Annotated in this window: 63 protein-coding genes (1 of these 63 running past the window's edge); 49 read left to right on the top strand and 14 right to left on the bottom strand. The window is 69.6% G+C overall.

The features are described from left to right. The 22 genes from AB0N22_RS07940 to AB0N22_RS07835 all read left to right on the top strand — a co-directional run. A protein-coding gene (locus AB0N22_RS07940) for a homoserine dehydrogenase (protein ID WP_364637891.1) crosses the window boundary here: on the top strand, positions 1–152 show its end. 1168 nt of this gene lie to the left of the window's left edge; only the last 152 of its 1320 coding nucleotides appear in the window; its start codon lies beyond the left edge, outside the window; its stop codon occupies positions 150–152. Further along, entirely contained in the window at positions 152–1216 is a 1065-nt protein-coding gene (gene thrC / locus AB0N22_RS07935; protein WP_364637889.1) for a threonine synthase, read from the top strand. The genes AB0N22_RS07940 and thrC overlap by 1 nt, the downstream gene beginning before the upstream one ends. Next, positions 1213–2091: a homoserine kinase gene (gene thrB / locus AB0N22_RS07930; RefSeq protein WP_364637887.1), complete on the top strand. Its 879-nt coding sequence runs from the start codon at positions 1213–1215 to the stop codon at positions 2089–2091. The genes thrC and thrB overlap by 4 nt, the downstream gene beginning before the upstream one ends. A 202-nt stretch (positions 2092–2293) precedes the next feature. Next, positions 2294–4201 carry a transcription termination factor Rho gene (gene rho, locus AB0N22_RS07925; protein WP_364637885.1) on the top strand — a complete coding sequence of 636 codons (1908 nt, stop codon included), beginning with the start codon at positions 2294–2296 and terminating at the stop codon, positions 4199–4201. Positions 4202–4298: 97 nt separating this feature from the next. Beyond that, on the top strand, positions 4299–4781 hold the full coding sequence (locus tag AB0N22_RS07920) for a glutathione peroxidase (RefSeq protein ID WP_364637883.1): 483 nt from the start codon (positions 4299–4301) through the stop codon (positions 4779–4781). 145 nt (positions 4782–4926) lie between these two features. After that, positions 4927–5148, top strand: coding sequence for a 50S ribosomal protein L31 (gene rpmE, locus AB0N22_RS07915; protein WP_364637881.1), 222 nt, complete (start codon positions 4927–4929; stop codon positions 5146–5148). Positions 5149–5238: 90 nt separating this feature from the next. Continuing rightward, the gene (prfA, locus tag AB0N22_RS07910; protein ID WP_364637879.1) at positions 5239–6318 is read left to right on the top strand and encodes a peptide chain release factor 1; all 1080 of its coding nucleotides are present in this window, start codon (positions 5239–5241) and stop codon (positions 6316–6318) included. Between the two features lie 4 nt (positions 6319–6322). Further along, positions 6323–7174: a peptide chain release factor N(5)-glutamine methyltransferase gene (gene prmC, locus AB0N22_RS07905; protein ID WP_364637877.1), complete on the top strand. Its 852-nt coding sequence runs from the start codon at positions 6323–6325 to the stop codon at positions 7172–7174. A 12-nt stretch (positions 7175–7186) separates the two neighbouring features. Beyond that, positions 7187–7729 (top strand): VTT domain-containing protein, encoded by a 543-nt coding sequence (locus AB0N22_RS07900; protein WP_364637875.1) that lies wholly within the window; start codon positions 7187–7189, stop codon positions 7727–7729. Positions 7730–7814: 85 nt separating this feature from the next. Next, positions 7815–8468 carry an L-threonylcarbamoyladenylate synthase gene (locus tag AB0N22_RS07895; RefSeq protein ID WP_364637873.1) on the top strand — a complete coding sequence of 218 codons (654 nt, stop codon included), beginning with the start codon at positions 7815–7817 and terminating at the stop codon, positions 8466–8468. After that, entirely contained in the window at positions 8465–9586 is a 1122-nt protein-coding gene (locus tag AB0N22_RS07890; protein WP_364637871.1) for an MraY family glycosyltransferase, read from the top strand. Before AB0N22_RS07895 ends, AB0N22_RS07890 begins: the two co-directional genes overlap by 4 nt. Next, a complete protein-coding gene (locus tag AB0N22_RS07885) occupies positions 9583–9999 on the top strand; it encodes a hypothetical protein (RefSeq protein WP_364637869.1) in 417 nt (138 codons plus the stop codon). Before AB0N22_RS07890 ends, AB0N22_RS07885 begins: the two co-directional genes overlap by 4 nt. Positions 10000–10140: 141 nt before the next feature. Further along, positions 10141–10941, top strand: coding sequence for a F0F1 ATP synthase subunit A (gene atpB, locus AB0N22_RS07880; protein WP_364637867.1), 801 nt, complete (start codon positions 10141–10143; stop codon positions 10939–10941). A gap of 66 nt (positions 10942–11007) precedes the next feature. Next, on the top strand, positions 11008–11211 hold the full coding sequence (atpE, locus tag AB0N22_RS07875; protein WP_364637865.1) for an ATP synthase F0 subunit C: 204 nt from the start codon (positions 11008–11010) through the stop codon (positions 11209–11211). A 21-nt stretch (positions 11212–11232) separates the two neighbouring features. Then, on the top strand, positions 11233–11784 hold the full coding sequence (locus tag AB0N22_RS07870) for a F0F1 ATP synthase subunit B (RefSeq protein ID WP_364637863.1): 552 nt from the start codon (positions 11233–11235) through the stop codon (positions 11782–11784). Next, entirely contained in the window at positions 11784–12584 is an 801-nt protein-coding gene (locus AB0N22_RS07865; RefSeq protein WP_364637861.1) for a F0F1 ATP synthase subunit delta, read from the top strand. Before AB0N22_RS07870 ends, AB0N22_RS07865 begins: the two co-directional genes overlap by 1 nt. Before the next feature lie 32 nt (positions 12585–12616). Beyond that, the gene (atpA, locus tag AB0N22_RS07860; protein ID WP_364637859.1) at positions 12617–14263 is read left to right on the top strand and encodes a F0F1 ATP synthase subunit alpha; all 1647 of its coding nucleotides are present in this window, start codon (positions 12617–12619) and stop codon (positions 14261–14263) included. 2 nt (positions 14264–14265) lie between these two features. Continuing rightward, the gene (locus tag AB0N22_RS07855) at positions 14266–15210 is read left to right on the top strand and encodes a F0F1 ATP synthase subunit gamma (RefSeq protein WP_364637857.1); all 945 of its coding nucleotides are present in this window, start codon (positions 14266–14268) and stop codon (positions 15208–15210) included. A 5-nt stretch (positions 15211–15215) separates the two neighbouring features. After that, on the top strand, positions 15216–16688 hold the full coding sequence (atpD, locus tag AB0N22_RS07850; protein ID WP_364637855.1) for a F0F1 ATP synthase subunit beta: 1473 nt from the start codon (positions 15216–15218) through the stop codon (positions 16686–16688). After that, positions 16688–17065 (top strand): F0F1 ATP synthase subunit epsilon, encoded by a 378-nt coding sequence (locus AB0N22_RS07845; protein WP_364637853.1) that lies wholly within the window; start codon positions 16688–16690, stop codon positions 17063–17065. The genes atpD and AB0N22_RS07845 overlap by 1 nt, the downstream gene beginning before the upstream one ends. A 19-nt stretch (positions 17066–17084) precedes the next feature. Next, positions 17085–17531, top strand: coding sequence for a DUF2550 domain-containing protein (locus tag AB0N22_RS07840; RefSeq protein ID WP_364637851.1), 447 nt, complete (start codon positions 17085–17087; stop codon positions 17529–17531). Between the two features lie 103 nt (positions 17532–17634). Continuing rightward, positions 17635–17763 (top strand): hypothetical protein, encoded by a 129-nt coding sequence (locus AB0N22_RS07835; protein WP_364637849.1) that lies wholly within the window; start codon positions 17635–17637, stop codon positions 17761–17763. A gap of 67 nt (positions 17764–17830) precedes the next feature. Here AB0N22_RS07835 and AB0N22_RS07830 read toward each other — a convergent pair whose 3' ends face one another. Next, a complete protein-coding gene (locus AB0N22_RS07830; RefSeq protein ID WP_364637847.1) occupies positions 17831–18403 on the bottom strand; it encodes a cob(I)yrinic acid a,c-diamide adenosyltransferase in 573 nt (190 codons plus the stop codon). A gap of 80 nt (positions 18404–18483) precedes the next feature. Between AB0N22_RS07830 and AB0N22_RS07825 the strand changes: the two genes are divergently transcribed. Then, the gene (locus AB0N22_RS07825; protein WP_364637845.1) at positions 18484–20457 is read left to right on the top strand and encodes a protein meaA; all 1974 of its coding nucleotides are present in this window, start codon (positions 18484–18486) and stop codon (positions 20455–20457) included. A 21-nt stretch (positions 20458–20478) separates the two neighbouring features. Here the strand turns inward: AB0N22_RS07825 and AB0N22_RS07820 are convergent, their stop codons facing one another. Both AB0N22_RS07820 and AB0N22_RS07815 read right to left on the bottom strand, forming a co-directional pair. Beyond that, complete coding sequence (locus AB0N22_RS07820; protein WP_364637843.1) at positions 20479–21255, bottom strand: isocitrate lyase/phosphoenolpyruvate mutase family protein; 777 nt, start codon at positions 21253–21255, stop codon at positions 20479–20481. Between the two features lie 110 nt (positions 21256–21365). Then, a complete protein-coding gene (locus AB0N22_RS07815; RefSeq protein WP_364637841.1) occupies positions 21366–21536 on the bottom strand; it encodes a hypothetical protein in 171 nt (56 codons plus the stop codon). Positions 21537–21598: 62 nt separating this feature from the next. Between AB0N22_RS07815 and AB0N22_RS07810 the strand changes: the two genes are divergently transcribed. Beyond that, positions 21599–22123, top strand: a complete 525-nt coding sequence (locus AB0N22_RS07810) for a ferritin (protein WP_364637839.1) — start codon at positions 21599–21601, stop codon at positions 22121–22123. Further along, positions 22116–22532, top strand: a complete 417-nt coding sequence (locus AB0N22_RS07805; protein WP_364637837.1) for an SSI family serine proteinase inhibitor — start codon at positions 22116–22118, stop codon at positions 22530–22532. Before AB0N22_RS07810 ends, AB0N22_RS07805 begins: the two co-directional genes overlap by 8 nt. A gap of 3 nt (positions 22533–22535) precedes the next feature. Here AB0N22_RS07805 and nucS read toward each other — a convergent pair whose 3' ends face one another. Continuing rightward, a complete protein-coding gene (gene nucS / locus AB0N22_RS07800) occupies positions 22536–23213 on the bottom strand; it encodes an endonuclease NucS (protein WP_364637835.1) in 678 nt (225 codons plus the stop codon). A 3-nt stretch (positions 23214–23216) separates the two neighbouring features. Then, a complete protein-coding gene (locus AB0N22_RS07795) occupies positions 23217–23597 on the bottom strand; it encodes a hypothetical protein (RefSeq protein WP_364637833.1) in 381 nt (126 codons plus the stop codon). 82 nt (positions 23598–23679) lie between these two features. Here AB0N22_RS07795 and AB0N22_RS07790 point away from each other — a divergent pair, with 82 nt between their 5' ends. The 4 genes from AB0N22_RS07790 (at position 23680) to AB0N22_RS07775 (ending at position 26418) form a co-directional block, all read left to right on the top strand. Further along, entirely contained in the window at positions 23680–24873 is a 1194-nt protein-coding gene (locus AB0N22_RS07790; RefSeq protein WP_364637831.1) for a 3-hydroxyacyl-CoA dehydrogenase NAD-binding domain-containing protein, read from the top strand. A 111-nt stretch (positions 24874–24984) separates the two neighbouring features. After that, positions 24985–25347, top strand: coding sequence for a hypothetical protein (locus tag AB0N22_RS07785; protein WP_364637829.1), 363 nt, complete (start codon positions 24985–24987; stop codon positions 25345–25347). Between the two features lie 9 nt (positions 25348–25356). Next, positions 25357–25626, top strand: a complete 270-nt coding sequence (locus tag AB0N22_RS07780; RefSeq protein WP_364637827.1) for a hypothetical protein — start codon at positions 25357–25359, stop codon at positions 25624–25626. Positions 25627–25635: 9 nt separating this feature from the next. Further along, entirely contained in the window at positions 25636–26418 is a 783-nt protein-coding gene (locus AB0N22_RS07775; RefSeq protein WP_364637825.1) for an alpha/beta hydrolase, read from the top strand. Positions 26419–26428: 10 nt separating this feature from the next. Here the strand turns inward: AB0N22_RS07775 and AB0N22_RS07770 are convergent, their stop codons facing one another. The 3 genes from AB0N22_RS07770 to mce all read right to left on the bottom strand — a co-directional run bounded on the left by AB0N22_RS07770 (position 26429) and on the right by mce (position 29630). Beyond that, positions 26429–27637, bottom strand: coding sequence for a DivIVA domain-containing protein (locus AB0N22_RS07770; RefSeq protein ID WP_364637823.1), 1209 nt, complete (start codon positions 27635–27637; stop codon positions 26429–26431). A gap of 126 nt (positions 27638–27763) precedes the next feature. Further along, positions 27764–29101, bottom strand: coding sequence for a crotonyl-CoA carboxylase/reductase (gene ccrA, locus AB0N22_RS07765; RefSeq protein ID WP_364637821.1), 1338 nt, complete (start codon positions 29099–29101; stop codon positions 27764–27766). Between the two features lie 82 nt (positions 29102–29183). Beyond that, positions 29184–29630: a methylmalonyl-CoA epimerase gene (gene mce, locus AB0N22_RS07760; RefSeq protein ID WP_364637819.1), complete on the bottom strand. Its 447-nt coding sequence runs from the start codon at positions 29628–29630 to the stop codon at positions 29184–29186. 131 nt (positions 29631–29761) lie between these two features. On the opposite strand from mce, the gene AB0N22_RS07755 reads away from it, so the two are divergent. From AB0N22_RS07755 to AB0N22_RS07720, 8 genes are all read left to right on the top strand, one after another. Then, entirely contained in the window at positions 29762–30952 is a 1191-nt protein-coding gene (locus tag AB0N22_RS07755) for an acetyl-CoA C-acetyltransferase (protein WP_364637817.1), read from the top strand. A 10-nt stretch (positions 30953–30962) separates the two neighbouring features. After that, complete coding sequence (gene meaB, locus AB0N22_RS07750; protein ID WP_364637815.1) at positions 30963–31922, top strand: methylmalonyl Co-A mutase-associated GTPase MeaB; 960 nt, start codon at positions 30963–30965, stop codon at positions 31920–31922. A 75-nt stretch (positions 31923–31997) separates the two neighbouring features. Further along, positions 31998–32156, top strand: a complete 159-nt coding sequence (locus AB0N22_RS07745) for a hypothetical protein (RefSeq protein ID WP_364637813.1) — start codon at positions 31998–32000, stop codon at positions 32154–32156. Between the two features lie 7 nt (positions 32157–32163). Further along, positions 32164–32712, top strand: coding sequence for a PH domain-containing protein (locus AB0N22_RS07740; RefSeq protein ID WP_364637811.1), 549 nt, complete (start codon positions 32164–32166; stop codon positions 32710–32712). Between the two features lie 46 nt (positions 32713–32758). Then, positions 32759–33667 carry a tetratricopeptide repeat protein gene (locus AB0N22_RS07735; RefSeq protein WP_364637809.1) on the top strand — a complete coding sequence of 303 codons (909 nt, stop codon included), beginning with the start codon at positions 32759–32761 and terminating at the stop codon, positions 33665–33667. Positions 33668–33770: 103 nt separating this feature from the next. Continuing rightward, on the top strand, positions 33771–34988 hold the full coding sequence (locus AB0N22_RS07730; RefSeq protein ID WP_364637807.1) for a hypothetical protein: 1218 nt from the start codon (positions 33771–33773) through the stop codon (positions 34986–34988). After that, entirely contained in the window at positions 34985–35938 is a 954-nt protein-coding gene (locus tag AB0N22_RS07725; RefSeq protein WP_364637805.1) for a hypothetical protein, read from the top strand. The genes AB0N22_RS07730 and AB0N22_RS07725 overlap by 4 nt, the downstream gene beginning before the upstream one ends. A 167-nt stretch (positions 35939–36105) precedes the next feature. After that, positions 36106–36309, top strand: coding sequence for a cold-shock protein (locus AB0N22_RS07720; RefSeq protein WP_056208020.1), 204 nt, complete (start codon positions 36106–36108; stop codon positions 36307–36309). Positions 36310–36439: 130 nt separating this feature from the next. On the opposite strand, the gene AB0N22_RS07715 is transcribed toward AB0N22_RS07720, so the two are convergent. Beyond that, on the bottom strand, positions 36440–37300 hold the full coding sequence (locus AB0N22_RS07715; RefSeq protein ID WP_364637803.1) for an NUDIX hydrolase: 861 nt from the start codon (positions 37298–37300) through the stop codon (positions 36440–36442). 71 nt (positions 37301–37371) lie between these two features. On the opposite strand from AB0N22_RS07715, the gene AB0N22_RS07710 reads away from it, so the two are divergent. The 6 genes from AB0N22_RS07710 (at position 37372) to AB0N22_RS07685 (ending at position 42040) form a co-directional block, all read left to right on the top strand. Beyond that, on the top strand, positions 37372–37833 hold the full coding sequence (locus tag AB0N22_RS07710; protein WP_364637801.1) for a YbaK/EbsC family protein: 462 nt from the start codon (positions 37372–37374) through the stop codon (positions 37831–37833). Between the two features lie 60 nt (positions 37834–37893). Continuing rightward, positions 37894–38304, top strand: a complete 411-nt coding sequence (locus AB0N22_RS07705; protein ID WP_364637799.1) for a hypothetical protein — start codon at positions 37894–37896, stop codon at positions 38302–38304. Positions 38305–38382: 78 nt separating this feature from the next. Continuing rightward, entirely contained in the window at positions 38383–39069 is a 687-nt protein-coding gene (locus tag AB0N22_RS07700; protein ID WP_364637797.1) for an SDR family oxidoreductase, read from the top strand. 1 nt (position 39070) lies between these two features. Next, positions 39071–40192, top strand: a complete 1122-nt coding sequence (locus AB0N22_RS07695) for an S-adenosylmethionine:tRNA ribosyltransferase-isomerase (protein ID WP_364637795.1) — start codon at positions 39071–39073, stop codon at positions 40190–40192. 49 nt (positions 40193–40241) lie between these two features. After that, positions 40242–40778, top strand: coding sequence for a helix-turn-helix domain-containing protein (locus tag AB0N22_RS07690; protein WP_364637793.1), 537 nt, complete (start codon positions 40242–40244; stop codon positions 40776–40778). After that, positions 40775–42040: an MFS transporter gene (locus tag AB0N22_RS07685; protein ID WP_364637791.1), complete on the top strand. Its 1266-nt coding sequence runs from the start codon at positions 40775–40777 to the stop codon at positions 42038–42040. Before AB0N22_RS07690 ends, AB0N22_RS07685 begins: the two co-directional genes overlap by 4 nt. On the opposite strand, the gene AB0N22_RS07680 is transcribed toward AB0N22_RS07685, so the two are convergent. Together AB0N22_RS07680 and AB0N22_RS07675 are read right to left on the bottom strand one after the other, a co-directional pair. Further along, positions 41988–42188, bottom strand: coding sequence for a DUF6458 family protein (locus AB0N22_RS07680; protein ID WP_364637789.1), 201 nt, complete (start codon positions 42186–42188; stop codon positions 41988–41990). The genes AB0N22_RS07685 and AB0N22_RS07680 overlap by 53 nt on opposite strands. A gap of 74 nt (positions 42189–42262) precedes the next feature. Beyond that, complete coding sequence (locus AB0N22_RS07675) at positions 42263–42520, bottom strand: HPr family phosphocarrier protein (protein ID WP_364637787.1); 258 nt, start codon at positions 42518–42520, stop codon at positions 42263–42265. Positions 42521–42710: 190 nt separating this feature from the next. Between AB0N22_RS07675 and AB0N22_RS07670 the strand changes: the two genes are divergently transcribed. From AB0N22_RS07670 to treY, 4 genes are all read left to right on the top strand, one after another. After that, positions 42711–43490, top strand: coding sequence for an enoyl-CoA hydratase-related protein (locus AB0N22_RS07670; protein ID WP_364637785.1), 780 nt, complete (start codon positions 42711–42713; stop codon positions 43488–43490). 179 nt (positions 43491–43669) lie between these two features. Further along, a complete protein-coding gene (gene malQ, locus AB0N22_RS07665; protein ID WP_364637783.1) occupies positions 43670–45628 on the top strand; it encodes a 4-alpha-glucanotransferase in 1959 nt (652 codons plus the stop codon). A 17-nt stretch (positions 45629–45645) separates the two neighbouring features. Continuing rightward, a complete protein-coding gene (gene glgX / locus AB0N22_RS07660) occupies positions 45646–47757 on the top strand; it encodes a glycogen debranching protein GlgX (protein WP_364637781.1) in 2112 nt (703 codons plus the stop codon). Further along, entirely contained in the window at positions 47754–50027 is a 2274-nt protein-coding gene (gene treY, locus AB0N22_RS07655; protein ID WP_364637779.1) for a malto-oligosyltrehalose synthase, read from the top strand. Before glgX ends, treY begins: the two co-directional genes overlap by 4 nt. Here the strand turns inward: treY and AB0N22_RS07650 are convergent. Together AB0N22_RS07650 and AB0N22_RS07645 are read right to left on the bottom strand one after the other, a co-directional pair. Next, complete coding sequence (locus AB0N22_RS07650; RefSeq protein WP_364637777.1) at positions 50017–50760, bottom strand: UbiA family prenyltransferase; 744 nt, start codon at positions 50758–50760, stop codon at positions 50017–50019. The genes treY and AB0N22_RS07650 overlap by 11 nt on opposite strands. A 53-nt stretch (positions 50761–50813) precedes the next feature. Next, complete coding sequence (locus tag AB0N22_RS07645; protein WP_364637775.1) at positions 50814–51869, bottom strand: NAD-dependent epimerase/dehydratase family protein; 1056 nt, start codon at positions 51867–51869, stop codon at positions 50814–50816. A gap of 71 nt (positions 51870–51940) precedes the next feature. On the opposite strand from AB0N22_RS07645, the gene AB0N22_RS07640 reads away from it, so the two are divergent. Next, positions 51941–52684 carry an MBL fold metallo-hydrolase gene (locus AB0N22_RS07640; protein ID WP_364637773.1) on the top strand — a complete coding sequence of 248 codons (744 nt, stop codon included), beginning with the start codon at positions 51941–51943 and terminating at the stop codon, positions 52682–52684. A 6-nt stretch (positions 52685–52690) separates the two neighbouring features. Here the strand turns inward: AB0N22_RS07640 and AB0N22_RS07635 are convergent, their stop codons facing one another. Next, complete coding sequence (locus tag AB0N22_RS07635; protein ID WP_364637771.1) at positions 52691–53971, bottom strand: DUF222 domain-containing protein; 1281 nt, start codon at positions 53969–53971, stop codon at positions 52691–52693. Positions 53972–54106: 135 nt separating this feature from the next. Here AB0N22_RS07635 and AB0N22_RS07630 point away from each other — a divergent pair, with 135 nt between their 5' ends. After that, complete coding sequence (locus AB0N22_RS07630; protein ID WP_364637769.1) at positions 54107–55111, top strand: aldo/keto reductase family protein; 1005 nt, start codon at positions 54107–54109, stop codon at positions 55109–55111. The last annotated feature ends 3 nt before the right edge of the window (positions 55112–55114 follow it).

The following is a 55114-nucleotide window of genomic DNA, read 5'->3' as shown; positions in this document are numbered from 1 at the left end:
TGCGCCAGGAGGGCAGCGGCGACGACGCCCAGCTCGTCATCGTGACGCACGAGGCTGACGACGCTGCGCTCTCGGCGACGGTGGCCTCCCTCCGGGGCCTCGACATGGTGCGTGACGTGACCTCGGTCATGCGCGTCGAGGGAGGCTCCTGATGGCGCACCTGTGGCGTGGCGTGATCGAGGAGTACCGCGAGTGGCTGCCGGTCACCCCTGAGACCCCGGTCGTGACGCTCGGCGAGGGCGGCACCCCGCTCGTCCACTCAGCGTGGCTCTCGGGCATCGCGCGCGGCGACGTGTGGCTCAAGGTCGAGGGCGACAACCCGACAGGATCGTTCAAGGACCGCGGCATGACCGCCGCTGTCTCGGTCGCGGCGGGCGAGGGCGCCAAGGCCGTCGTCTGCGCCTCGACGGGCAACACCTCGGCCTCCATGACGGCGTACGCCGCCAAGGCCGGGCTGACCCCGATCGTGCTGGTCCCGCACGGCAAGATCGCCGCCGGCAAGATGGCGCAGGCCGTGATGCACGGTGCCGAGGTCATCCAGGTCAAGGGTGGGTTCGACGAGTGCCTGCAGCTCTCGCGCGCGCTCGCCGACCACTACCCGGTCGCGTTGGTCAACTCGGTGAACCCCGTACGCCTGCAGGGGCAGAAGACGGCCGCGTTCGAGGTCGTCGACGCCCTCGGTGCGACCCCCGACCTGCACGTCCTGCCGGTCGGCAACGCCGGCAACATCTCCGCCTACTGGCTGGGCTATCGCGAGTACGCCGACGCCGGGATCGCGAGCCGCACCCCGGTCATGTGGGGCTTCCAGGCGCAGGGCGCCGACCCGATCGTCCAGGGCGCACCGATCCCGCACCCCGAGACCGTCGCCACCGCGATCCGCATCGGCAACCCCGCGTCGTGGCACCTGGCCGAGGGGGCGCGCGACGAGTCCGGTGGCCGCATCGCCGCCGTGAGCGACGAGCAGATCCTGCAGGCCCAGCGCGACCTCGCGTCGCACGACGGCGTCTTCGTCGAGCCGGCCTCTGCGGCCGGTGTCGCGGGACTGCTCGCGGCCGCATCGGCAGGGGAGGTCGAGCCGGGCCAGACGATCGCCATCACGGTCACCGGCCACGGCCTCAAGGACATCGACACCGCGCTCGCCGGAGCCGGTGCACTCGTCGACGCGATCATCGAGGCCGACGTCGACGCCGCGGCTGAGGCCGCGGGCCTCCGGTGAGCTTCGTCGCAGGACCGGTCACCGTACGCACGCCGGCCTCCAGCGCCAACCTCGGCCCCGGCTTCGATGCCCTCGGCCTCGCCCTGTCGCTGCACGACGAGATCACCGCCCAGGTGCTCGACACCCCGGGCCTGGACATCGAGGTCTCCGGCGAAGGCGCGCAGGACGTGCCGAGGACCGGCGACCACCTCGTCGTGACGGCGATGACGGCTGTGTTCGACCTGCTCGGGCTGCGCCCGCCGGGCCTGCGGCTCGCCTGTGTCAACGCGATCCCGCACGGTCGCGGGCTGGGCTCCTCAGCCGCCGCGATCGTCGGCGGCATCGTGCTGGCCCGCGCGCTGCTCGACGACGGTCAGGACCGGCTCGACGACCGCACGGCGTACCAGCTCGCGGCCGATCTCGAGGGCCACCCCGACAACGTGGCCGCGGCGATGTTCGGCGGGCTGACGATCGCGTGGGTCGACGGTGCCTCCGCCGAGGTCCAGCGGCTCGACACGGGGGTCCAGGTCACGGTCTTCGTGCCGCCCGACGCCGTGTCGACGCAGAAGGCGCGTGGGCTGCTGCCCGAGACCGTGCCGCACCGTGACGCCGCGGTCAACGCCGGCCGGGCCGCGCTGCTCGTCGCGGCCCTGACCACGGCGCCCCAGCAGCTCATCTGGGCGACGGAGGACCGGATCCACCAGGGCTACCGGTCCGAGGCGATGCCCGAGTCGTACAAGCTGCTCCGGCAGCTGCGGGTCGAGGGCATCCCGACGATCATCTCCGGCGCCGGCCCGACCGTGCTGTCGTTCGCCCGGGGGGTCGCCGACCGGGCACCGGAGGGCTGGACCGTGCACGAGCTCGAGGTCGACGCGAGGGGCGCGCAGACCGTCTGAGGACTCCGCGGGACGTGAACCCGAGCGGAATGCCGGATGACTCGCTGGTGTTACAGTGGACGAGTCGGAGTCGAGTGCGAAACTCCCCGGCAGTGACAAGTAGCAGCGCCATTCAAGTCGCCCGTCGGATACGGGCAAGCCTCCATGCGTTCCGGACAGCTCCGGACTCCAGGCCTTGTGGCCACATCCAAAAGGAACCTACGTGACTGAAACCACCACCACACCTGAGTCGTCCACGCCTGCGGCCGAGACCGCGGCGGCCGCCCCGAGGAAGACCGGGGGCGGACTGGGCGGGAAGGTGCTCGCCGAGCTCCAGGAGATCGCCGGCGAGCTGGGCATCACCGGCGCGGACAAGATGCGCAAGGGCGCCCTCATCGACGCCATCAAGATCGCCCGCGGAGACGCCGGCACGTCGACCAAGGCCGCGGTCGCCGCGGCCGCGCCCAGCAAGGTCGACACCAGCAAGGGTGACGCCGCTGCGGCCGCCACGATCGAGCAGCCCGCTGCCGAGGCCCCCGCCGAGCCCAAGGGTGACGCGCGCAGGGCCAAGCAGGCCGAGTCGAGGAACGACTCGCGCAACGACGGCAACGACAAGAACGCCAAGAACGACGGCAAGGGTGACGCGCCCGTCGACCAGCCCGGGTCCAGGAACGACTCGCGCGGCGACGACTCCGAGGACGAGTCGGGCCGGGGCCAGGGCCGCAACCGCAACCGCAACCAGAACCGCGACAACGATGGCGGCAACCAGGGCGGTCAGGGCGGCGGCAACCGCAACCGCAACCAGAACCGCGACAACGACGGCGGCAACCAGGGCGGCGGCCGCAACCAGGGCCAGGCCCAGGGCGGCAACCGTCAGGCCGGGTTCGACGACGACGAGGACGGCGGGGGACGTCGCCGCAACCGTCGTGGCCGCAACCGCAACGCCGGCCGCGGCGGCGAGGTCGACACGACCTACACCGAGGACGACGTCCTGGTGCCGGCCGCGGGCATCCTCGACATCCTCGACAACTACGCGTTCGTCCGCACCACGGGCTACCTGCCCAGCGAGAACGACGTCTACGTCTCCCTCTCCATGGTCCGCAAGTGGGGGCTTCGCCGCGGCGACGCCGTCATCGGCCAGGTGCGCCAGCCCCGCGAGGGCGAGCGCAAGGAGAAGTTCAACCCGATGGTCAAGATCGAGTCGGTCAACGGCATGACCCTCGACGACAGCCTCAAGCGCGTCGAGTTCGCCAAGCTGACCCCGCTCTACCCCTCGGAGCGCCTGCGCCTCGAGGGCGAGGCCGGCGGCCTGACCGGTCGCGTCGTCGACCTGGTCGCCCCGATCGGCAAGGGCCAGCGCGGCCTGATCGTGTCTCCGCCCAAGGGCGGCAAGACCATGATCATGCAGCAGGTCGCCAACGCGATCACCGAGAACAACCCCGAGTGCCACCTGATGATCGTCCTGGTCGACGAGCGTCCCGAGGAGGTCACCGACTTCCAGCGCACCGTGAAGGGCGAGGTCATCGCGTCGACGTTCGACCGGCCTGCCACCGACCACACGACGGTCGCCGAGCTGGCCATCGAGCGCGCCAAGCGTCTCGTCGAGCTGGGCCACGACGTCGTGCTGCTGCTCGACGGCATCACCCGCCTCGGTCGCGCGTACAACCTCGCCGCGCCGACCAGCGGACGCATCATGTCCGGCGGTGTGGACTCGTCGGCGCTCTACCCGCCCAAGAAGTTCTTCGGTGCTGCGCGCAACATCGAGGACGGCGGCTCGCTGACGATCCTGGCCACGGCTCTGGTCGAGACCGGCTCGCGCATGGACGAGGTCATCTTCGAGGAGTTCAAGGGCACCGGCAACTGGGAGCTCCGCCTGCGTCGCGACTTCGCCGACAAGCGCATCTTCCCGGCCGTCGACGTCGACGCCTCGAGCACGCGCCGCGAGGAGCTGCTCATGGGCAAGGACGAGCTCGCCGTCGTGTGGAAGCTGCGGCGGGTGCTCTCGGGCCTCGAGGGCCAGCAGGGCCTGGAGCTCATCCTCGACAAGCTGAAGAAGACCACCAGCAACGTCGAGTTCCTCATGCAGATCAACACCACGCTGCCGCAGGACGGCGGCAGCAACGGCAAGTAGCAGGCCGTACGACCGAAGGGCCCGGGGGAGACCTCGGGCCCTTCGGCGTTCCCGGACTCGATCGGCCGTCGTGGTGATGCGCAACTAGGGTTGGGGCATGACGACTGCATTCGACTTCTCAGCGACCGCGATCGACGGCACCGAGCGGCTGCTGGCCGACTACCGGGGCAAGGTCCTGCTCGTGGTCAACACCGCCACCCAGTGCGGGTTCACCCCGCAGTTCAAGGGACTCGAGGCGGTCTACCAGGAGTACGTCGACCGCGGCCTGGTCGTGCTCGGCTTCCCGTGCGACCAGTTCGGCCACCAGAACCCGGAGTCCGACGAGGACACCGCGGTGTTCTGCGAGAAGAACTTCGGCGTGACGTTCCCGCTGTTCTCCGAGATCGAGGTCAACGGCGACGGCGCCCACCCGCTCTACAAGTGGCTCAAGCAGGAGAAGGGCGGCCTCGGGCCGAGCAAGATCAAGTGGAACTTCACCAAGTTCCTGATCGACACCGAGGGCAACGTCGTCAAGCGCTACGGCTCGACGACTGCCCCGGAGAAGATCAAGGGCGACATCGAGAAGCTTCTCCCCGCCTGATCCGCTGCGACCACCCGGCCCCCGGCCCGGGAATGAATCCGGTGCCGATTTCCTTATACGTACTGCCGACTGGCACAATCAATCCTTGGTTCTGGTTCACGGACCGCATCCCGCGAGACGACCCAGCGACCGCCGAGAGGACATCATGAAGCAAGGCATCCACCCCGACTACGTCGAGACCCAGGTCACCTGCACCTGTGGCAACACGTTCACCACCAAGAGCACCGCGACCGACGGCACCCTCCGTGCCGACGTCTGCGCCGCGTGCCACCCGTTCTACACCGGCAAGCAGAAGATCCTCGACACCGGCGGCCGCGTCGCCCGCTTCGAGAAGCGCTACGCCAAGAAGACGACCGAGAGCAAGTAGCTCCACTCCGGCACCGACCCGTACGCACGCCGTACGGGTCGGTGCCGTTGTCGTGTCCGCACCATCCCGCACCCAGTCCGAGGAGCCATCGTGTTCGAAGCCGTCGACACCCTCGTCGCCGAGCATGCCGAGCTCGAGGTCCGCATGTCGGACCCGGCCGTGCACTCCGACCAGGGCCTGGCCAAGAAGCTCGGGCAGCGCTATGCCGAGCTGACCGCCATCGTGAAGACCTACCGCGAGTTCCAGCAGGTCACGGACGACCTCGAGGCCGCGCGTGAGCTCGCGGCCGAGGACGAGTCGTTCGCCGCCGAGATCGAGACGCTCGAGCCCCGCCTGCACGAGCTGAGCGAGCGGCTGCAGCGGCTCCTGGTGCCCCGGGACCCGGCCGACTCCAAGGACGTCATCATGGAGATCAAGGGCGGCGAGGGCGGCGAGGAGTCGGCCCTGTTCGCCGGTGACCTGCTGCGGATGTACTCCCGCTACGCCGAGCACCGCGGCTGGAAGACCGAGATCCTCGACGCCACCGAGTCCGCGCTGGGTGGCTACAAGTCCGTGACGATGGCGGTCAAGGCCAAGGGCACGCCGGAGCCGGGCGAGGCCCCGCACGCCCTGCTGAAGTTCGAGGGTGGCGTGCATCGCGTGCAGCGCGTCCCGGTGACGGAGTCGCAGGGCCGCATCCACACGTCGGCCGCCGGCGTCCTGGTGCTGGCCGAGGCTGAGGACATCGACATCGAGATCCACGACAGCGACCTGCGGATCGACGTCTACCGGTCGTCCGGTCCGGGTGGCCAGAGCGTCAACACGACCGACTCGGCCGTCCGCATCACGCACCTGCCGACGGGAGTCGTCGCCAGCTGTCAGAACGAGAAGAGCCAGCTGCAGAACAAGGAGCAGGCGATGCGCATCCTCCGGGCGCGCCTTCTCGAGGCCGCGCAGGCGGCGGCCGACGCCGAGGCCTCGGACGCCCGCAAGTCGCAGATCCGCACGGTCGACCGCTCCGAGCGGATCCGCACCTACAACTTCCCGGAGAACCGGATCTCGGACCACCGGACGGGGTTCAAGGCCTACAACCTCGACCAGGTCATGGACGGCGCGCTCGAGGACGTCATCAAGTCGCTCGTCGACGCCGAGCTGTCCGACCGCCTCGCTGCCGTCGAGTCCGGCGAGTGACGAGGTGACCGGGGTACGCACGCTCGCCGAGCGTCTCCTGTCCGAAGCGACCCAGCAGCTCGAGGCCGCCGGGGTCGGCTCTCCGCGGCACGACGCGGAGACGCTGCTCAGCCACGTCACCGGCGTGCCGCGCGCGGCGCTGATCAGCCTGGCCAAGCCGAACGCCCTCCAGCGCAAGACGTTCCTCGAGCTCGTCGACGCGCGGGCCCGGCGCTTCCCCCTGCAGCACCTGACCGGCTCCACCGGCTTCCGCTACGTCGACGTCGAGGTCGGTCCGGGGGTCTTCGTCCCGCGACCGGAGACCGAGGTGCTCGCCGGCTGGGCGATCGACCAGGCCAAGGCTCTCTCGGACCCTGTGGTCGTCGAGCTCTGTGCCGGCGCCGGTGCCATCGCGCTGTCGGTCGTGCACGAGGTGCCGGGCGCGGCGGTGCACGCCGTCGAGCTCGACGAAAAGGCGTACGAGTGGGCGCAGCGCAACCTCGCCGGCACCGGCGTCGACCTGCGGCTCGGCGACATGGCCGATGCGTTCGGCGACCTCGACGGCACGGTCGACGTCGTCGTGGCCAACCCGCCCTACATCCCGCTCGACGCGTGGGAGAGCGTCGCGCCGGAGGCCCGCGACCACGACCCCGCCCTCGCCCTGTGGTCCGGCGACGACGGGCTGGATGCGATGCGCGTGGTCGAGCAGGTCGCGTGGCGGTTGCTCAAGGCCGGTGGCGTGGTCGGTGCCGAGCACGCCGACGTGCAGGGCGACTCGGCGCCCGAGGTGTTCCGCCCTCGTTGGGACCAGGTCCGGGACAACCACGACCTCGCGGAGCGGCCCCGCTACGTCACCGCCGCGAAGCCACGCGGATAGGCTCTCACCATCATGGGCGGCGAAGAACTGGCACTGATCGGTGCTGCCATCGCCGTAGGGATCGGGGCAGCGCTGCTGCCGGTCTTCGTCAACGCCGAGGTCTACGTCGTGACGATGGGCGCCACGGTCGACAGCAAGCCGTTCCTCGCGGTCCTGATCCTCATCCACGTCATCGCCACGACGATCGGCAAGGCCTTCGTCTTCCAGCTGGCGCGGCGGGGCACCAACAAGATCCGGATGGTGACCCCCAAGCCGCCCCGCAACCGGGTCATGGCGGTCTCGCGAAGCCTGGGGCATCGTCTCGCCCGGACCCGGCTCGCCAAGGGGATCAAGAAGGTCAGCGACTGGCTGCTCTCGCTGCTCGACCGGCCCTACTCCGGCGGCCTGACGGCGTTCATGTCCTCGCTCATCGGTGTCCCTCCGCTGGCGATCGTCACGATCCTGGCGGGCGCGTCCAAGCAGCCGCAGTGGCTGTTCCTCACCATGGTGTTCACCGGGCGACTGCTGCAGTTCCTCGCGATCGCGTTCCTGCTCCACGAGGTCTCGTGGTTCTAGAGGCCCGCAACAGGCCGAGCAGAGTGACCATGGGCGAAGGGCCATGGGCAAGCGAGCGCCAGCGAGCTGCACCTAGGATGACCGGGTGAAGTTCGACTGCAGCGTGGACGAGGAGTTCGACCGCGGCCTCTTGGCGGCGCAGGCAGCCCTCGAGGAGGGCAGGCTCGTCGTGCTCCCCACCGACACGGTCTACGGCATCGCCGCGGACGCGTTCAACCCCCGGGCCGTCCAGAATCTCCTCGACGCCAAGGGTCGCGGTCGGCAGATGCCACCTCCGGTGCTCGTCGGCGCCCCCACGACCTTGGACGCCCTGGCGACCGACATCCCCTCGTGGCTGCGCTCGACCGTCGAGGCGCTCTGGCCCGGACCGCTCACCGTCATCTGCCGGCAGCAGCCGTCCCTGACGTGGGACCTGGGCGAGACCCACAACACCGTCGCCGTACGCATGCCGGCCGACCAGCGCGCGCTGGCGCTGCTCAAGCAGACCGGACCGCTCGCCGTCAGCAGCGCCAACACGACGGGCGACCCGGCGGCCACGACGGTCGACGAGGCCGAGGACATGCTGGACGGCCGTGTCGCGGTCTACCTGGACGGTGGACCCAGCACCTCGGGTGTGCCGTCGACGATCCTGGACGCCACCGGAGCGACCCCCCGCATCCTGCGCGCGGGCTCGATCACGCTCGAGCAGCTGCACGCCTTCAACAACACGATCGAGCCGCCGGACGAGCCCACGGCATGAGGGAGTACCTCGTCGTCTTCGGCATCGCCCTCGGGGTGACCTATCTGCTCGCATCGATCGCACGCATGCTGGCCTACCGGTTCGGGGCCGTGGCTCGCGTCCGGGACCGTGACGTGCACGCGATCCCGACTCCCTACTTCGGTGGACCGGCGATGCTGGGCGGCCTGGTCGCGGCCTATCTGGTCGCCACGAACCTGCCGTTCCTCTCGATGGCCGACGACGGGGTCTTCAAGGACGCGCGGGCCGTGCTGCTCGGTGGCGTCGTGGTCTGCATCGTCGGGATCGTCGACGACCTCTACGAGCTCGACGCCCTCAGCAAGTTCGCCGGGCAGGTGCTGGCCGGCGTCATCGTCGTCGCGCAGGGCGTGCAGTTCGTCTACCTCCCGCTCTACGGCAACTACATCGGCCTCGACCAGGCGCAGGCGCTGATCTTCACGGTCGTGCTGATCGTCGGCACGGCCAACGCCGTCAACTTCGTGGACGGGCTCGACGGACTCGCCGCGGGCATGGTGGCGATCGGAGCCGTGGCGTTCTTCGCGTACGCGTTCGTGCTCGCGGTCGAGAACGGCGAGACCCGCGCGATCGCCGCGGCGCTGCTGACCGCGGCACTCGCGGGCGCGTGCATCGGCATCCTGCCGCACAACTTCTTCCCGGCCCGGATGTTCATCGGCGACTCCGGCTCGATGCTGATCGGGTTCGTGCTGGCGTGCTCGTCCATCAGCCTCACGGGCCAGTTCCCGGCGACCAGCATCTCCGAGGGCATCGGGGGAGCGCAGAACAGCTTCCTTCCGGCGCTGCTGCCACTGATCCTGCCGTTCGCGATCCTCGTCGTGCCGTTCGTCGACCTGGCGCTGGCGGTCGTCCGCCGCACCCGGGCCGGCCGGTCGCCGTTCAGCCCCGACAAGATGCACATCCACCACCGGCTGCTCGAGATCGGTCACTCGCACCGCCGAGCCGTGCTGCTGATGTACGCCTTCGCGGGCCTCGTCGCGTTCGGCAGCGTCGTCATCAGCCTGTTCAGCGGGTGGCAGTCGATCGCCGGGTTCGCCACCCTCACCGTCATCACGATCGCAGCGGTGTTCCTGCTGCCCAAGCTCGAAGAGAAGGTCTGGTCATGATCGAGTCAAGAGGAGTCCCGGCGCGCGTCGCTGCTGTGGTGGTCGTCGTCAGCGTGGCGATCGCCGTGGCGGTCGCCGCGATCGGCTTCGGCGCCGAGGCGGGCCGGGGTGCCGCGGTCGGCGGTCTCGTTGGGGCGGTGTTCGTCGCGACCGGACCGTGGATCCTCGAGCCGCTGATCCGGAGCAACCCCAGTGCTGCGCTGCCCGCCGCCATGGTCCTGTTCATCGGCAAGGGCATGGTGGTCGTCGCGGTGCTCCTGCTGCTCGCTCGGTCCGATTCCGCGCAGGACTGGCTCAGCGTCCGGGCCGTGGCCTTGTCGATGCTGGCCGTCGTGCTGGTCGCGCTGAACCTGCAGCTGGTCGACTTCCGCAACCGTCGTGTGCCCACGTATGACCTGGGTGACAACGACTGAGGTATCCCTGATAGCCTCGGCACTGCGAGGACGACCCCCGTTTTTCCGGGCTGGGACCATTCGCACGACAATGACGCTGGCCGTATGCCTTCCGACTTCTGGTCGAGGGCGACCACGCCATGACAATGAAGGTGTGACCGAGTGACACTCGCCTTGACCACGCTGGTTACCGCTGACGGACCGCCGAGCCCGGGTCCTGCAGATTTCGAGCTTCCCGCGGTGTTCCACATCGGTGAGCTCGGCGTCACCAAGCCGATGCTGCTGGTCGTCCTGGGCGCCGTGCTGGCCTTCACGTTCGCCTACTTCGCCGCGCGTCCCGCGGCCGTGGTGCCCGGACGTCTGCAGTTCGCCGGCGAGCTCACGTACGGATTCGTCCGCAACTCGATCGCGCGGGAGAACATCGGCGAGCAGTACAAGAAGTTCGTGCCCTACCTCTTCGCGGTGTTCCTGTTCGTCCTGGTCAACAACTTCTACGGCGTCATCCCCTTCTTCCAGTTCCCGTCGATGTCGCGCATCGGCTATCCGATCGCCATCGCGGTCATGACGTGGTTGATCTACAACACCGTCGGCGTCATGAAGCACGGGCCCATCGGCTACCTGAAGCACGAGACGGTGCCCGCCGGTGTGCCCGGCTGGATCCTGCCGCTGATCGTCCCCTTGGAGTTCTTGTCGAACATCCTCGTGCGCCCGGTCACCCTCGCGCTGCGACTCTTCGCCACGATGTTCGCCGGTCACCTGCTGCTGGTGCTGTTCTCGCTCGGCGCGGACTACCTGATCACGCAGTACTCACCGACCGCCCTCGGCATCACCGTCGGCATCTTCTCCGGCCTGCTCGGCATCCTGGTGAGCTTCCTCGACATGCTGATCATGTTCCTGCAGGCCTACATGATCACGCTGCTGTCGGCGATGTACATCGGCGAAGCCGTCGCCGACCACCACTAGGCAACACCCTCGAACCAGATAGTCATCTCACCTGATGCATCCGGCATCACAACGAAAGGAAATGCCGTGGAAGGCACTCTGAACATGATCGGCCTCGGCCTCGCCGCGCTCGGTCCTGGTATCGGCGTTGGTCTGATCTTCGCTGCGTTCATCACCGGCACCGCGCGTCAGCCCGAGGCTGAGGGCAAGCTGCGCACCAACGCGCTGATCGGCTTCGCCCTGTGTGAGCAGTTCTTCATCATCTCACTCGCGCTCGCCTTCGCCCTCTAGCTTCGAGGAGAGGTCACACTCATGATCGCGACTTCCATTCTGGCCGCGGCCGAGGAAGGGCACGAGGAAGAGATCAACCCCCTCGTCCCGCACCTGCCCGAGATCATCCTCGGTCTGGTCGTGCTCGTCCTCCTGGTCGGGCTCATCGCCAAGTTCGTCATGCCCGCGTTCGAGAAGGCGTATGCCGAGCGCACCGCTGCGATCGAGGGCGGCATCGAGGAGGCCCAGGCAGCCCAGAAGGAAGCCAAGGCCGCACTCGACCAGTACACCGAGCAGCTCGCCGGAGCCCGTCACGAGGCTGCAGCGATCCGTGAGGAGGCCAAGGAGCAGGGCGCGCAGATCATCGCTGAGCTCCGTGCCCAGGCGCAGGCCGAGGCCGAGCGCATCACCTCGACGGCGCACGCGCAGGTCGAGGCCGAGCGTGCCCAGGTGCTGGCCCAGCTCAAGGGTGAGGTCGGCTCGATGGCGACCCAGCTGGCCGGACGCATCGTGGGCGAGTCCCTCGATGACGACGAGCGCCAGAAGCGCACGGTCGAGCGGTTCATCGCCGAGCTCGAGGAGTCGGCCAACTGATGCGAGGCATTTCAGCGAAGTCCCTGGTCGACGTCCTCGCCGCAGTCGATGCGGCGAAGGGCGGCGCCGGTGACCTCGGAGCCGAGCTGTTCGGCGTCGTCTCGACGTTGGACGGCGCTCCTGCGTTTCGCCGCGTGCTGACCGACCCGTCCACCGAGGCCGACGCCAAGGTGGGGCTCGCCGAGCAGGTCTTCGGTGGCCAGGTCAGCGCGGACACCTTGGCCGTGCTCAAGGCCGCCGTCAGCGGACGCTGGGCGTCGATGCGCGACCTGACCGACGGCCTTGAGACCGCGGGCGTCGCCGCCCAGGTCGCCGCCGCCGACGCGGCCGGTGAGCTCGACGCGCTGGAGACCGAGCTGTTCGAGGTCGAGCGGATCGTGCGCTCGGACGCCGACCTGCGTCAGGTCGTGTCCGACCGAGGCGTCTCCGGCGAGGCCAAGAGCACGCTGCTGGCCACCCTGCTCGAGGGCAAGGTCACCGGATCCACGCTCGCACTGGCGACCCAGGCCGCCGCCGCGCGCACCGGGTCGTTCGAGAAGGTCCTGTCGAGCTTCGGCGACACCGTCGCCGCCCGCCGCAGCCGGCTCCTGGCCGAGGTGCGGGTGGCGTACGAGCTGGGTGACGCGGAGAAGACCCGTCTCGCCAAGGCTCTCGCCAAGAAGTACGGACGCGACGTCCACCTCAACATCGTCGTCGATCCCTCGGTCGTCGGAGGCATCGCTGTCTCCGTCGGTGACGAGGTCGTCGACGGCACCATGTCCACTCGCCTCGAAGTCGCCCGCCGGCGTCTTGCAGGCTAGATCACACACCGAACAAGAAGGCAGGCACACACATGGCGGAACTCACGATCCGTCCGGACGAGATCCGCGACGCATTGCAGAAGTTCGTGGCCGACTACAAGCCCAGCGCTGCTGCGACCGAAGAGGTCGGCGTCGTCGCCGAGGCCGGTGACGGCATCGCGCGCGTCGAGGGACTGCCCTCGGCCATGGCCAACGAGCTGCTCGAGTTCGAGGACGGCACGCTGGGCCTCGCGCTCAACCTCGACGTCCGTGAGATCGGTGTCGTCATCCTGGGTGAGTTCTCCGGCATCGAGGAGGGACAGACCGTACGCCGCACCGGTGAGGTGCTCTCGGTCCCCGTTGGCGACAACTACCTCGGCCGCGTCGTCGACCCGCTCGGCAACCCGATCGACGGCCTCGGCGACATCGAGACCAGCGACCGTCGCGCCCTGGAGCTGCAGGCCCCCAACGTCATGCAGCGCAAGAGCGTGCACGAGCCCATGATGACCGGCCTCAAGTCGATCGACTCGCTGACGCCCATCGGCCGCGGCCAGCGCCAGCTCATCATCGGTGACCGCCAGACCGGCAAGACCGCGATCGCGATCGACACGATCATCAACCAGAAGGAGTTCTGGGCGTCGGGCGATCCCGAGAAGCAGGTGCGCTGCATCTACGTCGGCATCGGCCAGAAGGGCTCGACCATCGCGGGCATCCGCGGTGCGCTCGAGGAGGCCGGCGCGCTCGAGTACACCACGATCGTCGCGGCCCCCGCGTCCGACTCGGCGGGCTTCAAGTACCTCGCGCCCTACACCGGCTCGGCCATCGGCCAGCACTGGATGTACGAGGGCAAGCACGTCCTCATCGTGTTCGACGACCTGTCCAAGCAGGCCGAGGCCTACCGTGCCGTGTCGCTGCTGCTGCGTCGCCCGCCGGGCCGCGAGGCCTACCCCGGCGACGTGTTCTACCTGCACTCGCGGCTCCTCGAGCGTTGCGCCAAGCTCAGCGACGACCTGGGTGCCGGCTCGATGACCGGCCTGCCGATCGTCGAGACCAAGGCCAACGACGTCTCGGCCTACATCCCGACCAACGTCATCTCGATCACCGACGGCCAGATCTTCCTGCAGTCCGATCTGTTCAACGCCAACCAGCGTCCCGCCGTCGACGTCGGCATCTCGGTGTCGCGCGTCGGTGGTGCCGCGATGCAGAAGTCGATGAAGGCCGTCACCGGCTCGCTCAAGGTCGAGCTCGCCCAGTACCGCGCCATGGAGGCGTTCGCGATGTTCGCGTCCGACCTCGACGCGGCGTCCAAGCAACAGCTCGCCCGTGGTCAGCGCATCATGGAGCTGTTCAAGCAGGGCCAGTACGCGCCGTTCCCGGTCGAGCACCAGGTCGTGTCGATCTGGGCCGCCACGACGGGCAAGCTCGATCCCGTGCCGGTCGAGGACGTCAGCCGCTTCGAGACCGAGTTCCTCGACTACCTCAAGCGCTCGCACGAGGGCATCTTGTCGGCCATCCGTGAGTCCGGGAAGTTCGAGGACGACAACGAGCAGGCGCTCGAGGGCGCCTACACCTCGTTCCTCGAGCAGTTCGAGACCGGGGACGGCAGCCAGGTCAGCATCAAGGCCGGTCACGAGGAGCACGAGGCGCTGGACGACGAGGACGTCGACCAGGAGCAGATCGTCAAGCAGAAGCGGGGCTGACGATGGCAGCTTCGGTACGCGAGCTACGCGCGAAGATCAGGTCGACCCAGGCGACCAAGAAGATCACGCGCGCCATGGAGCTGATCGCTGCGTCGCGCATCATCAAGGCGCAGCAGAAGGCGGCGGCGGCAGCGCCGTACGCCCGTGAGCTCACGCGCGCCGTCTCGGCCGTCGCGACGTTCTCCAACGTCGACCACCCGCTGACGACCGAGAAGGACGAGCCCTCCAAGGCGGCCGTCCTGATCATCGCCAGCGACCGCGGCCTGGCCGGGGCGTACTCGTCCTCGGTGCTCAAGGAGGCCGAACGCCTCGTCGAGAAGCTGCACGGCGAGGGCAAGGACGTCGATCTCTACCTGACGGGCCGCAAGGCGGAGGCCTACTACAACTTCCGCAACCGCGACTTCGTCAGCTCGTGGACGGGGTTCTCGGACAAGCCCGAGTACTCCGATGCACGCGAGATCGGCAACGCGCTCGTCCGGGTCTTCAACATCGACCCGGACGCCCCTCAGGACGCCGACGACGACATCGACCCGGCCTTGGCCGTCGACGAGCTCCACGTGGTGTTCACGCGGTTCAAGTCGATGCTGTCGCAGGAGCCCGAGGTGATCCGCCTGCTTCCGCTGGAGGTCGTCGAGGGCACCGAGGCGCCCGAGGACCACGACGTCCTGCCGCTCTACGAGTTCGAGCCGTCAGCACACGACGTGCTCGACGCACTGCTGCCGAAGTACATCCACAGTCGGATCTACTACTGCCTGCTGCAGGCCTCCGCGTCGGAGCTTGCCGCTCGGCAGAAGGCCATGAAGTCCGCGACGGACAACGCCGAGGACCTGATCCAGAAGTACACCCGGACCGCCAACCAGGCCCGCCAGGCGGGTATTACCCAGGAAATCAGCGAGATCGTCGGAGGCGCCAACGCGCTTGCCGATGCCACCGCTGGGAGTGAGTGAGAGAGATGCCTACCGCCAAGAAGACCGCAGACACCACGACGTCCGACCAGTCGGACGAGACCCTGGCCACCGGTCGGGTTGCGCGCGTCATCGGCCCGGTGCTCGACATCGAGTTCCCGAGCGACGCGATCCCCGAGATGTACAACGCGCTGAAGGTCGACACCGAGCTGGACGGCGTCAAGGAGACGCTGACCCTCGAGGTCGCCCTGCACATCGGCGACGGGCTGGTCCGCGCGATCAGCCTGCGGCCGACCGACGGCATCGTCCGCGGCGCGACCGTCATCAACACCGGTGAGCCCATCACGGTCCCGGTCGGTGACCAGACGCTGGGCAAGGTGTTCAACACCACCGGCGACGTCATGAACCTCAAGGAGGGCGAGAAGTGGGAGGTCAAGGAGCGCCGTGGCATCCACGCCAAGGCTCCTGCCTTCGACCAGCTCGAGTCCAAGACCGAGATGTTCCAGACCGGCATCAAGGTCATCGACCTCCTGACGCCGTACGTGCTCGGCGGCAAGATCGGCCTGTTCGGTGGTGCCGGTGTCGGCAAAACCGTGCTGATCCAGGAGATGATCGCCCGTGTGGCCCGCGACCACGGTGGTGTGTCGGTGTTCGCCGGCGTCGGCGAGCGCACGCGTGAGGGCAACGACCTGATCGCCGAGATGGAGGAGGCCGGCGTCCTCGGACAGACCGCCCTCGTCTTCGGCCAGATGGACGAGCCGCCGGGAGCGCGTCTTCGCGTCGCCCTGTCGGCCCTGACGATGGCCGAGTACTTCCGCGACGTCCAGAACCAGGACGTGCTGCTGTTCATCGACAACATCTTCCGCTTCACGCAGGCCGGTTCCGAGGTCTCAACGCTGCTCGGCCGCATGCCGTCCGCCGTGGGCTACCAGCCGACGCTGGCCGACGAGATGGGCGTGCTGCAGGAGCGCATCACGTCGACCCGTGGTCACTCGATCACCTCGCTGCAGGCGATCTACGTGCCGGCCGATGACTACACCGACCCGGCCCCGGCCACGACGTTCGCCCACCTCGACGCGACGACCGAGCTCAACCGTGAGATCGCGTCGATGGGCATCTACCCGGCGGTGGACCCGCTGACGTCGACCTCGCGCATCCTCGACCCGCGGTACATCAGCGCCGAGCACTACCGCACGGCCAACCGGGTCAAGAGCATCCTGCAGCGCAACAAGGAGCTGCAGGACATCATCGCGATCCTCGGTGTCGACGAGCTCAGCGAGGAGGACAAGACGCTCGTGTCCCGCGCGCGTCGCATCCAGCGCTTCCTCTCCCAGAACACCTACGTGGCCAAGCAGTTCACCGGCATCGAGGGCTCGACCGTCTCCATCGACGAGACGATCGACGGCTTCACCAAGATCTGCGACGGTGACTACGACCACGTGGCTGAGCAGGCCTTCTTCATGTGCGGCGGTCTCGAAGACGTCGACAAGAAGTGGGAAGAAATCCAGAAGAGCCTCTGATGGCCGACCTGTTGCAGATCGAGCTCGTCGCCGCCGACCGCGTCGTGTGGTCGGGGGAGGCGAGCCAGGTGACCGCCCGTACGGTCGAGGGAGACCTCGGCGTCCTGTCCGGTCACGCGCCGCTGCTGTCGCTGCTCGTGCCGGGCGTCGTCGAGATCCGTCCGGCCGACGGCGAGGTCGTGCGTGCGGCGGTGGCCGAGGGATTCCTCTCGGTTGCCGACAACCACGTGTCTATCCTGAGTGAGGACGCGTTCCTCGCCTCGGAGATCGATGCGAGCGCGACGCGGTCCGAGCTGGAGGCCGCCCAGTCCGAGGGCGACCAGGACGCGGTCCTGCGGGCCGAGGCCAAGCTGCGCCTCATCGACAAGGCGTCCTGACGAACGGAGGGAGTTCCTGATGCCACTGTGGATGTGGTTGGTGGACTCCCTGGTGTTCGTCGTCGCCCTGTTGCTGCTGCTGGTCGTCGGGCTGCTCGTGCGCCGTCGCTTCCTGGCGCGCTCGGGTGGCACGTTCGAGATGAGCGTCAACCGGTCGGCCGAGGCGCAGGCCAAGGGATGGATGCTGGGGCTCGCGGTCTACAAGGACACCGAGCTCGAGTGGTTCCGCACGTTCTCGCTGTCCCCACGCCCGACCTTCCGGTTCACCCGCGGGGACGTGCAGATCGACGGGCGGCGTGAGCCGGTCGGCCACGAGGTGCACGCCATCCACGCGGGGCATCTCATCGTCGCGACCGAGAACGCCGCCGGGGTGCGGCAGTTCGCGATGAGCGCCAACGCGCTGACCGGTCTGCTGTCCTGGCTGGAGTCGTCACCTCCGGGTCAACGGGTCAACAACGTGCTCTGAGGCGGTCGTACAGGTTCGCCGTTCCGGTTGACGGGCCCGCGTGAGCCGGGGAGAATCGTCGGAAGCGAAGCGGATCCCCGTTTCCCCAGGGAGCAGGTGCATCATGGTCAAGCGTCTAATCGCCTCAGCATTCGTCTCGGTGCTCACGGTCGTGGGCGTCGCGTCCACGGCTGATGCGGCACCGAAAGGCGGCAACGGTCACGTCGTCAGTCACGCCATCGACTGGGACTGATCCTCAGGAGCAGCGCGAGAGGCATCCACCGGTTGGTGGGTGCCTTTTTCGCGCGCCCGGGATGCTCCTAGCGTTCCCCGCCCGGGACCCACAGGACGTCCCCGGTCTCCCGATTGGCGTACCGGCCGAGGATGAAGAGCAGGTCGCTGAGCCGGTTGAGGTACTTGGCGGTCAGCACGTTCATCGTGTCCCCGTGCGCCTCGATCGCTGCCCACGCGGACCGCTCGGCCCGGCGCGTGACGGTGCAGGCGACGTGCACGGCGGCGGCCGCGGGCGTGCCCCCGCGCAGGATGAACGACCGCAGCTTGGGCAGCTCGTCGTTGTAGTGGTCGCACCAGCCCTCGAGCCGGTCGATGTAGTCCGGCTCGACGCGCAGCGGCGGGTACTCGGGATCGTCGACGACCGGGCACGACAGGTCCGCGCCGACGTCGAACAGGTCGTTCTGGACGTGCGTGAGCACCGCGACGACGTCGTCGTCGAGGGTCCCGAGGGAGATCGCGAAGCCGAGGTGGCTGTTGGCCTCGTCGACGTCGGCGTAGGCGGCCAGGCGCAGGTCGAGCTTGCTGGTCTTGCTCATGTCGCCCAGGTTGGTGGTGCCGTCGTCGCCGGTCCGGGTGTATATCCGCGTCAGGTTGACCATGGCCGCAGTCTACGAGTGTGAGCAGGAACGCTCCCTCGAGGCAGTGACCGCGAAGGTTACGGGAAGGTAACCTGACGCTCATGCCTGACAAGCCATGGGTGATGCGTACGTATGCCGGCCACAGCTCGGCGGCGGAGTCCAATGCGCTCTACCGTCGCAACCTGTCGAAGGGGCAGACCGGTCTCTCGGTGGCCTTCGACCTGCCGACCCAGACCGGCTACGACCCGGACCACGAGCTGAGCAGGGGAGAGGTCGGCAAGGTCGGCGTCCCCATCCCGCACCTCGGTGCGATGCGTCAGCTGTTCCACGACATCCCGCTCGACGAGATGAACACCTCGATGACGATCAACGCCACGGCGATGTGGCTGCTCGCGATGTACCAGGTCGCGGCCGAGGAGCAGGGCGTCGAGCCCGCCGCGCTGTCGGGCACGACGCAGAACGACATCATCAAGGAGTATCTGTCCCGCGGCACGTACGTCTTCGGGCCCGCGCCCTCGCTGCGGCTGACGACCGACATGATCGCCTACACGGTGGGCACCATCCCCAAGTGGAACCCGCTCAACATCTGCAGCTATCACCTGCAGGAGGCCGGTGCGACACCGACGCAGGAGCTCGCGTACGCCTTGACGACCGCGATCGCCGTTCTGGACGCCGTGCGCGACTCCGGCCAGGTGCCGGAGGACGAGTTTGAGAACGTCGTCGGCCGCATCTCGTTCTTCGTCAACGCCGGTGTCCGGTTCATCGAGGAGACCTGCAAGATGCGGGCCTTCGGGCGCCTGTGGGACGAGATCACGCGCGAGCGCTACGGCGTGCAGAACCCCAAGATGCGGCGATTCCGCTACGGCGTGCAGGTCAACTCCCTCGGCCTGACCGAGGCGCAGCCCGAGAACAACGTGCAGCGCATCGTCCTGGAGATGCTCGGCGTGACGCTCAGCAAGGACGCCCGTGCCCGCGCCGTGCAGCTGCCGGCCTGGAACGAGGCGCTCGGCCTGCCGCGGCCGTGGGACCAGCAGTGGTCGCTTCGCCTCCAGCAGGTGCTGGCGTTCGAGTCCGACCTCCTGGAGTACGACGACATCTTCGAGGGCTCGGTCGTGATCGAGGCCAAGGTCACCGAGCTGATCGAGGGCGCCAAGGCCGAGATGGACCGGGTCCAGGCGATGGGCGGCGCCGTGGCGGCCGTCGAGTCCGGCTACATGAAGCAGGCGATGGTCGCGTCGCACTCGGAGCGCCGGGCGCGCATCGAGGCCGGCGAGATGAAGGTCGTGGGCGTCAACTCCTACACCGAGACCGAGCCGTCACCGCTCACGGCGGACCTCGACACCGCGATCATGACGGCCGACCCCGAGGCGGAGGCCAACGCGATCGCCGACGTCACGGCGTGGCGCGAGCAGCGTGACCAGGGCGCCGTCGACGAGGCGCTCGACCGCCTGCGGCGCGAGGCCAAGACCGACACCAACCTGATGGCGGCGACGCTCGAGGCCGTACGCGCCGGGGCGACCGTCGGCGAGTGGGCCGGTGCCCTGCGTGAGGTGTTCGGCGAGTACCGCGCGCCCACCGGCGTCAGCGGCATCGGCAGCATCGCCGAGGCCGGCGCAGAGCTGTCAGCCGTACGCGACAAGGTCCGGCGCACGGGTGAGGAGCTCGGCACTCGGCTGCGCTTCCTCGTCGGCAAGCCGGGGCTCGACGGGCACTCCAACGGTGCCGAGCAGATCGCCGTGCGTGCCCGCGACGCCGGCTTCGAGGTCGTCTACCAAGGCATCCGCCTGACGCCGGCGCAGATCGTCGCCGCAGCCGTCGCCGAGGACGTGCACTGCGTCGGGCTGTCGATCCTGTCCGGATCGCACATGGAGCTCGTGCCCGACGTCCAGAAGGCCATGGCGGAGGCCGGGATCGGTGACGTGCCGTTGATCGTCGGCGGCATCATCCCCGAGTCCGACGCCCGCAGGATGGAGGCCGCCGGCGTCGCCGCGGTGTTCACGCCCAAGGACTTCGGCATGACGACGATCATGGACCGCATCGTCGACGAGATCCGCAAGGCCAACGACCTGTCCTGACCGCGCAGCCCCCGCTCGCGGCTAGTTCAGGACGCGGAAGTCCGAGGGCAGGCCGCCGCCGGCGACGATGTCGGTCGTCAGGTCCTGCAGGGCCATGAGGGCCACCGACTGGCTGAACGGGCCGTACGACACGCGGGCGACCCCGAGCTCCTCCATGCGGGCCAGCGGTACCGAGCCGGGGGCGCCGATCAGCGTCAGCTTCTGCGGTCCCCAGGCGTCGACGAAGGCCTTGATGTCGTCCTCCGACACCTTGCCCGGCACGAAGACGACGGGAGCGCCCGCGGCGAGATAGGCGCGCCCGCGCTCGATCGCGTCGGCCAGCACCTCGTCGTGGGGCTTGTCGCCGGCCTTGAGGAATGCGTCCGTCCGGGCGTTGAGCACGAAGTCGATGCCCTCTTGCTGCGCCGCGTCGAGCACAGCCTCGACCGCGCTGACCGCTTCGTCGAGCGGCTTGAGCTGGTCCTCGAGGTTGCAGCCCACGACGCCCACGCCGATGGCCCGGAGCGTCGTCTCGCGGGGGTTGCCGTAGCCGGCCTCGAGGTCTGCCGTGACGGGCAGGTCGGTGGCGGCGACGATGCCGCCGACAGCCTCGATCATGAGCTCGACGGGGATGTTCTCCCCGTCCTCGTAGCCGTAGGCAGCGGCGATCGAGTGGCTGGCGGTGGCGAGTGCGGTGACGCCTTCCACCTCCGAGACGACGCGGGCGCTGATGGCGTCCCACACGTTGACGACCTTGAGGAGCGCGGGGTCGGTGTGGAGGGCGAGGAGGGTCTGGGCCTGTGTGGCGAGTTCGGTCATGACGACCACCGTACGGCCCAGCCCTTCCGGGCGTCCGACCACGGGATGACTTTGGCCAGCCACACCTTCGTGGTTCCCGCCGGGCGGTTGCCCTAGGCTCGGATCACCGCTCAGGCGGCGATCTTGTCGCTGGTCTTCTGCTTCTTCTTCTTGACCTTGACGAGCTTGCGCTTCTTGACGGTGTAGCCCTCCGGAAGCGTGCCCTTCTTCATCATCTTGATGGGACACCGTCTGCAGGCAGGCTTGCTGCTGCAGCACTTCTTCTTGGGTGTCGGTGGCACAGACGTAGGATACCAGCGTGAGGTGAGGCTCGCCTAAGGCGAGAGAACGGAAGTGGGGACACATGGCAGCACCAGCATTCGTGGCAAAGCTCAACGAGCAGCTCGGCTACGAGTTCGGCGCGCACCAGCAGTACGTCGCGATCGCGGCCTACTACGACTCGCTGACGATGCCCCAGATGGCCGCGTTGTTCTACCAGCAGGCCGTCGAGGAGCGGGACCACGCGATGATGATGATCCAGTACCTCCTCGACGCCGACGAGACCCCGGTGATCCCGGCGCTCGAGGCGCCCAAGGTCGACTTCGCCGACGTCGTCGAGCCGGTCACCGCGGCGCTCGCGCAGGAGAAGCGGGTCACCGACCAGATCAACGAGCTGACCCGCATCGCCCGCGAGAACCATGACTACGCGTCCGACCAGTTCATGCAGTGGTTCATCAAGGAGCAGGTCGAAGAGGTCTCCAAGATGAGCGACCTGCTGGCCGTCGTCACCCGCTCCAAGGACGACTACGAGCGCATCGAGGACTGGGTCGCCCGCGAGGACAAGAGTGCCGGTGGCGACCCGACCGCACCTCCCATCGCCGGTGCGTAGAGCCCTCGTCCTCTGCTGCGTCGTCCTCGTGGCGGCGCTCTCGGCCTGCGGCAAGGATGCCGACAACGGCTCCGCGCCCTCGTCCGACGGCACGGCCTTGACGATCACGGTCGTGGCCGACGAGGGCGCCGCACCCCGCACGTACGAGCTGGAGTGCGACCCCGCAGGGGGCGACCACCCGCAGCCGGCCGAGGCGTGCTCCGCGCTGGCCAAGGCCGGTGCCGAGGTCTTCGAGCCGGTCGGCGAGGGCCAGGCGTGCACCGACATCTTCGGCGGCCCCCAGACCGCGACGGTCACCGGGACGTTCGAGGGCGACGAGGTCGACGCGGAGTTCAGCCGTGCCGACGGCTGCGAGATCGACCGCTGGGAACAGCTCGGCACCACGTTCTTCGACGTGCCGCTCCAGTGAGCCCTAGAACAGCCTCAGCGAGGGGTCGTCGATGCCGCGCAGCTCGTCGTAGTTGACGACGACGCACTCGATGCCGCGATCGGCCGCCAGGACGCGAGCCTGTGGCTTGATCTCCTGCGCCGCGAAGATGCCGCGCACCGGACGCAGGGCGGGGTCGCGGTTCATCAGCTCGAGGTAGCGGGTCAGCTGCTCGACGCCGTCGATGTCGCCGCGCCGCTTGATCTCGACCGCGACGGAGCTGTTGGCGCCGTCCTTGCAGAGGAGGTCGACCGGGCCGATCGCGGTCATGTACTCCCGGCGCACGAGGCTCATGCCGGGGCCGAGCGCCGTGGTGTGCTCGGCGAGCAGCTCCTGCAGGTGCTTCTCGACGCCGTCCTTCTGCAGGCCGGGATCGACGCCGAGGTCGTGCGCGGAGTCGTGCAGGACCTCCTCGATGCGGATGCGCAGGGTGTCGTCGGTCTTGCCGGCCGTGACGGTCCACTCCGTCACGCCGTCGTCGGCGAGACCTTCGCGCAAGGTGCACGGGGGACTCATCCAGTTCAGGGGCTTGTAGGAGCCGCCGTCGGAGTGGATCAGCACCGAGCCGTCGTTCTTGACCATGATGAGGCGGGTGGCCAAGGGCAGGTGGGCGGCGAGCCGGCCGGCGTAGTCGACCTGGCACCGCGCGATGACAAGGCGCACGCGCTACTTCCTGGTGAGGGTGCCGAGCTTGAACACGAGGGTCTCGCCCTCGATCGTGCCCGTGTCGGTGTTGCCGTCGCCGCCCTCGAGGGAGACGGTCGTGCCGTCGACGGTGTAGGTGCCGACCCGGAAGTCGGTGACGCCCTGGTAGTCCTCGGCGTACGTCCCGTCCTCGTGGAAGTGCACCGTCCAGTCGGCCTCGGTGTCCTGCCAGTCGCCGACGATGCCGGCAGCCGCGTCGTCCGTGGGTTCCGAGGTCGGCGCAGATGGACTGCTGGTGGTCTCGCTGGCCGAGGTCGTCGGCTCGTCGGCCGGCTCGTCGCTCGTGCCACACGCGCCGAGCCCTAGCAGAGCAAGGGCCACGATGGCTGTAACCATCGTCATACGTCGATTCATCGTTCTCCCATGGAGCCAACGGCAGGGTCAGGTTAGTCTGACACGACCCGCTTATTACTCAGGAGTAGCCATGCAGGAAATCGTCGACAGACTGGGCTCCAGCGACAAGGCGGCCGACATCGCCCGCACCTTGCTGCTGCCGTACCTGAACCATGCCGCGACGATGTACGAGAGCGGCTACGCGACGCGCGACGACATCGACGCCGCGATGCGCTTCGGCTGCGGCTACCCGATCGGGCCCCTGGCGCTGATCGACGAGCTCGGCCCGCAGACCGTCGCCACCGGCCTGGACAAGCTGTACGTCGAGACCGGCGACGAGCTGCACCAGCCGGTCAGCATCCTGACGCAGATGGCCGCCGACGGCACGACCTTCGCGCAGGCTGTCGGCGAGGACGACGGCGACGCGCCCCAGCTGCGGCACGACATCCAGACCGTCGGTGTCGTCGGCACCGGCACGATGGCCTCGGGCATCGTCGAGGTCTTCGCGAAGTCCGGCTACGACGTCGTCTACGTCGGCCGCAGCGCGGACAAGGTGGACGGGGTGCAGGCCCGCATCACCAAGAGCCTCGACAAGGCCATCTCGCGCGGCAAGCTCGACGAGGACGGCAAGGCGGCCGTGCTCGCCCGGCTCAGCGGATCGACCGAGCGCGAGGCCCTCGCCGGCGCCGACATCATCGTCGAGGCGATCGCCGAGGACCTCGAGGTCAAGCTCGAGCTGTTCCGTGACCTCGACCGGATCGCCAAGCCCGGCGCGATCCTGGCGACCACGACCTCGTCGCTGTCGATCACGGCGTGCGCCGCCGCGACGTCGCGCCCGCAGGACGTCATCGGCATGCACTTCTTCAACCCCGCACCCGTCATGAAGCTCGTCGAGGTCGTCACCGCCGACGAGACGACCCCCGAGGTTGCCGAGACGGTGCGCGCCCTCTGCCTGTCGACCGGCAAGCACCCGGTCTCGTGCGGTGACCGCGCCGGCTTCATCGTCAACGCGCTGCTGTTCCCCTACCTCAACGACGCGGTCAAGCTGCACGAGGCCGACGGCATCCCGCTCACCGAGATCGACGACGCCATGAAGGCAACCAAGCTGCCCATGGGCCCGTTCGAGCTGCTCGACGTCGTCGGCAACGACGTGTCGCTCGCGATCCAGGAGACGCTCGTCAGCACGTTCGGGCACGCTGGCTGGGCGCCGGCACCCACGTTGCAGTCGCTCGTCGCGGACGGAAAGCTGGGTCGCAAGACCGGAGCGGGCTTCCACACGTACTGAGACGCCAAAAGTTACGCGATTCGCGGAAGAGTTCTTTTTCCTGCGACGCCGGTAACTATGGGGTGACGACCTCGTTGCTCTGTCCAGAAGGCCACATGGACAGGAGCACCGATGACCAGCACGTCGTACGTGTTTCTCGCGGCCCGCATGGTGCGCCTCGCCGTGCTCGTGGGCGTCGCAGGCCTGCTCGTCGGCTACGTCGCGGTCTCCTCGTTCTCGAGCCGCTACGGGGCGACACCGATGGTGCTCGACAGCAAGAGCAGCGAGACCGCGCTGTCGGCCGCGATCGCGACGCAGGAGTCGGCCGGCCTGGCGTGCAGCAAGAAGCCGGCCCTGACGGACGTCGTGCTGTTCCAGCGTGACGGCAAGGACACGATCGACGTCCTGACGTTCGACGAGGCGATCAAGGCGTCGAGCGCGCGTGAGGGCTGGATCAGGACCTACTGCACCGTGCCGGTCGCCCCGGCTCCGTAGACTGGGGGCATGTCCCGCCGTCGTGTCGCCCACCGTGCGCACACGCCGCTGCGGGCCACGACGGAGCAGGTCGAGGAGAAGTCCGACGGCTCCTGGTACGTCCGGCAGATCCGCGGCTCCGGTGCCGCCAAGGACTACCGCTGCCCGGGCTGCGCCCAGCTCATCCGCCCCGCGACGCCGCACGTCGTGGCGTGGCCGGTCCAGAAGGCCTTGCTGAGCGAGGCCGCCATCGACGAGCGCCGGCACTGGCACACGGCCTGCTGGGCCAGGAAGCACTGAGGACGACCCATGACCCAGAAGATCCGTGGCAACTCCGTGCTGCCCGCCCGCCGGGAGCAGCTGACCCTGCAGACCGCCGACGGCGTGAGCCTGGTCGGGGAGCTGGCCCTCCCGGAAGACCGTGATCCCGTCGCGACGATGATCTGCCTGCACCCGCTGCCGACGCACGGCGGGATGATGGACAGTCACCTGTTCCGCAAGGCGTCCTACCGGTTGCCGGCGTTGGCCGGCATCGCCGTCCTGCGGTTCAACACCCGGGGCACCTCGAGCGTGCAGGGCACGAGTGGTGGGACGTTCGACAACGCCGTCGCCGAGCGCTTCGACGTGGCCGCCGCGGTCGAGCACGCCGAGTTCGCCGACCTGCCCCACGTGTGGCTCGTGGGCTGGTCGTTCGGCACCGACCTGACCCTGATGTACGGACTGGAGCCCTCGGTCGAGGGGGCCGTGCTGCTGTCACCGCCCCTGCGCAACGCGACCGACGAGCACCTGGCGGCGTGGGCCGAGTCCGGCAAGCCGGTCACGGCCCTGATCCCCGAGCACGACGACTACCTGCAGCCGGCCGAGGCCCGCGATCGGTTCGCCGCGATCCCGCAGGCCGAGATCATCGCGGTCGACGGGGCCAAGCACCTCTGGGTCGGTGACTCCGAACGGGTGCTCGACGAGATCACGCGCAGACTCGCCCCGACCGTCCCGGTGCCGTTGCCCGACACCTGGGACGGTCCGATGGAGCAGGCCGACTCGTCGGCCTACCGCGATCGCACGGTCGCCGCGTTCAAGGACGTCCCGCGCTAGCGGCAGGCTGCTAGCTGCCGGTCTTCTCGTCGACGGTCTCGGCCGCCTCGGTGTCGTCGGCGCCGTCTGCATCGGCTGACGACTCCTGCGCAGGAGCCTGGGGCTGCTCGGCCTCGGCGGCCGGCTTGGCCTCCGCAGGCTTGTCGGCCTTGGGCTCGGGCGAGGCCGGGGCGTCCTTGACCGTCGTCGGCGCGAAGGTCGAGACGATGTCCCTCAGCTGGCCCATCTGCGCCATGATGCCGTCGCGCTTGCGCTGCAGCTCCTCGACCTCGGCCCGCAGGACCCGGGTCTGGCGCTCGGCGTCGGTCGTGGCGCTGACCCGGATGTGCTGGGCCTCGGCGCTCGCGCCGGACACGAGCTGGCCGGCCTCGGCCTTGGCGTTGTCGAGCAGGCGGGCGGCCTCGGCGCTCGCGGCGTCGCGGGCCTTGGCGGCCTGCTCCATGATGTCGCGGGCGCGGTCGTCGGCGGCCTTGGCGCGAGTCTCGGCGTCCTTGACCAGCTTGGCGGTCTGCTCGGTGGCGGACGCGTGGTTCTCGGAGGCCTCGCGGGCGAGCCGCTCCTTCTCGACGGCCAGCACGCGGCGGGCCTCGGTGACCTCGCGGTCGGCGGCGGCACGAGCCTGCTCGACCTCGCGGGTCGCCCCGAGGCGCATGTTCTGGGCGTCCTGCTCGGCCGCGAGCCTGACCTGGGCGGCCTCGCGCTCGGCGTGGGCGCGCAGGTCCTCGGTGTGGGCGATGGCGTCGGCGTGCATGGCCTCCGCGTCCTCGAGCAGCTGCTTGCGCTTCTCCTCCAGCTCGATGACGGCGCGGCCGCGCAGCTCCTCGGCCTCGTGGTTGGCGGTCGCGCGGACGATCGCGGCCTCCTCCTCGGCCTTCTTGACGAGCTCGTCGGCCTCGCGGACGGCGCGGTTGCGGACGTCCTCGGCCTCCTGCTCGGCCAGGCCGAGCAGCTGGGCGGCGTGGTTGCCCAGGCCGGTGTAGGTCGGCTTCTCGACGGCTTCGACCCGGTCCTTGAGCTTCTCGATCAGCTCGCGGAGGTTCTCGTTCTCGGCCTGCACGGACTTGAGGCTGTCGGCGGCCTTCTGGAACTCGGCCGACTGGGTGCGGACCCAGGCGTCGACGGCGTCACTGTCGTATCCACCGCGGCGGGCGAGCGGGAAGGAAGCGTCGCCGGACTTCTCGGCGGCGTCGAAGATGGACAATCCGGACTGGTCGGACATGCTGTTCCCATTCGTGAAAGAGAGGGGTTGTCAGGTGTGGTCCCACCATACCTGCCGCAAAGGGGCACCGACACGGCCCGACGTGGGCCGTCCCGATGCCCCTCAGGGGTCGTGCGGGTCTCGTACTCAGATCCCTCGGAACCTGTTGATCTTGTCCTCGTGCAGGGCGCGCTTCTCGGCGTTGCGCACGCCGAGCCCTTCCTCCGGGGCGAGGCACAGCACGCCGACCTTGCCCTGGTGCAGGTTGTGGTGCACGTCCAGTGCGGCCTGCCCGGTCTCCTCGAGGGAGTAGACCTTGGAGACCGTGGGGTGGATCAGGCCCTTGTCGATCAGGCGGTTCGCCTCGAAGGCCTCACGGTAGTTGGCGAAGTGCGAGCTCTTGATCTGCTTGAGGTTCATCCACAGGTAGCGGTTGTCGTACTGGTGCAGGTAGCCCGACGTCGACGCGCAGGTGATGATCGTGCCGCCCTTGCGGGTGACGTAGACGCTGGCGCCGAACGTCTCGCGGCCCGGGTGCTCGAACACGATGTCGGGGTCCTCGCCGCCGGTGAGCTCGCGGATCTTGGAGCCGAAGCGCTTCCACTCCTTGGGGTCCTGGTTGTTCTCGTCCTTCCAGAACCGGTAGCCCTCGGCGGAGCGGTCGATGACGTGCTCGGCGCCGAGCGACCGCACGATGTCGGCCTTCTCCGGCGACGAGACGACGCAGACCGGGATCGCACCGCCGTTGAGCGCCATCTGCGTGGCGTACGAGCCGAGGCCGCCGGAGGCGCCCCAGATCAGCACGACATCGCCCTGCTTCATGTTGGCGCCGTTCTTGCTGACGAGCTGGCGGTACGCGGTGGAGTTCACGAGGCCCGGGCTCGCGGCCTCCTCCCACGACAGGTGGTCGGGCTTGGGCATCAGCTGGTTGGACTTGACGATCGCCAGCTCGGCGAGGCCGCCGAAGTTGGTCTCGAATCCCCAGATGCGCTGCTGCGGGTCCATCATCGTGTCGTCGTGGCCGTCGGGGGACTCCAGCTCGACCGAGAGGCAGTGTGCGACGACCTCGGCGCCGGGCTTCCAGGCCGTGACGCCGGGACCCGTGCGCAGCACGACGCCGGCGAGGTCGGACCCGACCACGTGGTACGGCAGGTCGTGCCGCTTGGAGTACTCGGACAGGCGGCCGTAACGCTCGAGGAAGCCGAACGTGGAGACGGGCTCGAAGATCGAGGTCCAGACGGTGTTGTAGTTGATCGCGCTGGCCATGACCGCGACGAGGGCCTCACCCGGGGCGAGCTCGGGGATCGGGACGTCGTCGAGGTGCAGGCTCTTGCGGGGGTCCTTGTCGCGACTCGCGAGCCCCTCGAACATGTCGACCTCGTCCTTGTGGACGGTGATCCCCTTGTACGTCTCGGGGAGGGCGATCGATCCGAACTCCTCGGGAGCGGTGTCGCCGGCCATGATGGCGTCGAGAATCTGCTGCACGTAGGTCCTCCAGGTTGGGTGTTTCCGCGATGTTACTAACGGTTAACCTGCGCGGCTATGCGCGAGGACTGTGATCCCGAACTCAGTGCGAGGCGGCCGGCTGGACCAGCTCGACGAGGACGCCTCCTGCGTCCTTCGGGTGCACGAAGTTGACGCGCGAGTCGGACGTGCCGCGCTTGGGGGCGTCGTAGAGGAGCCGTACACCGCGCTCGCGAAGGATCGCCGAGACCGCCTCGATGTCGGCGACGCGGTAGGCGAGCTGCTGGATGCCCTGGCCGTTGCGCGCGAGGAACTTGGCGATCGTGGAGTCGTCGCTCAGCGGGGCCAGGAGCTGGATGCGCTGGTCGGAGTCGCCGACGGCGAGCATGGCCTCGCGGACGCCCTGCTCCTCGTTGGTCTCCTCGTGCACCGAGTGCAGGCCGAAGGTCGAGGCATAGAACTCCAGCGCGTCGTCGAGGTCCGGCACCGCGATGCCGACGTGGTCGATCGCGAGAAGGAGGTGGTCGGGGACGAGGGGGGTGTCGGGCATGGACACGAGGGTATGGCACCGAGCCGGCATCGCGGCGTGATCCGCCGCACACAAACGGCCACCGACGTTACCTCTGAGTAAAGTGGAAACCACGGTCTTTTCGAAGACGTGTCTTGCTAAGGAGCAGCCCCATGACCCAGTCCGTGATCGTTGCCGGTGCGCGTACCCCGATCGGCCGTCTCCTCGGCGGCCTCAAGACCCTCTCCGGGTCGGACCTCGGCGGTCTGGCCATCAAGGGAGCCCTGGAGCGGGCCGGCGTGACCGGCGAGCAGGTCGACTACGTCATCATGGGCCAGGTCCTCGGCGCCGGAGCCGGCCAGGTGCCCGCCCGTCAGGCCGCGTTCAAGGGTGGCATCCCGCTGACCACCCCGTCGATCACGATCAACAAGGTGTGCCTGTCAGGCATCAACGCGATCGCCCTGGCCGACCAGCTGATCCGCGCCGGTGAGCACGAGATCATCGTCGCCGGCGGGCAGGAGTCGATGACCCAGGCCCCCCACATGCTGCTGGGGTCACGCGAGGGCACCAAGTACGGCGACACCAAGCTGACCGACCACATGGCGTACGACGGCCTGTGGGACGCGCTCACGGACCAGGCGATGGGCGGGCTCACCGAGCAGATCAACGCCGAGGGCACCCAGCTGAGCCGCGAGGAGCAGGACGCGTTCAGCGCCCGCTCGCACCAGCTGGCCGCGACGGCGCAGAAGAACGGCGTCTTCGACGACGAGATCGTGCCGGTCGAGATCCCGCAGCGCAAGGGCGACCCGATCGTCATCAGCGCCGACGAGGGCGTGCGTGGCGACACGACCACCGAGTCGCTCGGCAAGCTGCGCCCCGCGTTCAACAAGGAGGGGACCATCACGGCCGGTTCCGCCAGCCAGATCTCCGACGGTGCGGCCGCCGTCGTCGTCATGAGCAAGGCCAAGGCCGAGGAGCTGGGACTGACCTGGATCGCCGAGATCGGTGCTGCCGGCGTCGTGGCGGGTCCGGACTCCAGCCTCCAGCTGCAGCCGGCCAACGCGATCGCCAACGCGGCCGCCAAGGAGGGCATCGAGGTCAGCGACATCGACCTGTTCGAGCTCAACGAGGCCTTCGCCGCCGTCGGCATCGAGAGCACCCGCGCGCTCGGCGTCTCCGAGGACAAGGTCAACGTCAACGGCGGAGCGATCGCGCTGGGCCACCCCATCGGTGCCAGTGGCGCGCGCGTCCTGCTCCACCTCGCGCTCGAGCTGGGGCGTCGTGGCGGCGGCATCGGCGCGGCCGCACTGTGCGGCGGTGGCGGTCAGGGCGACGCGCTGATCATCCGCGTCCCGCAGAAGTAGCCGCTGCCCGGTGAGTCGCAGCCGCGCCATCCCGGTCGCCGAGCTCGTCGAACGTGCACGAGCCGGCGAGGCCCGGGCCGTGGCGCGGCTGATCTCGCTCGTGGAGGACCGGTCGCCGGCCCTTCGTGAGGTCAGCGCGGCACTGACCCCCCACACCGGGGCGGCGCACATCGTCGGCATCACGGGCTCCCCGGGCGTCGGCAAGTCGACGTCGACGTCTGCGCTCGTCGCCGCCTTGCGGGCGCAGGGCAAGCGGGTCGGGGTGCTGGCGGTCGACCCGACGTCACCCTTCTCCGGGGGAGCCCTGCTGGGCGACCGCGTACGCATGCAGGACCACGCGACCGACGACGGGGTCTACATCCGCTCGATGGCGAGCCGTGGGCATCTCGGCGGACTCTCCGCGTCGGCGCCGCAGGCCCTGCGGGTCCTGGACGCTGCAGGATGCGACGTCGTGCTGGTCGAGACCGTGGGCGTCGGGCAGTCCGAGGTCGAGGTGGCCGGGCTCGCCGACACGACGCTCGTGCTGCTGGCGCCCGGCATGGGGGACGGGATCCAGGCGGCCAAGGCCGGCATCCTCGAGATCGGTGACGTCTTCGTCGTCAACAAGGCGGACCGAGACGGTGCGCAGTCGACTCGCCGCGAGCTCCGTTCCATGATCTCGATGACCGAGCGCGACGACGCTGCCTGGAAGCCGCCGATCGTCCTGACCGTCGCCACCACCGGCGAGGGGGTCGACGAGGTCGCCGACCACGTGGCGGCGCATCACGCACACCTCGACGAGTCCGGAGAGCTGCAGCGCCGCCGGCTCGCGCGCCTGAGGCGCGAGATCGAGGCCCTCGCCCTGACGGAGGTGCAGTCGAGGTTCGCCGGGCTGTCGGGCGACGCGCGCCTCGACACCCTGGCCGCTGAGGTCCTCGCCGGCCGAACGGACCCCTTCGCGGCGGCGGACACCCTCGTCGAGCAGGTCTGAGCCGAAATCGTCGCGAGGCCTCAGCCCTCGGCGCGCCTGCACGGCTCAGCGAGGGGTCTTCGACACAATGGCGGTGTGCTGAAGAAGGTCATTGTGCTGCTGCTCGTCGGCTTCGCGGTCTACTACCTGCTGTCGACCCCTGCCGATGCCGCCGACTTCGTGAGCAGCGCCTTCGGCGGGATCATGGACGCTTTCCAGCGGGTGGGCGTGTTCTTCGACGAGCTCGTCAACTAGGGCGCCGATGCTGCGGGCGCTGCTCGACCGATTGCCCGACCAGGAGATCGACAGCCATCTCCTCGCCGACGAGGGCGAGGTCGTGATCGACCTCGTGCGGCACCACAACATCGTGTTCTTGAAGCCGGTCGCCGAGGTCCTCGGGACGGTCGTGCTCTGGATCCTCGCCGTCATCGGCCCGATCCAGCTCGGCTGGCTGTTCATCATCGGCGGGCTGGGGCTCGCCCTCCACGCTCTCTATCTCGCGATGCGGGAGCGTCGCGACGTCTTCGTCGTGACCAACATGCGCGTGTTCAGGGCGACCGGGGTGTTCTCGGTCCGCATCGCGACGATGCCGATCACGCGCATCCTGGACATCACGGTCGAGAAGCCGCTGCTGGGTCGCCTGCTCGGCTACGGCCACTTCATCTTCGAGTCGGCGGCGCAGGCGCAGGGGCTCCGCCACATCCGTTACATCGGCGACCCCGATGCCCGTGACCTCACCATCCAGCGAGTCGTGCAGCGCTCGGGTCTGCGCGGCCGCACGCTGGAGCAACGGTTGCTGGACGGGAGCTGATCGACACCCACGGCACCCCCTTCGCGGCGGTTCATACACTGGGCGCATGAACTTCTCGCGCCCCGGCGCCATCGACCTCTCCGCGCTGAAGCAGCCGGCAGCCCGCCCGGGTCAGCCGGCCGCAGGCGGTGGGTCGTACGTCGTCGACATCACCGAGCAGAACTTCCAGACCGAGGCGCTGCAGGCCTCGATGAACCACGTGGTCGTCCTGAGCCTGTGGTCGCCGCGCTCTCCGCAGAGCGAGAGCTTCAACGCGATGCTCGGCGCCGTGATCTCCCAGTACGCGGGCCAGATCGTCCTGGCGCAGGTCGACATCGACGCCAATCCCGCGATCGCCCAGGCGCTCCAGGCCCAGGCCGTCCCGCTCGTCGTGGGTCTCGTCAAGGGCCAGCCCGTCCCGCTGTTCCAGGGCACCGTCGACGAGGCCGAGGCGCGCCGCTACTTCGACGAGCTCGTCAACGTCGCGGCCCAGAACGGGGTGACGGGTCGCGCCCAGCCGACGGGTGAGGCGTCCGCGTCGGCGGATGACGCCGAAGAACCCGAGGACCCCAGGTTCGCTGCTGCGGACGAGGCCTTCGCCGCTGGCGACTTCGACACCGCCGTCGCCGAGTACGAGAAGATCCAGGCGCAGTACCCGGCCGACTCCGAGGTCTCCGAGCGCCTCGCCGGTGTCAAGCTCCTGGCCCGCACCCAGGGTGCCGACCTGCAGGCCGCGCGCAAGGCCGCGGCCGATGCGCCCGACGATCTCGACGCGCAGATGCTGGTGGCCGATCTCGACGTCAGCGGCGGCCACGTCGACGACGCGTTCGACCGGTTGATCCAGCTCGTGAAGCGGACCTCCGGCGACGACCGCGAGCGCGTGCGGCAGCGGCTCCTCGACCTGTTCACGGTCGTCGGCGTGGCAGATCCCCGTGTCGCCACGGCCCGTCGCGCTCTGGCCTCGGCGCTGTTCTGACCGACTCGGCGGGCCCGGCACCGGGCAACCTGCCGGGCGGTGGGCTCGATCCCCGATAGGCTCACGGCGGCGTCAGTCGTCGGCGGCCGAGAGGGAGTGTGAGATGCGCAAGACGTTGGGCTGGGCACTGTCCGTGCTCGGTGTCCTCGTCGCGCTCCTCGGGCTGGCCGTCATGATCGTGCTGGGACCGGACAGTCGCTTCTCGACGGGGCCGCACCCCATCGAGACCGACGGCATCGCGATCGTCACGGCGCCCAAGGTCATCTCGTGGGCCGACGTCCAGGTCGACCTGCGCGCCGAGGTGCCGGTCAGCAAGCCGGTCTTCGTCGGCATCGCCAACAGCGTCGACGTGCAGAGCTATGTCGGCAAGACCCGGAGGCTCGAGGTCACCGGCTACCAGCGGCCGTGGGACGTCAGCACGCGGGAGGTCAAGGGCCAGGTCAACCTGCCCGGCGCACCGACCGCTCTGGACTGGTGGATCGTCCAGTCGGCCGGTCGCGGCGGGGCCAGCGTCAGCACGGAGCTGCCCGACGAGACGGTCTCGGCGGTCGTGCTCGCGGTCGGCTCGACCAACCTCTCCGGGGTCGAGATCACGTTGGCGTACGGGATCAAGGGCGGGTTCTACAAGGGCGTCTCGCTGCTGCTGCTGGGGATCGCCGCGGTCTGGTTCGGACTGTCCCTGCGCCGCGAAGGCGCCTGGTGGACGACCGAGCCCAGCGACGAGGAAGGCACGCTCATCGAGGAGCAGGTGGTCTACGTGTACGTCGACGAGGACGGCGTCGAGCACGAGATGTCGGCCGAGGAGGCCGCGGCCTACGACGTCGTCGAGGAGTCGGTCGAGGTCGTCGACGTCTCGGACCATTCGTCGGAGCCGCAGCCCGAGGAGGAGGCCGAGGGGGCCGAGGAGGCTGGGCCCGACTCCGCCTCGGAGGTCGCGGACGCCGTCGAGCCGGTCGCGCCACGGATCCCCGGGGTCCTGACGGCAGCCGAGATCGCGGCCGGTGCCGAGCCGGAGCCCGTACCGGGTCCCACGCCCGAGCCGGAGCCGGAGCCGGAGGCCGAGCCGGAGCCGGAGCCGGAGCCGGAGCCTGTGCCGGAACCTGAGCCGGAGCCGGAGCCGGAGCCGGAGCCCGAGCCCGAGCCTGAACCTGAACCTGAACCTGAACCTGAGCCCGAGCCTGAGCCGGATCCCACGCCTGACCCCGAGCCGTCGGACGAGCGGGTGGTCTACGTCTACGTCGACGAGGACGGTGTGGAGCACGAGGTGAGCGAGGACGAGCTCGCGGAGTTCGAGGTCGTGGACGAGGAGGAGGAGTCGTGAAGCGTCTCGTGCTGCTCCTCGTCGTCACCGCGCTGGCGCTGTCGGCGTGCGCGGTCCCGCACGAACGCGGTGACGCCACGGTCGAGAAGACCGCGGCGCGGGAGGCCGAGGTCACCGCGGTCTTCAACCGCTACCGCACCGTGCGCAACACCGCGATCGAGCTGCTCGACGCCAAGCCGCTGTCGATCGTCGAGAGCGGGCCCGTCCTCGCGATCGACACCGGATCGTTCGAGGTCTCGCAGCGGCTCGCGACGACGCAGAAGCAGGACACCGCGTCGGTCGACGTCACCGACGTGCAGACCCCGCGGTTCACGAAGTACCCCCTGTGGTTCTTCGCGGTCGTGCGAGACGTCAAGGCCGGCGTCAACCGGGTCCAGATCTTCGAGCGCGAGACCGCCGTGGAGCCCTGGCTCCTGGTCGCCAGCCCCGAGACGCTCGCCGACACCCCCATACCCGCCATCCGGCGTGAGGGCGGCCGCGCCTTGACGGTCAAGCCGGACGACGGGGTCGGCATGTCCATGTCGGCCACCGCAGCCGCGAAGGCGTACGCCACGTCGCTCGCCGACGCCGCGTCACCCGAGGCGGGCAAGGTCGCCGACGACTCCTTCATCAAGCAGATGCGGGCGACGGCCGAGACCAACGCGAAGCTCGACGGCGTCACGTTCGCCCAGTCGTGGGGCAGCGACCCCGTGAAGTACGTCCTGAGGACGACCGACGGGGGAGCGCTGGCGTTCGTCACGCTCCTGCGGCTCGACACGTACGAGGTGAAGGACGGTCTCACGGTCAGCTGGCCCGAGGGCACGCCGCAGCAGGCCTTCCTGTCGTCGGGCATCTCCAGCGCCGGCAAGCTGCGCTACTTCCACCAGGTCCTGATGTACATCCCGGGCGGCAGCGGGAAGCCGCGCGCGATCGGCCAGTACGGCGGCGTCGTGAGTGCCGACTCGCAGTGAGATGCGAACCGGGGGCCTGACCCGCTACGATGGTCGGGTTGCACGACGTTGGATTCTACGGCTGATCGAGTTCCGCAAGGTAGCTAGTTCTTCTCGCAGGTTGGATGTGTGTCGCGACAGTCGCTCGCGAAAGGCGTGAGCGACACTCGCCAAAGAGGAGAAACAACATGGCTACAGGAACCGTCAAGTGGTTCAACGCTGACAAGGGCTTTGGATTCATCGCCCCCGACGACGGCAGCGAAGACGTCTTTGCGCACTTCAGCGCCATCGCGACGAGCGGCTACCGCTCGCTCGACGAGAACCAGAAGGTCGAGTTCGACGTCGAGCAGGGCCAGAAGGGTCTGCAGGCGACGAACATCCGTCCCCTCTGATCTGAAGTAACGCCTACGAAAGCCCCGGAGCACGCTCCGGGGCTTTCGTCATGCCCGGGCGGGCTGGGCGTGACGTTCCGGTCGCGACACGCCGGAGCCGCCCGACCGGAAGGTCACTCCCAGCGGGCGGCTACTCGGCGGCCTTGGGCGCTTCGCGGTAGGTCGGCAACGAGCCGGCCTCGACCGCCTCGAGCAGCTCGATCGCAGCTGCGGCGGCGTGGGTGCGTACGGTCTCCGGGTCGCACCACCGCACGGACTTGATCTCCGTCGGCTGCAGCGTCATCCCGTCGGTGATCGAGCTGTCGACGACGCCGAGGTCGAACAAGAAGATGCACGCGTCGTCCCAGCCGCGCCACGCGGGCAGCCAGTTGACCGTGATGAGGTCCCGGACCTCGACCGTGATGCCGAGCTCCTCCTCGAGCTCGCGGACCAGTCCGATCGACGGCGCCTCGCCGACCTCGACGACGCCGCCGGGCAGGTCCCACTCCCGCTTGTAGGTCAGCTCGCACAGCAGCACCCGACCCAGCTCGTCGCGCAGCAAGCCCTGGCTGATGACCCGCTTGGTCGGCAGGCCGGCGTTGAGGATCGCGATGAACCCGTCGCGGCTGTTGGGCTCCGGGTCGTCGGCGATGCGTGCCAAGAGGGCCCGATCGGGGTCGTCGCCCGCTCCGCGGAGCACGCCCTCACGCCGCATGCCGGCGATCGAGGCGGCGCGTACGTCGGCGAGGCGCTCGAGCGGCACCCGGGCCTCGACACGGGTCATGCCGAGGTCGTCGAACGCATGCGCCAGGGCGAGCCGCAGCGCGCGCACGGCGACAGGGATGTTGTCGGTGCCGGCGTTCCAGCGGATCGACGCCGTACGGCCGTCCTCGCCACGCAGCGCCACCGTGCCGACCCGCTCGCCACCGACCAGCACGGCGAAGCCGGTGAACTCCTCGGAGCCTGAGGTGGGTTCGAGCACGAGGTCGCCGTCGCGGAGGGTCTCGGTCACGCGTTCAGGCTACCGACCCGTCGCGACGACGGCTCGGCCACGGCGTGGGCTCGGCGTCGTACGCTCGTGGGGTGAGCGAGAACCGGGCCGTGGCAGCTGTCGAGGCGACCGGCATACCGTACGAGGTGACACGGCACGGGCCGGTGGGCTCGCTCGCCGAGGCCGCCGCCGCGCGAGGCGTCGAGCCCCGGCAGCTCGTCAAGAGCCTGGTGGTGCGCCGGTCCGACGAGGACTACCTGTTCGTGCTGGTGCCGGGCGACCGGACGATCTCGTGGCCCAAGCTGCGGGCCCTGCTCGGCGTCTCGCGGCTGTCGATGCCCGACGCCGCGATCGCGCTCGAGGTCACGGGCTACGAGCGTGGCACGATCACCCCCTTCGGCTCCCTCCGTGCCTGGCCGGTGGTCGTCGACGAGCGCGTCGCGGGCACGATCTCGCTGGGCGGCGGGGCCCACGGAGTGGGCCTCACGGTCGACGCAGCCGACCTCGTCCGGGCGCTCGGGGCGCAGCGCGCGGACGTCTCCGAACCACGGTGACGCCGGCCGAGTGACGTCATCGCCGTGTCCGTGAACCGCGGCGTGTGCCACGATGCCTGCGTGGAACTCGAGAACGTGCTCTGGATGCTGACGGCCCTGGCCGCTGTCGTCGTCCTCCTGACGCGGATGCGCCTGTCCGCCACGGGGCGCCAGCCAGGCCATGCCCAGATCCCCGGATCGATCCTCAACGCGCACACGATCCTGGGTGTCACGGCCCTGGCGGTGTGGGGCTACTACTTGACCTCGCCGAGCGACGTGGTCGGCATCGCCGCCCTGGTGGTGTGGTGGTTCGAGGTCGTCGTCGGGATCCTCATCCTCGCGCGATGGCTGCCGGGCGCGGGGCGGCATGCTGCCCCTGCGGTCGACGACACGTGGGCCGAGGGCCCCTACCTCTCGATCCTGGGGCACGTGGGCCTGCTCCTGGGCGTCATCTTCTTCACCTACTGCGTGCTCACCGGCAAGGTCAGCTGACCGAGAGGGGTTGACCTCAACTTAGGTTGAGGTTGTTGGCTGGTGCCCGAACCATCGGACACCACCAAGGAGCACCTCATGCCCCGAGCACTCATCACCGGCGGGTCGGCCGGTCTCGGCCGCGCGCTCGCTGCCGGCCTCGTCGCCCGCGACTGGGACGTCGTCATCACGGGGCGGGACGAGGGACGCGTCCGGGCCGCGGCCCGCGAGCTCGGCCCCAGCGCCGTCGCCGTGGCCGGCGACGTGACCGATGCCTGGCACCGCGCCGCCCTGCTCGCGGCGGTGCCGGACGGGCTCGACCTGCTCGTCAACAACGCGAGCACCCTCGGCGCCACCCCGCTCGTGCCACTCACCCGGTTGCCGGAGCAGGTCCTGCGGGACGTGTGGGAGACCAACGTCGTCGCCCCGATGGCCCTGATCCGCGCTTTACGGGGGTCCCTGCTCGTCGGTTCGGCCGTCGTCAACGTCACCTCGGACGCCGCGGTGGAGCACTACGAGACCTGGGGCGCGTACGCCGCCAGCAAGGCCGCGCTGGAGCACCTGACCCTGACGCTCGCGGCCGAGGACCCCGACGTCCGGTGGTGGACGGTCGACCCCGGCGACATGCGTACGCAGATGCACCAGGACGCCTTCCCCGGAGAGGACATCTCGGACCGGCCGCTGCCCGAGAGCGTCGTGCCGGGCTTCCTCGCGCTGATCGACCGTCGGCCTCCGAGCGGGCGCTACCGCGCGTCCGATCTCGTCCCGGCGAGCGCGAGGGCCTGACATGAGCACGATCGACATCGCGCCGCTGACGAGGTTCGACCCACCCGGCGACCGCACCGCTCCGTCGCCGGCCGAGGCGCGTGGCCTGCGCCGTGACGACGTACGCCTGCTGGTGGCCGACGGCGAGGGGCTGACGCACGCCCGCTTCGGCGATGTCTCCGACCACCTCGATCCGGGAGACCTCGTGGTCGTCAACGCCTCGCAGACCGTGGCGGGTGAGGTCGACGGGCTGCTCACGGGCGACGGACCCGTGAGCGGCCAGGTGGTCGTGCACGTCGCCACCGACCTGCGCGACGGCACCTGGGTCATCGAGCTGCGTACGGCGCCGGACGCGTCCCGTGCCGTCCTCGATGCCGCGACGGGGCAGGTCGTGACGCTGACCGGCGTCGGCGAGCCCGCGGCGCTGACGTTGCTCGAGCCCTACCCGCGCGAGGAGTCCTCGCCGACCGGGACCGGCAACCGGTTGTGGCGCGCAGCGTTCGCGGGGGAGTCCGGGCTGCCTGCGCTGCTCGGCCGTGCCGGGCGCCCCATCGCGTACGGCTACCTCGACCGCCGCTACCCGATCGAGGCGTACCGCACGATCTTCGGCACGACTCCCGGCAGCGCGGAGATGCCGAGCGCGGCGCGACCGTTCACGCCGGACGTGGTGACGCGTCTGGTGTCGCGAGGCATCGCCATCGCCCCGATCGTGCTGCACACCGGTGTGTCGTCGCAGGAAGCCGGCGAGGCGCCGCAGCCCGAGTGGTTCGAGGTCAGCGAGTCGACGGCGCGGCTCGTCAATGCCACCAAGGCCGGGGGAGGGCGCATCATCGCGGTCGGGACGACCGTCACCCGGGCCCTGGAGTCAGCGGTGCGCGGTGCGGCCGGCCGCGCCCGGGTCGCGGCTGCGGAGGGCTGGACCGACCGGGTCGTGACGAGGTCGGCACCGCCGCAGGTCGTCGACGGTCTCATCACCGGCTGGCACGACCCGGCGGCTTCCCACCTCCTGCTGGTCGAGGCCGTTGCAGGGCCAAGGCTCACCCAGGCGGCGTACGACGCGGCGGTCGCGCACGGCTACGACTGGCACGAGTTCGGTGACTCGGCCCTCCTGCTCCCGGCGCGGGCGAACGTCATGGCTGCCTGACTGCAAAGAAGTATTTGCAAAGAACTCTTTGTGGTCCTAGGGTGGCGGCATGGCACTCAGCAGCAAGGTCGTCGATGATCTCGAGACGCTCAAGGCCGTCTCGCACCCGCTCCGCATGCAGCTGCTCGGCGCCCTGCGCCGCAAGGGGCCCGCCACCGCCTCAGAGCTTGCCCGCGAGCTGGGGGAGTCGAGCGGGTCGACGTCGTACCATCTCCGCCAGCTCGAGCGGTTCGGCTTCGTCGCGGACGACGACGAGCAGCCGTCCGGGCGCGAGCGCCGCTGGAAGTCACTCTACGACCTGACGACCTTTCCTCCCGCCCTCGCGGGTCTCGACGGGGGCCGGGAGTATCTCGACGCCGTGCGCCGGCGCCAGGAGGAGAACCTGCGCGAGGGGCTCGAGCTGTGGACCGAGCCGCGTCCGGGTATCGGTATCAGCGACTACGCGTTGGAGCTCGACCCCGACGATCTCGAGGCGCTCGAGCAGGACATCTTCGCTGCCGTGCAGCGGTATGCCGATCGCAAGGGATCAGAGCGGGTCACGCTGCACGTCGTCACGCTGCCGCGACCGGTGGGACCGGACGCATGAGCCTGCGGCGCCGGTTCTGGCTGCTGTCGGCCCTGAGGTGGCTGCCGACGGGCTTCATCATCCCGGTCACCGCCCTGCTGCCGCTCGAGCGGGGACTGACGATCGCGGAGTACGGGGCCGTCGCCGCGACACAAGGCATCGTCGTGCTGCTGCTGGAGCTGCCGACCGGCGGGTTCGCCGACGCGCTCGGCCGCAAGCCGGTCTTCGTCGCGTCCGCTCTCGTTGCGCTCGCCTCGTACGTCGTGAGCGCCCTCGCGCACTCGCCCCTTGCCTTCGTGTGCGCCAGCGCATTGGCAGGAGTCTTCCGTGCGCTGGACAGCGGCCCCCTGAACGCGTGGTTCGTCGACGCGGTGCACGACGATCCGGCGGTGTCCGACCGCAGCGGCACGGTGGCGCGCGGGCTCTCCGGATACGCGAGCGTGGTCGGTGCCTCGATCGCGGTGGGTGCCGTGGCCTCGGGCGCGTTCGTCGTCTGGGCGCCGTTGGGCCGCGAAGGCTCGCTCGCCCTGCCCTACTGGATCGCCGCCGGGCTCGCGATCGTGCAGGTCGTGGTTGCGACGGTGATCATGCAGGAGGACCGGTCGACGCGCGTCGCCGGAGTGCTGAGGTCGATCCGAGCCACGCCGCGGGTCGTGCTCGACGGCGCGCGGCTCCTCAAGCGCTCCAGGGTGCTGCGCGCGCTCGTCGCGGTCGAGCTGTTCTGGGGCTTCGGGATGATCGCGTTCGAGTCGTTCATGCCGATCCGCCTGGCCGAGCTGCTGTCCGACCGCGACCAGGCCGCGGCGATCATGGGACCGGTCACGGCCGCCGCCTGGGGCGTCTCGGCTCTCGGCGCCGCGATGGTGCCACTGCTGCTGCGGCGTTGGAGCATGACGGGGGTGTCCGTCGCCCTCCGCCTCGTGCAGGGAGCCACGGTCGTCGGCATGGGGCTGGCCGCCGGCCCGGTCGGACTGATCCTCGGCCTCTTCGCGACGTACGCCGTGCACTCGGCCGCCGGCGCGATCTACGAGACGCTGCTGCACGAGCAGGTCGGCAAGGAGAACCGTGCGACGGTGCTGTCGCTGGCCTCCATGGCGATGCAGCCCGCGGGCTCGCTCGGGGCCATCGTGCTCGGCCTTGTCGCGACGGGCGTCTCGACAGGTCTCGCGATCGTCGTCGGCGGTGTCGTGCTCGCGCTGGCCGCCCCGCTGTTCCTGGTGAAGGAGCCGGTCAGCGCGGGGGCGGCAGGTCGTCGCGACGACGCTCGGTCCGCTGACCGTTGATGATCAGGCTGACGACGATGCCGAGGGCACCTGCCGCCATGAGGATGTAGCCGACCGTGGTGAGCTCGACGCCCTCGAGCCGGTCCTGCACGGCGAAGGCGAGGATCGCGCCGAGCGCGAGAAGGAAGATGGATCCACCGATGTACATGTGATCGCCTTTCGTTGGGGGGCAACCTTTCGACCGTAGCGCCGACCGGCGGACCCCGCATGTCGGCGATCAGCTCACGCGTCGAGGTTCTGCTCGACGAGACCCGCGATCGTGTCGAGAGCGGCGGCGTCCTCGCTCTCCACGACGACCTCGTCGCCGACCTTCGCGCCGAGGGTCATGATCATCATCGCGGAGCCCGCGTCGACGGGTGTGCCGCCCGGCGTGGCGATCGTGACCGGGACGCCGGCCTCGACCGCGGCCTGGGCGATCAGCGCTGCGGGGCGGGCGTGCAGGCCGACGGCCGAGCCGACGACGACGTTCTTGGAGGGCATGGCGGAGGTCCTTTCGGCGGCGATGACCGCGGACGAACGTAGGGTGTGAAGTTACGTGTGTTCGTGTGGCTTTGTGTTGATTCGACCGTGTCTGCGCGCCGGTGTCAAGGCCACGTCGGGGGCCCGAGGCGCTGTCCTATGCTCGACGCGAACGGCGGGAGCGACCGCCGACGACGCGGCTGGAGGCACGATGGGTGAGTTCGTACGGCTCGAGGTCAGCGACGGGGTGGGCACGATCCGGCTCGACCGGCCCAAGATGAACGCCCTCGACGCGCAGATGCAGCAGCAGATCGTCGACGCCTGCGCCGAGGCCGACCGCCGCGACGACGTCGCCGCGGTGGTGGTCTTCGGTGGCGAGCGGGTCTTCGCGGCCGGCGCCGACGTCAAGGAGATGGCGGCGATGTCGTTCCAGGAGATCGCCCGCCACGCCCACCTGTTGCAGGCGTTCACGCGTTCGATCGCCGCCATCGGCAAGCCCACGGTCTCGGCGATCACGGGATTCGCGCTCGGCGGCGGGTGCGAGGTCGCCCTGTCGACCGACGTGCGCTTCGCCGCCGACGACGCCAAGCTCGGACAGCCGGAGATCCTGCTCGGCATCATCCCGGGCGCCGGCGGCACCCAACGGCTGGCCCGACTCGTCGGCCCGGCCAAGGCCAAGGACCTGATCTACACCGGCCGGTTCGTCGACGCCCACGAGGCGCTCGCGATCGGTCTGGTCGACCAGCTCCACCCCGCCGACCAGGTCCATGCCAAGGCCGTCGAGTGGGCGGCCCGGTTCGTGGGCGGTCCGGCCATCGCGCTGCGCGCGGCCAAGAACGCGATCGACCGCGGTCTCGAGGTCGACCTGCAGACCGGGCTCGACATCGAGCGGGCGGAGTTCGCGGCGCTGTGGGGCACGGACGACCAGTCGGCCGGCATGACCTCGTTCATCGAGAACGGGCCGGGCAAGGCGACCTTCAGCGGCAGCTGAGCGATTCGCGGCTCCGGATCGGGGTAACCGGTCGGACATGCGCAGGACACTCCTCATCGCGCGGCTGCTGGCCGCGCGCAGCCTCGCGGTCTTCGACCCGCCTCAGCCCGTACGCACCCGTGCGGCATACCGGGCCACCGGTTTGAACAGCGGTCACCTGACCGACGATGCTGGACCGTATGGCCACGCCCCACGACTCTGACGCGTTGAGCCGGCTCGCTGCCGCCCACGGCGTCGCCCGGTCGTACGAGGGCTCCGACCGCGAGATGGTCACGGTCGACGACGACATCGTCGTCGCGGTCCTCGCCCGGCTGGACGTCGATGCGAGCAACCCCGCGTCGATCGAGCGGGAGCTGCAGCGGGTCGAGGCCGATCGAGCCCGCCGACCCCTGCCCGCGACGATCGCCGTGACCGAGGGGGCCGGACGACCCATCGGCGTCGCAGGACGCCTGCTCCTCGAGGACGGCAGGGCGCTCGACGTCGACGAGGAGCTGCCGGCCGACCTGCCGCTCGGCTGGCACCGGCTGGTCACGGCCGATCAGGAGGTCACCGTCGTCGTCGCGCCGCCCCGGATGCCGGAGGTCCCGCGCACGTGGGGCTGGATGCTGCAGCTGTATGCCCTGCGGTCCGCGGAGTCGTGGGGGATGGGTGACTACGGCGACCTGGCCGAGATGGCCCGTCGCGCCGGTTCCGAGCAGGGTGCCGGTGTGCTGCTGGTCAACCCCGTCCAGGCGTTCATGCCGTCGCATCCGCTGGAGCGGTCGCCATACTCGCCGTCGAGCCGCAGGTTCGCGAACCCGCTCTACCTCCGCGTCACCGCGAGCGAGGCCTTTGCCGCCGCGGATGACCGGACCCGCGAGGACGTCCTCGCGCTGCTGCCGGACCGGGACACCGAGCTGATCGACTACGACGCGGTGTGGGCCGCCAAGCTCGCCGCGCTGGAGCTGCTGTTCCCCTACGCGGGCGCCGTGAAGCGGGACGACCCCGACCTCGAGGCGTACGCGACGTGGGCGGCCCTCGCAGAGCTGCACGGTGCCGACTGGCGAGACTGGCCCGCGGAGCTGCGCGATCCCGGCGGTGAGGCGGTGGCCGAGGCCCGTACCTCGCTGGCGCATCGCGTCGACTTCCACACCTGGCTCCAGCTGCTGTGCCGCGAGCAGCTCGACGCCGCGCGGGCAGCGGCGCACGAGGCCGGGATGGCGGTCGGCCTCGTCCACGACCTGCCGGTCGGCGTGCACCCCGGGGGCGCCGATGCCTGGGCGCTGCAGGACGCCTTCGCCTCCGACGTGCGAGTCGGCTGCCCCGCAGACGCGTTCAACCCCCTCGGCCAGGACTGGGGCCTGCCGCCCTGGCGCCCCGACAAGCTCGCCGATTCCGGCTACGCGCCGTTCCGCGACGTGATCCGAAGCGTCCTGCAGCACGGCGACGGCATCCGCGTCGACCACGTCGCCGGCCTGTGGCGCCTGTGGTGGATCCCTCCGGGCGAGCCCGCGCACCGTGGGACGTACGTGCACTACGACTCCGAGGTCATGCTCGCGGTCCTGACGCTCGAGGCACACCGTGCCGGAGCGATCGTCGTCGGCGAGGACCTCGGCACGGTCGAGGAGGTCGTGACCGAGACGATGCACGAGCGCGGGCTGCTCAGCTCGTCGGTGCTGTGGTTCGAGCGCGACTGGGACGCCCCCGGTCAGCCGCACGTCCCGCCGCAGGACTGGGAGCCCGAGACGATGGCCAGCATCAGCACCCACGACCTGCCGACCGTCACCGGCTGGCTGCAGGACGAGCGCATCAGGGTGCAGGCCGACCTCGAACTGCTCGACGGACCGGCGGACGAGGCGTACGCGCAGGCCGGAAACGACCGCGAGGCGCTGTTCGACCTCGTCAAGGCCGAGGGCATCCCCGCCGAGGATCCCGTCGTGGCGCTGCACGCGGTGATCGCCCGAGCGGCGTCTCGCCTCGTGCTCAGCTCTCCGGCTGATGCGGTCGGGCAGCTGCAGCAGCCCAACCTCCCGGGCACGGTCGACGAGTACCCCAACTGGCGGCTCCCGCTTCCGGTCGGACTCGATGAGTTCTTCTCCGACGAACGGGTACACGCAGCCGTGGCCCCGTTGCGGGCCGCCCGACCACCTCACCCATGACGATGCAAGGAGAGCCCGTGCAGCCCTGGCCCGGATCCGCCTACCCACTCGGAGCCACCTACGACGGGACTGGCACCAACTTCGCCCTGTTCTCCGAGGTCGCCGACTTCGTGGAGGTGTGCCTGTTCGACGAGCAGGGCACCGAGACCAGGGTCCGGCTCGAGGAGGTCGACGGCTTCGTCCACCACGGGTTCCTGGCCGGCATCGCGCCCGGCCAGCGCTACGGCTACCGGGTCCACGGGCCGTACGAGCCGGAGAATGGGCTGCGGTGCAACCCCGAGAAGCTCCTGATCGATCCCTACGCCAAGGCGATGTCGGGCCAGGTCGACTGGGATCCCGCCCTGTTCTCGTACGAGCTGGGGACCCCGGAGGAGCGGAACGATGCGGACTCGGCGGGCCACGTGCCCTACTCGCTGGTGGTCAACCCGTTCTTCGACTGGGCGAACGACCGCCAGCCGCAGACGCCCTACAACGAGACGGTGATCTACGAGGCCCACGTCAAGGGCCTCACGATGAACCACCCGGACATCCCGGACAGCCTCCGCGGGACGTACGCCGCGATCGCCCACCCGGCGATCATCAAGCACCTCAAGTCCCTCGGGGTCACCGCGATCGAGCTGCTGCCGGTGCACCAGTTCCTCACCGACCACTACCTCAGCGAGAAGGACCTGACGAACTACTGGGGCTACAACACGATCGGCTTCTTCGCGCCCCACGACGCGTACGCCTCACAGCCCGGTCGCCAGGTGCAGGAGTTCAAGGGGATGGTCCGCGCCCTCCACCAGGCCGACATCGAGGTGATCCTGGACGTCGTCTACAACCACACGGCCGAGGGCAACCACCTCGGTCCGACGTTGTCGATGCGCGGCATCGACAACTGCGCCTACTACCGTCTCGTCGACGACGACGCGCAGCACTACATGGACTACACCGGCACCGGCAACTCGCTGAACGTCCGGCACCCGCACACGCTGCAGCTGATCATGGACTCGCTGCGCTACTGGGTCACCGAGATGCACGTCGACGGATTCCGGTTCGACCTCGCCGCGACCTTGGCGCGCGAGTTCTACGACGTCGACAAGCTCGCGACGTTCTTCGAGCTCGTGCAGCAGGACCCCGTCGTCAGCCAGGTCAAGCTCATCGCCGAGCCGTGGGACGTCGGACCCGGCGGCTACCAGGTCGGCAACTTCCCGCCTCAGTGGACCGAGTGGAACGGCCTCTACCGCGACACCGTCCGTGACTTCTGGCGCGGCGAGCCGGCGACGCTCGGCGAGTTCGCCTCGCGCATCACCGGCTCGTCGGACCTCTACCAGGACAACGGCCGCCGGCCGTACGCCTCGATCAACTTCGTCACGGCGCACGACGGGTTCACCCTCAACGACCTGGTGTCCTACAACGACAAGCACAACGAGGCCAACGGCGAGGACGGCCGCGACGGTGCGGACGACAACCGCTCCTGGAACTGTGGCGTTGAGGGCCCGACGGACGACCCGGACATCCTCGAGCTGCGCCACCGGCAGCGGCGCAACCTCATGGCCACGATGCTGCTGTCACAAGGCGTCCCGATGGTGCTGCACGGCGACGAGCTCGGACGTACGCAAGGCGGCAACAACAACGTCTACTGCCAGGACAACGACATCGCGTGGGTCGACTGGGACCTGGAGGAGAACGAGCAGGACCTCCTGCGGTTCACCTCGTCCCTGGCGGCCTTCCGCCGTCGCCACCCCGTGTTCCGCCGTCGCCGGTTCTTCCAGGGCAAGCCGATCCGCAAGGCCGACGAGCTGCGTGACATCGCCTGGTTCACCCCGTCGGGCGAGGAGATGAAGGAGCAGAACTGGGACGACGCGTTCGGCCGCTCGATCGCGGTGTTCCTCAACGGCGACGCGATCGAGGACCGTGACGTCCGGGGCGTACGCATCACGGACGACTCGTTCCTGCTGGCGTTCAACGCCCACGACGAGGACATCGAGTTCACCCTCCCCGACGGCGACTACGGCAGGACCTGGACCGTCGCCGTGGACACCGCCACCGGCGTGGTCGAGCAGCCGGGCAGCGGCATGTTCGACACGGGTGCCACCGTCAACGTGCGCGCCCGCTCGCTCGTCGTGCTGCAGCGGGTGCCGGCATGACGACGCCGGCGTCGACGTACCGCCTGCAGCTGCGGCCCGAGTTCGGCTTCGAGGACGCCCGCGAGGTGGTGGACTATCTCCGCGACCTCGGGCTCGGCGCGGTCTACCTGTCCCCGGTGCTCGAGGCGACCCCCGGGTCGACCCACGGCTACGACGTCACGGATCCGACCCGGCTCCGGGACGAGCTCGGCGGCGAGGACGGCTTCCGCTCGCTCACCGCCGCCGCGCGGGAGGCCGGCCTCGGGGTCGTCGTCGACATCGTGCCCAACCACATGTCGGTCGAGGTGCCGGCTGCCAACCCGTGGTGGCGGCACGTCCTGCGAGATGGGCCGGGTTCTGCCTATGCGAACCACTTCGACATCGACTGGTCACGGGGCAGGGTGCTCGTGCCGGTGCTCGGCGACGAGGCCGATCTCGCGAAGCTGACGGTCGAGGGCGACGAGCTGGTGTACTTCGACCACCGCTTCCCGATCGCGCCCGGCACGGGCGACGGCTCGCCCCAGGAGGTCCACGACCGGCAGCACTACGAGCTCGTCGACTGGCGGCGGGGCAACACCGAGCTCAACTACCGCCGGTTCTTCGACATCACGACGCTCGCGGCGGTGACCGTCGAGCGGCCCGAGGTCTTCGACGACGCGCACCGCGAGATCCTGGTGTGGGTCAACGCCGAGGAGGTCACCGGCCTCCGAGTCGACCACCCCGACGGGCTCGCCGACCCGGGTGCGTACGTCCGACGCCTGCGCGAGGCGGCTCCTGGCGCCTGGATCGTGATCGAGAAGATCCTGCACCCCGGCGAGCCGCTGCCGGACACCTGGCCGGTGGACGGCACGACCGGCTACGACGCGATGCGTGAGGTGCTCGGCGTCCTGCTCGACCCGGCCGGCGAGGCGGCGTTCACCAAGCTCGCCGACCGGCTGGGCGTCCCCACGGACTACGCCGCCGTCGAGGAGGAGGCGCGACGGCTCGTGACCGACCGGATCCTCGTCGCCGAGGTCCGCCGCATCGCCGGTCTCCTGCAGGACGTCGACACCGACGCGGCGCGAGCCGCCGTCGCGGAGACGATGATCGCGTTCGGCGTCTACCGGTCGTACCTGCCGGAGGTGGAGTCGACGTGGAGCGACGCGATCAGCCGGGCGCGTTCGCGCCGACCTGATCTCGACGCAGCCCTCACCGCGCTCGACGAGCAGGTGCGCCGCGATCCGGCGGGTGAGCTGGCGACTCGCATCCAGCAGACCTCGGGCATGGTCGTCGCCAAGGGCACCGAGGACACCACGTTCTACCGCTTCACCCGGTTCGCCGCGCTCAACGAGGTCGGCGGCTCACCTGCCGACTGGGGCATGGGGATCGACGAGTTCCATCGCCTGGCCGCAGCACGCGACGCCGGGCACCCCACGACGATGACGGGCCTGACGACGCACGACACCAAGCGGTCGGAGGACACCCGGGCCCGCATGGCCGTGCTGTCCGAGGTCGCCGACGAGTTCAGCGACGCCGTGGTGTCGTGGACCGAGCGCTGCGGCATCGACGAGCCCTCGCTCAACCTGCTCGCCTGGCAGACGATCGTGGGTGCCTGGCCGATCAGCGATGAGCGGCTCAGCGACTACCTGCTCAAGGCCGCACGGGAGTCCAAGCTCCGGACGACCTGGACCGAGCCGGACGAGGCGTTCGAGGAGTTGGTCGTCAGCTGGCCGGCCCGCGCGCGGGCCGAGCTGGGCGACGAGATCGAGGCGTTCGTCCGCCGGATCGAGCTGGCTGGCTGGACCAACTCGCTGACCCAGAAGATCGTGCAGCTCACCGCGCCGGGGGTGCCCGACGTCTACCAGGGCACCGAGCTGTGGGACTTCTCGCTCGTCGATCCCGACAACCGCCGCCCGGTCGACTACGGTCTGCGACGGGAGATGCTGGCCCGGTTCGACGAGGGGCTCGTGCCCGATCTCGACGTGTCCGGGGCAACCAAGCTGTTCGTCGTCAACCGCGCGCTGACCCTGCGCCGGGACCGGCCTGAGCTCTTCGAGGGCTATCGGCCGCTGCGCGCCGAGGGCTCGGCGGCCGATCACGCGCTGGCATACGCGCGGAGCGAGGACCTCGTGGTGGTCGGCACGCGCCTGCCCGTGGGCCTCGAGCGGGACGGCGGTTGGGGCGACACCACGGTGACCTTGACCGAGGGGGAGTGGACCGACGTCATCACCGGCTCCTCCGTCGACGCGGGTGCGATCGAGGTCGCCGAGCTGCTCAGCCGATTCCCGGTCGCCCTGCTCGTCAGGTCCTGACCAGCAGCGCGACGACGTCGACGAGCGCGATCGCCAACGCCGCCCGGAACGCCGCTGGTCCGCGGCCCAGCCGACCGGCGATCGCCAGGCCCACGACCAGCGCAAGCGTGAGCCCGTCGGCGACATCGATCCTGCGGTCGGGCCCCAGGACTGTCGCGGCGGACCCGGCCAGCATCAGCGCTGTTGCGAGATCCAGCGACCGGCGGGCACCGAGCCGGTGCGGGAGTCCTTGCACCCCGGTCCGCTCGTCGTCCGCCAGGTCCGGCACCGCGTTGATGAGGTGGGCCCCGACACCCAGCAAGGCGCCGGCCACGGGCATCCACGCCGGCGACATGCCCTCACCGGCAGCGAGCGAGACGACGATCGGGAGGCACCCGAAGCACACGGCGTACGGCAGGAACGAGCCCACCGTCTTCTTGAGCCATCCGTTGTAGGCCCATCCCAGCGACACGAGTCCCAGGTGCAGCAGCCCGGCCCGGAGACCGAGTGAGAGGGAGGCGACAGCGGTCGCGGCGAGCGCGAGGGCGATCGCCACCCGCACGGTCTCGGGTCTCAGCACCCCGGTCGCGAGGGGCTTGTCGGTCCGCCCGGCGATCCGGTCGCGATCGCGATCGATCAGGTCGTTGGACCAGCCGACGGAGAGCTGGCCGGTGAACGCCGCGATCGCGGTCAGGGCCACGGTGGCGGGAGTCGCCTCCATCGCGACCGCCAGCAGCACGGCCAGCGTGGTCACCGCTGTGCCGGGCTCGGGATGGCTGGCGCGCAGCAGCGCCTGCGCCGTCGACGTCAGGGCCGCGAGCCGATCCCGGTGCCGAACTCGCGGGACCTCAACGGTCCGCTGCTCTTGGGGTCGAGCGGCGGCATGGTGCTGCCCGCGCCATGGCGTACGCCTTCCAGGAACGCCTCGAGGGCCTCGCGGCCCGTGTGTTGCGGCTGCCAGTCGAGCTCGGCCTTGGCGCGCTCGGCCGACATCACCGGGAGGCGCATCAGCGCGTCGAACAGGTTGCCGGGCGCCGGCACGAGGTGCAGCCGCCACGCCGCTCCGAGGGCGTGTCGGACGACGCCAGCCGGCACGTCGAGGGCCTTGGCCGAGAACACCTCGGCGAGAGCATCGCGGTCGAGCACGTCGTCGGTGGTGATGTTGAAGGCGCCGCGCACGGGCCGCTCGATCGCCGCGGCGAGGGCACGGGCCAGGTCGCCGGAGTGCACCGTCTGCATCTGCAGGCCGGTCGGCACGGGGAGCATCGGGATCAGCTTGGGGTCCAGCAGCCGCCCCGGCAGAAGGGGACCGCCGAACAGGCGCCGCTGTGCCGTCGCCGCCGAGCGCTGGAACACGAACGCGGGCCGCACCCGCACGACGCGGGTGTCGGGGTGCTCGAGCTCGAACACGTCGAGGAGCCGTTCGACGTACGCCTTCTCGCGGGCGTACGCCGCGCTCGACGGGCCGTCGGTCGGCCAGTCCTCGTCGACAGGGGTCCCCTGACCGGGCGAATAGGCGGCGACCGAGGAGCTCACGATGACGGCCGGTACGCCCTGCCGGCCGGCCGCGTCCAGCAGCCGGCGCGTGCCGACCGCGTTGGACGCCCAGGTGAGGTCCGGGTCGTGGCTGGGCTGGAACAGCCAGGCGAGGTGAACGACCACGTCGGCGCCGGCCACGAGCGGGTCGAGATCGCTCGTGGCGATGTCGGCCGACTCCCACCGGACGGACGCGAGGTGCTCGGCCCGGGGGGTCACTTCCGGCACACGTCGGGCAACGCCGACGATCTCGTGGCCCGAGCTGCTGATCTCCCGGACGAGCGCGCTGCCGATGTTGCCCGAGGCTCCGACGATGACGATCTTCATCTGATCGGGATACCCGCTTGTCATGCCGCCCAATCCGCATGGGTCCCCGCCCGTGCGGGTACTCCCGACGCATGATCGCGCACGACGTCGCCCCGGGAGTCATCGGCATCACCCAGGCGTCCACCAACTGCTATCTCGTCGAGGCCGACGACGGTCTCACGTTCGTTGACGCCGGATTGCCGCGGACCTGGGCACTGGCAGACCAGGCGGTGCGTGAGTCGAGCCACACGTGGGCAGACGTGAGTGCGATCGTCCTGACGCATGCCCACTTCGACCACCTCGGCTTCGCTGCGCGAGCCCAACGGGAGCACGGTGTCGAGGTGTGGGTCCACGAGGGGGATCTGCGCATCGCCAAGCACCCGTACGGCTACCACCCGGGGCGGCCGCGCCTGCTCTATCCGCTGAAGCATCCTCGAGCGATCCGCCACCTCGCCGCCATGACAGCCGCTGGTGCCTTGAGGGTGAAGGGGGTCCCGCGAGTACGGACGTTCGGCGACGGCGACATGCTGCAGGTGCCGGGGCACCCCCACGTCATCGCCACCCCCGGTCACACCGACGGACACTGTGCCCTGCACCTGCCCGACCGCGAGGTCATCTTCACCGGCGACGGCTTGGTGACCTTGGATCCGTACACGGGGCGCACCGGCCCGCGCATCGTGGCGCGGGCCGGAACCCACGACGGCGAGCGGGCTGTCGAGTCGCTCGAGGTCATGGCGCTGACGAACGCCGCCATCGTGCTGCCCGGCCATGGTGAACCCTGGACGGCAGGAGTGGCCGACGCCGTCCGACGGGCGTGGAGAGAGGGCGCTGCCTAGCAAGCGTCAGGGTCGCCAGCGGTGGTTGGTCTGCCAGATGCCGTGGGGTGTCTTGGTCTGGATGTGGCCGTCGGTGTGTTGTCGGAACTGCCATGCCTCGTTGTGGGCTTGGTGGTGGTGTCGTGAGCACAAGAGCGTGCCGTCGTTGATGTTGGTGGTGCCGCCGTGGGCCCAGTCGGTTCGCCAGTGGTGGGCTTCGCACCAGCCGGGCGGTGCTTCACATCCGGGTGCGACGCAGCCGTGGTCGCGGTTTGCGATCGCGATCCTTTGGGCGGGGGTGAACAGTCGTTTGGACCGGCCCATGTCGATGGGCAACGGTGCTCCGTTGAGGACCATGGGCAGGATGCCTTGGTTGCAGGCGATGCGGCGCAGCTCGGTGTGGCTGATCCGGGTGCCGGTCGTCAGGGTCGCCGCAGCCGCTTGTGACTTCAGGTCCTCGAGGTCGATGTTGACGGTGACCAGGGCTGGGGTGCCGCCGGTGGTCGGGAGCTGGTCGACCGGCAGGTGCTCGACCAGGTGGGCGAAGGCGCGGCCCATTCTCTGGGTGTAGGTCAGCTCGTCCTGCTCGCGTTCCTGCTCGGCCGTCAGGTGGCGCCTGCGGGGTGCGGCGATCGCGTCGAGTGAGGTCTTGAGCATCTCGGCCTGCAACGAGGGCAGGCGTCCGGCGAATCGCCAGGTGCCGTCGTGGTCGTCGACCATCCACATCTCGGTGCGACCCCAGGCGCGCCGTTCGCGTAGCCGCAGGGCTTGGTCCTCGTCGACGGCGGCCTCAGCTGGTGGTTTGAACACGTCGGTGATCCGCAGGGCTCTTTGGCGTAGGTCCTTGATCGGGAACCGCTTCGCATCGGCGATCAACGTCGTCTCACACGCATCGCGCTGGGCGGGAGTCACATCGTCGGGCAGGTTGTCCATCGCGCCGGCGATCACCGCCGCCTGCGGCTCGGCCAGATCACCGGCAGCCAGCGCGTCCTCCGTCCGGGGTGCTGACGACAGCGTCTTGGCCACCCGCACGGTCCGGTTCGCCTCATAGGTGTCGCGGCCGAACCCACGGGCCAGCAGGTCACCGGTCCTGGCCCGATCGCCCAGCCCGGCGTCCAGCGCCCGTACGGCGGCCAGCTCGTGCGCCGTGATCCGGGCCTTCAACCTGCGCAACCGCTCGGCCGCCGACCGTCGCAGCACCGGGTCCAGCGAGGCGTACGCATCGACAGCCATCGAATCGAGGACTTCCTCGAGCACGTCCAGGCACCCCACCAGCGGTGGTGGCTGCGGGACGAGCTCGGCGACCATGATCCCCCGATCACTAGAACGTATGTTCGACTGATCCCAATCTAGACCACGCCTCGGACACTGTCCATGACCGCAAAAACGGACTGTGGAAACCTGCGAAGGTGCCGATCAGGATGACCGCACTAGGCTCGAATCATGGACTTCAGATATCTCGGGAACAGCGGCCTCAAGGTCAGCGAAATCATCTACGGCAACTGGCTCACGCACGGCTCTCAGGTCGAGAACGACGCGGCACTCGCGTGCGTACGCGCGGCCCTCGACTCGGGCATCACGACGTTCGACACCGCTGACGTCTACGCCAACACCAAGGCCGAGTCGGTGCTGGGGGAGGCGCTCAAGGGTGAGCGCCGCGCGTCGGTCGAGATCTTCACCAAGGTCTACTGGCCGACCGGCCCTGGCGGACCCAACGACACCGGCCTGTCGCGCAAGCACATCATGGAGTCGATCGACGGCTCGCTCGAGCGACTGGGCACCGACTACGTGGATCTCTACCAAGCGCACCGGTACGACCACGAGACGCCGCTCGAGGAGACCATGCAGGCGTTCGCCGACGTGGTCCGGCACGGCAAGGCGCTCTACATCGGCGTCAGTGAGTGGACCGCCGAGCAGATCCGCGCCGGCCATGCGCTGGCCCAGGAGCTCGGCGTCCAGCTGATCTCCAACCAGCCCCAGTACTCCATGCTGTGGCGCGTCATCGAGGGCGAGGTCGTCCCCACCAGCAAGGAGCTCGGCATCTCGCAGATCGTCTGGTCACCGATTGCCCAGGGCGTGCTCACCGGCAAGTACAAGCCAGGTGCCGCGCCGCCCGAAGGTAGCCGCGCCACCGACGAGAAGGGCGGCGCCGACATGATCAAGCGCTTCCTCGACGACGAGGTGCTGACCGCCGTTCAGAAGCTGCAGCCGATCGCCGACGACCTCGGCATCACGATGGCGCAGCTCGCCGTCGCGTGGGTGCTGGCCAACGACAACGTCGCTGCGGCGATCGTCGGTGCATCTCGGCCTGAGCAGGTCGAGTCCAACGCGCAGGCCTCGGGCGTCTCGCTCGACGACGACGTGCTCAAGGCGGTCGACGAGGCGCTCGGCGACCTCCCCGAGACCGATCCGGCGAAGACCACGTCGCCCGAGTCCCGCGTCGTCTGAGCC

The sequence above is a fragment of the Aeromicrobium sp. NPDC092404 genome (genome assembly GCF_040684095.1).
In the GTDB taxonomy this organism is placed as follows: Bacteria; Actinomycetota; Actinomycetes; order Propionibacteriales; family Nocardioidaceae; genus Aeromicrobium.
The sequence above is the reverse complement of the archived record's forward strand: the minus strand, read 5'-3'. Positions and strand labels throughout refer to the sequence as shown.

Excerpts from the sequence above, each read along its gene's own strand:
- thrC (WP_364637889.1), top strand. The coding sequence starts at position 152 with ATGGCGCACCTGTGGCGTGGCGTGATCGAGGAGTACCGCGAGTGGCTG.
- AB0N22_RS07920 (WP_364637883.1), top strand. The coding sequence starts at position 4,299 with ATGACGACTGCATTCGACTTCTCAGCGACCGCGATCGACGGCACCGAG.
- rpmE (WP_364637881.1), top strand. The coding sequence starts at position 4,927 with ATGAAGCAAGGCATCCACCCCGACTACGTCGAGACCCAGGTCACCTGC.
- AB0N22_RS07900 (WP_364637875.1), top strand. The coding sequence starts at position 7,187 with ATGGGCGGCGAAGAACTGGCACTGATCGGTGCTGCCATCGCCGTAGGG.
- AB0N22_RS07890 (WP_364637871.1), top strand. The coding sequence starts at position 8,465 with ATGAGGGAGTACCTCGTCGTCTTCGGCATCGCCCTCGGGGTGACCTAT.
- AB0N22_RS07885 (WP_364637869.1), top strand. The coding sequence starts at position 9,583 with ATGATCGAGTCAAGAGGAGTCCCGGCGCGCGTCGCTGCTGTGGTGGTC.
- AB0N22_RS07870 (WP_364637863.1), top strand. The coding sequence starts at position 11,233 with ATGATCGCGACTTCCATTCTGGCCGCGGCCGAGGAAGGGCACGAGGAA.
- AB0N22_RS07865 (WP_364637861.1), top strand. The coding sequence starts at position 11,784 with ATGCGAGGCATTTCAGCGAAGTCCCTGGTCGACGTCCTCGCCGCAGTC.
- atpA (WP_364637859.1), top strand. The coding sequence starts at position 12,617 with ATGGCGGAACTCACGATCCGTCCGGACGAGATCCGCGACGCATTGCAG.
- AB0N22_RS07855 (WP_364637857.1), top strand. The coding sequence starts at position 14,266 with ATGGCAGCTTCGGTACGCGAGCTACGCGCGAAGATCAGGTCGACCCAG.
- atpD (WP_364637855.1), top strand. The coding sequence starts at position 15,216 with ATGCCTACCGCCAAGAAGACCGCAGACACCACGACGTCCGACCAGTCG.
- AB0N22_RS07845 (WP_364637853.1), top strand. The coding sequence starts at position 16,688 with ATGGCCGACCTGTTGCAGATCGAGCTCGTCGCCGCCGACCGCGTCGTG.
- AB0N22_RS07840 (WP_364637851.1), top strand. The coding sequence starts at position 17,085 with ATGCCACTGTGGATGTGGTTGGTGGACTCCCTGGTGTTCGTCGTCGCC.
- AB0N22_RS07835 (WP_364637849.1), top strand. The coding sequence starts at position 17,635 with ATGGTCAAGCGTCTAATCGCCTCAGCATTCGTCTCGGTGCTCACGGTC.
- AB0N22_RS07830 (WP_364637847.1), bottom strand. The coding sequence starts at position 18,403 with ATGGTCAACCTGACGCGGATATACACCCGGACCGGCGACGACGGCACC.
- AB0N22_RS07825 (WP_364637845.1), top strand. The coding sequence starts at position 18,484 with ATGCCTGACAAGCCATGGGTGATGCGTACGTATGCCGGCCACAGCTCG.
- AB0N22_RS07820 (WP_364637843.1), bottom strand. The coding sequence starts at position 21,255 with ATGACCGAACTCGCCACACAGGCCCAGACCCTCCTCGCCCTCCACACC.
- AB0N22_RS07810 (WP_364637839.1), top strand. The coding sequence starts at position 21,599 with ATGGCAGCACCAGCATTCGTGGCAAAGCTCAACGAGCAGCTCGGCTAC.
- AB0N22_RS07795 (WP_364637833.1), bottom strand. The coding sequence starts at position 23,597 with ATGACGATGGTTACAGCCATCGTGGCCCTTGCTCTGCTAGGGCTCGGC.
- AB0N22_RS07790 (WP_364637831.1), top strand. The coding sequence starts at position 23,680 with ATGCAGGAAATCGTCGACAGACTGGGCTCCAGCGACAAGGCGGCCGAC.
- AB0N22_RS07785 (WP_364637829.1), top strand. The coding sequence starts at position 24,985 with ATGACCAGCACGTCGTACGTGTTTCTCGCGGCCCGCATGGTGCGCCTC.
- AB0N22_RS07780 (WP_364637827.1), top strand. The coding sequence starts at position 25,357 with ATGTCCCGCCGTCGTGTCGCCCACCGTGCGCACACGCCGCTGCGGGCC.
- AB0N22_RS07775 (WP_364637825.1), top strand. The coding sequence starts at position 25,636 with ATGACCCAGAAGATCCGTGGCAACTCCGTGCTGCCCGCCCGCCGGGAG.
- AB0N22_RS07770 (WP_364637823.1), bottom strand. The coding sequence starts at position 27,637 with ATGTCCGACCAGTCCGGATTGTCCATCTTCGACGCCGCCGAGAAGTCC.
- mce (WP_364637819.1), bottom strand. The coding sequence starts at position 29,630 with ATGCCCGACACCCCCCTCGTCCCCGACCACCTCCTTCTCGCGATCGAC.
- AB0N22_RS07755 (WP_364637817.1), top strand. The coding sequence starts at position 29,762 with ATGACCCAGTCCGTGATCGTTGCCGGTGCGCGTACCCCGATCGGCCGT.
- AB0N22_RS07740 (WP_364637811.1), top strand. The coding sequence starts at position 32,164 with ATGCTGCGGGCGCTGCTCGACCGATTGCCCGACCAGGAGATCGACAGC.
- AB0N22_RS07735 (WP_364637809.1), top strand. The coding sequence starts at position 32,759 with ATGAACTTCTCGCGCCCCGGCGCCATCGACCTCTCCGCGCTGAAGCAG.
- AB0N22_RS07730 (WP_364637807.1), top strand. The coding sequence starts at position 33,771 with ATGCGCAAGACGTTGGGCTGGGCACTGTCCGTGCTCGGTGTCCTCGTC.
- AB0N22_RS07720 (WP_056208020.1), top strand. The coding sequence starts at position 36,106 with ATGGCTACAGGAACCGTCAAGTGGTTCAACGCTGACAAGGGCTTTGGA.
- AB0N22_RS07700 (WP_364637797.1), top strand. The coding sequence starts at position 38,383 with ATGCCCCGAGCACTCATCACCGGCGGGTCGGCCGGTCTCGGCCGCGCG.
- AB0N22_RS07695 (WP_364637795.1), top strand. The coding sequence starts at position 39,071 with ATGAGCACGATCGACATCGCGCCGCTGACGAGGTTCGACCCACCCGGC.
- AB0N22_RS07690 (WP_364637793.1), top strand. The coding sequence starts at position 40,242 with ATGGCACTCAGCAGCAAGGTCGTCGATGATCTCGAGACGCTCAAGGCC.
- AB0N22_RS07685 (WP_364637791.1), top strand. The coding sequence starts at position 40,775 with ATGAGCCTGCGGCGCCGGTTCTGGCTGCTGTCGGCCCTGAGGTGGCTG.
- AB0N22_RS07680 (WP_364637789.1), bottom strand. The coding sequence starts at position 42,188 with ATGTACATCGGTGGATCCATCTTCCTTCTCGCGCTCGGCGCGATCCTC.
- AB0N22_RS07675 (WP_364637787.1), bottom strand. The coding sequence starts at position 42,520 with ATGCCCTCCAAGAACGTCGTCGTCGGCTCGGCCGTCGGCCTGCACGCC.
- AB0N22_RS07670 (WP_364637785.1), top strand. The coding sequence starts at position 42,711 with ATGGGTGAGTTCGTACGGCTCGAGGTCAGCGACGGGGTGGGCACGATC.
- malQ (WP_364637783.1), top strand. The coding sequence starts at position 43,670 with ATGGCCACGCCCCACGACTCTGACGCGTTGAGCCGGCTCGCTGCCGCC.
- treY (WP_364637779.1), top strand. The coding sequence starts at position 47,754 with ATGACGACGCCGGCGTCGACGTACCGCCTGCAGCTGCGGCCCGAGTTC.
- AB0N22_RS07645 (WP_364637775.1), bottom strand. The coding sequence starts at position 51,869 with ATGAAGATCGTCATCGTCGGAGCCTCGGGCAACATCGGCAGCGCGCTC.
- AB0N22_RS07640 (WP_364637773.1), top strand. The coding sequence starts at position 51,941 with ATGATCGCGCACGACGTCGCCCCGGGAGTCATCGGCATCACCCAGGCG.
- AB0N22_RS07635 (WP_364637771.1), bottom strand. The coding sequence starts at position 53,971 with ATGGTCGCCGAGCTCGTCCCGCAGCCACCACCGCTGGTGGGGTGCCTG.
- AB0N22_RS07630 (WP_364637769.1), top strand. The coding sequence starts at position 54,107 with ATGGACTTCAGATATCTCGGGAACAGCGGCCTCAAGGTCAGCGAAATC.